Raw genomic sequence first — 57,671 nt, 5'->3', positions numbered from 1 at the left:
ATAACCCATAACAAGTACAGTTAATGCGGCAAACACGGCACGCTCGAACAGGGGCTCGGCCCCAAATAACCAAAGCCCCAAGGTCCAGGCCAGAAAAGCCAGGATCGAAATGATCAAAACAGCGGGCGTATAAACCTGCAGCACTCGATCCACGATATGCAGCAGGCCGGGTTTGAGGGCTCGTGCATCTTCTACGCTGCTGATCACCTGGTGCAGAAAGCTTTCGGTGCCCACCGCAGTGACCCGGATCAGCAGCGTACCGTTGCCATTGATCGCTCCGCCCACAACGGTATCGTCCGTCGATTTGTCGACCGGCAGCGACTCTCCGGTAATCAGCGCTTCGTCTACCGCGGATGAACCACTGACAACAACACCGTCAACCGGGATGCGCTCGCCGGGTCGTACCCGCACCTGCATACCGGATGCCACTTGCTCTACAGGCACATCCCGTTCGTCATCTTCAGTGACCACATGTGCTGTGTTGGGTTGCAAATCCAGCAATCGTTTAACCGATTGTGCACTGCGCGTTTTCACGATCAGCGATAACCATTCGGAGAATATATGGTAGGTAAGCACCATCACCGACACCGCAAAAAACGCGGCAGTGGGATAGCCTTCAGGCTGAAGAACGAGCCCGATGCCGCCACCTGTCAGTCCCGCAAAGGCCCCGATCTCCACCAGAACATGCTGGTTGAGAATACCTCGCCGTAGCGCCTGTACCCCCATAATCAACATATGCCTGGCAACGCCGAACATGATGCCCAGTGCGAGTACAGCGACCAGTAAGGGCTCGAACCCGGTGAGCACGCCACTGGCACGCAGGGCGAATAAGGCGACCCCGCCCGCAGCTAGGCCGACGCTACCGGCCAGTGCGGCGGCGGTACCCTGGCCACGCAGAACCGCATAACCAAACCCGACCAGGCTGACATAGACCACGGCTGAGAGCGCGAGGGTCCAGATGCTCGTGACATCAACAATGAGTCCGACTGATGCCAGGCTCATCGCGAGCGCGACCACGAAGCGCTTGCGCTCGACGGCCAGCGCTTTCTCCTGCCGTTCGAAGGGTTCTACCTTGCGTGGGTCGCTCAGGGTATAACCGATCTGTTGCAGCGTCCCCATCAGATCCTTGGCATTAGCCTGAGCACTGTCGTATTCCACGAGCGCCTGCTCATGGGTCAGGCTCACCGCGACGCGTTTTACGCCGGGCTTGCTACCTAGCGCCCGCTCAATAGTGCCGGTACACAGTGAGCAGTGCAGTCCGCCAATATGGGCCCTTACGCGATTGATTCCTTGACGATCAGTTGCCTCTTCGCTCCAGGGTGTGAACTCGTCTGAACGGGTTGTGGCATGTGTCATACGATACCTCCGGGTTATAGTTTGAATCGCGTCATATCAAAGCGCCAAGGTGATGGACCAAAGCCCCAGCGCTATCAGTACCACACCGGTCCAGCGCGGCATGCGTCCGGCAAGCCCCGCAATCGCGGTCAGCAGACGGCGCCCGGAGCGCGTAAAAACGGCCAGTATGAGAGGGCTGGAAAGCGCCAGTCCAAAAACGAATAACGACAAGGCGCCGTAGGCGACACCAGTGCCCGCCGCTGCCTGAGCAGCGGCATCGCCCAGCAGCACCGCCAGTAACGGCGCCGCACACGCCGGGACATTCAGGCCGAACACAGCCCCGAGGCTGGCACCGCCGGCCTTGTGTGAAACGTGGGGCAGTAGCCGATTCATTTGCCGAATCATCCAGGGTGCGCCACCGGTGAGATAAACCAGCCCCAGCAGAACGTATACGCTGCCGAGCACGCCCCATAAACCTTCCTGCACACCTAGAAAACGCGAGCCAATGATGACGGCGAGTACACCGAGTAGACCCGTGAACGTGGCCCGGACAAGGGTGTAAACCAGAGTCTGAATTCGCCGTTGCCTTGGCGACAATCGATCCAGATATTTCAGCAAGATCAGATGACTGCCAACGGAACACGGTTCGACGAAGCCCAAAAGCCCGAGCCCTGTCGCCAAAATCAGGCTTTGTAACAGGTCCATGTTGCTTAACTCTCCTTAGGCGATGCCTTATAACCGGCTGCTCGCAAAGCCTCGGCCAACGTCTCGGCTGAAACCTGGTCAGCATCATGCGCGATACGTGCCTGTTTCGAGTCCAGAGACACTGAGCAGCCGTTAACGCCGACCTGTTGTTCCAGCAGGTGTTGAACGACCTGAACACAGCCGTCGCAGTGCATGCCGTCGATAGACAATATCGTGGTTTTCATGATTTGCTCCTGAAATCTGGCGGCTTGGGAACGTCGCCTTCTTAAATGATCGTCAGGAGAACAATACGACCTTGAGTTAACTCCAGGTCAAGGAGTTTTTTTTTGGGGGGGGGGAATTAGCGGTCATTTTTACTTCAATAGCTATCCGCCCTTGACCTGGACTGAGCTCCAACATCTAGGCTGGTCTCGGTTCTGCTTCATCAATTGCGCCAATCAGAGACCACCTCGATCACTGGGGTGGCCAACACATTGAACCGAAACGGAAGACTATTCTGCGTGGAACACAGTTCTGCGTTTTTCCGGATCAATCAACCCGTATTCAGAATACGGATGCTCAAAAGGAGATTGTTATGACAATACCGCTATGGCTGATCGTACTTTCATGGTCTGTTACTGGCATTGGCCTGCTGTGTGCTGGAGTGATCCTTGCCGATATCTATCGCGGTGGCTACCGGCAGTCCATGAAAAGCTTGGAGGCGGTGTGGCCGATTACAGCCATTTATGCCGGTCCGCTGGCGCTTTGGGCTTATTACCGATGGGGGCGTCCGGCCACCCCGCAATGGCAGCAGCAACACGGCGCGCCTGCACAAATGGGTCTGGGAGAAACCGCTGCCATTGAGACGATCCCCGGCGGTGCTGCTTCGTTCATTGGCCATCTGATTGCCGTGCCGATCGTGATAAGCACCGGCGTGACAATCGCCGGCAAAGGCGTGTGGCCGATGATTCTGCTGATTGCCGTATTCGCGCTGCCGCTGTTGATTGCCTTCGAATACCGGTCGCTGACCCAAGCGGGCGAGATCCGTTCGGCCGGATTGCGGCTGTGGGTGGCGCTGAAAATATCGGTGCTGGCGATTCTCGCCTTCGATACCGGTATGGGCGCTGCGATGCTGATCGTGGCGTTTGTGCTGGGCTACSCGCCCACCTCGATCGCGTTCTGGTTCGTCATGTGGGGCGGGCTGCTGCTGGGTTTTATGACTGCCTATCCGGTGGTGCGCTGGCTGCTTGGGCGAGGTGTCACGACGCCGGCCGAGTCGGGATAGGACTCAGGCTAGCGGCAGTATGTGAGCCAGTCCTGACCGGCTACGGATTTATACATCAGGGGCTCAAGGATTTGATATGACTCATTCCCTAAATGGAGAGAAAACCATGCGTACACGTAATTTTTTGGCTATGTCGGCAACCGCCTTATTGTTGGCAGGTTGTGCCAGTTCGAATACCGATCACACGCCAGCATTGAACTCTTCGGAGTTATCGGCCTCTGACTCAGACTTGATCAAGAACGCACTGAGTGCGGCGCCCTCCGATGTCGCCAAACACGCGACCGTAAAAACAATGGATGGCAGGGTATTACGCAAGGGCAGCAACGGCTGGGTGTGTCTTCCGGACCACGCCGCCGAACCAGGAAACAGCCCCAGATGCCTTGATCCATCCTATCAAGGCTTTATGAAGGCTTACATGCAAAAGAGCAAACCCCAAACCGACCGGGTCGGCTTTGGGTATATGCTGCAAGGCGGCAAACCAGGTAGTGATACCAACCCGCGCGCCCAGGGCCCGCAGGACAAAGGCGTGTGGCAATCAGACCCCCGCCCGCCTCATATTATGGTGGTGGTACCCGATAGCACGGACCTGAAGGGACTGCCAACCGATTCCGGCGGGGCTGGCCCCTGGGTTATGTGGTCGGGAACACCGTATGCGCACATCATGATTCCGCTGGCAGGGAACGGGGATTTGAGCAAGATTTGATCGAATAGGGACTGACACCGATTGATGCCGCATCGCGCGTCGTAGGAATCAGCCCTATGTACTGATAAAAGGAGAATAACACTTGAACTTCCAGTTGCTGGAAGCTTAAACGTGGTACCTAACATGAAGGAGGTGATCCCTATGAAAGGTGAGACGCTAATCCATCAGCACTCGAGCGGTATCTCTCGGCCATTGAAGAGCGTATCCCGCATTTACTCGGTCTACGCACCGTAATCCATAGCCTGTTGTCGCACGAGCACACGAGTTGCGACAGGGGCGAATGCGCGTGTGTCGGCTGCCAGGCGCGGCGTGCCACCCAAGGGGCAGCGTCGTGAACCCGCTGCTTTGGTCGCTTGTCCGTCAACTGATCCGGCTTCGCCGCGGCCGCCAGCCGCCGGCTTCTCTACAGGAGCCGGTGTGGTACTTCGCCTACGGTTCGAACATGAATGAGCGGCTTTTTCGCAAGCGCCGGCACATGGTTTGGCAGGACGCCCGGGTCGCGCGGCTCGATGGGTATCGCTTGGTCTTCAGTCGTGCCGGCGGCCGGTATCCCGGGCTCTCGGCGCCGGCCAACATCGTCGAGGCGCCTGGCGAGAGCGTCTACGGTGTACTCTACCTTCTACCGCCGCGCAAATTCGCGCGCCTCGACAACAGCGAAGGCAAGCAGTATGCCTACGTCTGGGCCGACGTGGAGGATGCCGGGGGTCAACGGACTCCGGCAATGACTTATAAGGTGGCGGATACTGTTCCCGAGGGCCAGCCCAGCCAGCAGTATCTCGACCTCCTTCGCGAGGCTGCACACCAGCGTGGGCTGCCGGCTAACTACAGGGCTTTTCTCGACCGCGTAGAGGCCCGAGAGTGACGCCTTCCCCAGAAGAAGCGGAGTATACAAAGAAGCAGAGTAACGGCCGGTGGCGGCGATGGGGCCCCTGGATTGGCGGCATCATCGGCATAGCGGCGCTACTCTGGGTGTTTGGCCGGATCGACTATGACCGTTTTCTGGCGATGCTTGCCGGGGCCAATCTTGGGTTTTTGCTGATGGTGCCGGCAGCGATGGCATGCGAGCAACTTCTAAGGGCGTGGAAATGGCGCCAGTTGCTGTACCCGATCCGGCCCGTCGGACCTTTCCACCTTTTCGGCGCTATCATGGGCGGCTATTTCGCCAACCTGATCATTCCCATCGGCGCGAGTCCTGTCGTGCGTTCCTGGCTCGTTGCCCGCCGTCAGAACTTGTCGACAAGTTCTGTACTTGCCACCGTGGCGATTGATCGCGTGATCGACGGCATTGTCTTCACCGGCTTTGTTCCGGTCGTATTAATCCTCATGGCGGTGCCTGATCCCACCGGTGCCATCAGCGCCGGGTTGAGCTGGGGCGCCGGCGGCAGTTTCATTCTGCTTGTTCTGCTGCAGCCCGTGGAGTATTTGTTCCTACTGGTAGTCTTCGGCTTTCTCGCCGTTGTCACTCACTTCGCCCGTATCACCGCAGGTTTCACAGTCGGCGCCGTGTTCGCCCTCGGAGTGCTGGGCCTGAGTGAGGAGCAGGCGCTTGCCATGGTGCTGACCGTTCAGGTCGCGAACATGCTGACCGTGACAGTCATCGGCGCACCGGTCCTGTGGCTAAGGAACGTCTCTCTTAGGGAGTTGCGGGCGGTGGGGGATAATGATGCCCGCTGCGGCTGAGCCCAAGCGTCGGTTCCGGCGCATTACCACCGCGGGCATCTTTTTCCAAGGCGGTGCCGCGGCCGTTGATACCAGCACCATTGTGGCGGCGCTGGTGCACGGACTCACGGGGAGCGCAATGGCGGTCGGCGCGGCGGCGGCTATTGCGCGGTACGGCTGGTTGTTCCCCCAACTTATCGTAGGTTGCTGGCACAGCGGCGGTCACGGCGGCTGCCGTTTTACATGTTCGGCGCCTTCGGGCGCGTGCTGTGCCTGGCCGGAGTGGCGACCTGGTTGCGCTCGCAGGCGACTCGGCCGGGACTTTTGCCATTGCAGGTTTTTTTGTGCTCTGGACAATATATGCCTTTGTCAGCGGCGTTGTTGCCGTGCCCTATAACGACATCGTGGCACGCTCGATAGAGTCGGGGAAACGCAGCCGTATGTTAGCGCTGCGATTTTTCGGCGGCGGACTGCTGGCTCTCGGTGTGGCTGCCATTGCCGGGCGATTGCTTGAGGTGCTCACGTTCTCCGAAGGGTATGCTGCGATATTGATCGTCGGGGCGCTACTGCTGCTGATCTCAACCCTGTCTTTTGTTTCTGCTGGCGAACCACAGACCCCTTTACCGGCTGAACACACTGGCGGCTTTGTTGAGTTTCTGAAGAGTGGCGTGGAGGTTTTCCGCCGCGACCAACGCTTTCGGTTGTTTCTCTACTCGCGCTGGGCCGCCGGTATGGTCGCCATGGCCTTGCCCTTCTACATCCTGCAGGTGATAGCAGTACAGGCTTCGAGCTCACAGGTCGCCTTTCTATTGGGTGCGCAGACCACCGGCGCGCTGCTCTCCAACCCGCTTTGGGGCTGGTGGGGGGACGTACGCGGCAAGCACAGCCTGCTGGAGGGCGTGGCCGTGATAGGTGCATTGGCGCCCCTGCTGACACTCTTTTGGCTCATAGCAAATCCTGTTGCGGCGACCTTGCCTTGGTTTACGGTCGTCTTCGTCATCCTTGGAGCAATCGGTAATGGCGGCACAATTGCCCAGCTCGGCTATTTGATGGAAATCTCGCCCGACGACCGTCGACCGGCTTACAGCGGTTACTTCAACGCGCTGTCGGCCCCGGCAGCCCTGTTACCCATCGCTGGCGCGGCTCTGGCGAGCGTGACCTCTTACGCCGTCGTCTTCGCGATGAGCGGCGCAGCGGCCCTGCTGCAGTTCTTTCTTGTTCGCCGTCTGCGCAATGTCCCGATAAAGGAGCACTACCCGTGAAACAAACTCGATTACGACGCTGGCTGACGAAATCCTGGGTACTGTCCGGGCTGTACTACCGGCTGCACGGCATCCCGCTTACCGGGCGACCGGCGGACGAGGTTTGGTACTTCGCCTTCGGGGCCAACATGCACGATAGCGCCTTTCGCGAGCGCCGCGGCATGTACCCGCTCGAGTGGCGCCCGGGACGGATTCAGGGCTATCGGCTTCGTTTCAATCTGGAGGGGAGGCCAAAAGGCAGGGCCGCCCCGGCCAATATTGCGCTCGATCCAGACGCCGAAGTCTGGGGCGTACTCTATAAAATAACCCGCCGCGACTCGCTACGTCTGGATGCGAGTGAAGGTGTGCCCGGCCCCCGTTACTGGCCGATCTGGCTCGAGGCCGAGGATATCAAGGGCAACCGGATTCAGGCCGTAGCTTACATCGCCGAGGGGAAGGCGCACGATGGCAACCCGTCGCTCCGCTATCTCACGATGCTGCGTGAGGGTGCGCGTACACATGGGTTACCAGAGCAGTGGCTGCATTATTTGGACAATGTAAAGCCTGCAGAATGAGAAAGCGTGACATTTAGTATGGGCACACGCTGATTCCTTTCAAGCACTTCACGGTTTGCGCACTTCGTAATAGCGCATCATTCCGTTGTCCTCGTGTTCCATGTTGTGACAGTGATACAGATAGAGCCCTTTGAAATCCTTGAAGGTCAGAGCAATCCGGACCCGCTCACCGGGCATTACCAGTACGGTATCGTGCAATCCCGAGTCTACGATCCCTGCCTGAAGTTGCCGGGCGCCCCCCGCGTTGGCGTTTCGTCGGCTAATAACCGTAAATTGCAGCCCATGTACATGCATGGGGTGGGGCATCATGGTGTCGTTGAAGAACTCCCATATCTCGGTTGCGCCCAGCGAAACGACTTCATCATCGGCGACGGTCGCACCCTCAAACTGACGGTCATTGATCGCAAAGCCCTGCATCATTTTCATACTGAGTCTGAAAGGCCGAATGTTTGTCGTGTTATCCGGGTGGGGTATGAAGGCCAGGTCACTGCTCAGCTGGTCTGGTAACACGGGCGCAACCCTCCTGGCTGTGCCATTAACCACCAGGGTCAGCAATGACGTGGGCTTGTCAGACATATTGTTAGAGCCTCCCATCATGCCGCCCATCATCTCACCCGCCCGATGCGGTTCATTGATCAACTGGATCTTGGCACCTTGAGGGTCGTCTTCGAAACTGACCCACAGGTCAACGCGCTGGGCAGGCGCCAGGGTGACGTAGGGGCGCTCTTCAGGTGCTTCCAACAGCCCGCCGCCCGTGCCAATAACGGTGACGGGGCGACCATCGCTCCAGATCAGTTTGTATATACGTGCGTTGGAGCCATTCAATATACGCAAGCGATAAGCTGTTGCTTGCACCTCTTCAACCGTCGCCGGTTTACCATTCACTAGCAAGTGATCGCCTTTGAACCCTTGCATCCGGGTCATCATCGATCCCATGCTGTCAGCGAGGTAGCTCAGTTCATTCTCGCCGGCGAAGCTGCGGTCTTGTAGCACCATGACCCGTTCCCGATCGCCCTTTGGCAAATCCAGTTCGCGCTCAGGGTCATCTTCAATAATAAGCGGGCCTGCAAGCCCGGCATAGGACTGGAAACCAACGCGTCCGCCGTCATCCCCGTGCGGGTGAGGGTGATACCAGTAAAGCCCAGCACGATCATCCACCACAAAGCCAACGGTTTTTGTAGCACCCGGTTGAATGGGAAAGCGCGGTTGGCCATCGACCTCTGGCGGCACGTGCAACCCGTGCCAGTGCACGGTAGTGCTTTCTGGAAGATGGTTTTCAATATGAATCCGGACACGCTGGCCACGGCGCAACCGTATCAATGGACCGACATAGCTGTTGTCTGAGTGAGTGAGCGTATCGTCCGGCCCCTTGATGAGCCTGGCAGTGTAACGCCAGACCTCGCTGGCAGCGCCGGGAAGAATAGGGGTTACATCCGGGCGAGCAAGCAATGTCAATTCGACGTCGAAAGGGCCTTGGTCAATGCCTGACTCTTCTGTATCAGTTTTGGCAGTACCTTGTTGACAGCCGCTGAGTACCAACGATGCCGGCAGCAGCGCAAAGGTTGCCGCGCCGCCCACCGATTTTAAAAAAGTTCGACGTGCCGGAATGAAATCGCGCATCGTGACGAATCTCCGCTCTGGTTGAAGATTTTCAGCTTCGCAGGAATTTGACGAGTGCCAGAATCCCGAGCACCAGCAGAGTCAAAACCAATAGGCCTGCAAGCATACAGACAATCATCATACCGCCGCCCATCATGCCGCCATCCATCATTCCACTGCTCATCATTCCCGATTCGCCCATACGCCCAGGGCCGGATGAGGTGTCGGCAAACGCAAAAACAGAGTAAAAAGCGAGCACTAACAGTGTTGTGTATTGGGTGAGCTTTTCCATGGCTGAGACCTTAAAGGGTTGTTTAAGTCTGCCAGATTAAACCTATGAGTAGCTCAAGGGTCAATATAAGTTCTTTTTGATTAGAGAAGCAGTGTCAATGCAGATAACACTTTGTTTGAGAGCAGGTTTACACTCTATCGGCCTTGAACACTTCAAATAATATGCTTTACTACTACGCGCTGAACTAAATAAAAAAAATGGCACCAGACGCGTGAGCCGTTTCGGTGTTGGTACGTGTAAATGATCGCCTCCGCGAATACGCGGAGCACTAACGTCAGGGGAGTAATATAACAATGAAAAAATTCGCTTCACGCTCTGTGATTTTTGCTGCGGCAACAACCGCATTCACGGTTGCTGCTCCAGCATCTGCTGTCGAATTTAAAATATCTGGACAGGTCGATAAGGCCTTTGTTGCAGCCGATAACGGCGAAGACAATGATATTGGCTTCGTGGATAACAACGGCTCGAATACCCGATTTCGGGTCTTGGGAAGTCAGGATTTCGACAACGGAATGACGGTTGGTTTGAACTACGAGGTAGGATTGACCAACGATATTTCGACCGGCTTCGACATTAATAAAAGCGATACGAACAAAACTTTCCTCGATGTCCGAAAAACAGAAGTCTACTTCGGCGGTAATTTCGGCAAGGTCAGTTTGGGCAAGGGTGATGGCGCTGCGAACGGCACTTCGGAGGTGGACCTGTCGGGAACACAATATCTGGGCGGCGGTTCAGCGCACTATTACGCCAGTGGTATCTCGTTTCTGGATGACAACGGGAACGTCGTTGGTACCATTGGCGGTGCGGCGTATAATAACCTCGATGCGCTGAGTCGAAACAATCGCGTGCGATACGACACACCGGCGTTCGGTGGCCTTGTCCTGTCCGCTAGTGTCGCCAGTGGTAAAGCCTTCGAAACAGCGGCTCGTTACGCTACGGAGTTTGGCAATGGTGGTAAGTTCGCAGCGGCCGTCGATTTCCTCGATAGCCAAGATCAAGACGCTCTTATAAGCCAGGGCGGCGTCCGTACCTTCGATGGCAGCTTCAAGGAATACGGCGGTTCGGCATCGGTGTTGCTTTCCTCGGGGTTGAACGTTTCCGGCATGTATAAGAAGCGGGATAGCGACATGGCCTCTGCCGAAGGCGAGAGCTATTTCGTCGGTGTCGGGTATACCGCGGCCAAGCATCACACGCAGATCGGCTGGGGTCGCTCCAACGATCTTGCAAATGAAGGCAGCGAAGGTAACAACTACCAATTGGCCTATGTATACGATCTGCGCAGCGATATCGAACTGTTCGGCAGCGTCCGTCATGTTACGCTAGATAACGTTGAAAACGGCGGTGGCGTGCTCATAGACGCGCAAGATATCAATTACCTTTATGTAGGCGCGCGGGTCAAGTTTCTTTAATATCATTTGAGCGACGAAGGCGGTTGGGACAGGTTTGTGACTGTCTGCAACCGCCCTTTTTTTTGGGCGTATCTGCTTAATTATTAAATTTGGATAATCATGTTAGCAAAAAGTCGTGTGCCTCATATTTTTCTCTACGCTGGAGTCTCTGTGACTGTGCTTATATCTGGCTGCAGTGGCGCTTTGAGCCCGCAAAAAGCCGACTATGAGAAACTGCCAGGATCTGGTGACCGTATGGCGGACGGTCCGGGCCTTATCGGCTCGCAGAAAGGCGATGATTACGATGGTGGCTATACTCTTTATTCTAAAGACCTGTCAAAAGAGTCACTGGTGCACCCGAATCAGTCAACGGAACAGCCTTCCAAGCCCGCGGAGGAAGCTAATCCGTCCACGAGCCAGCAGCAGAATTATGAGGAATTTGAGCGTTACCAACAATTTCAGCGCATGCCGGAAGATTCCACTGAATATCAGCGTTTTCGGGAATGGCAGGAGTGGAAACAGTATCAGCAATGGCGCAATCGAAACTCTGAACAGCAATAGAAAGGTAAAGTAGCTTACACCACATCAATGAGTCAGTTGGTACAGCTCATCGCGTAGCCTGCCAAGCTCTTCCAGGTGCGTTGAGGTCTGTTTTCTCAACCACTTGTCCGATTTTTAAGCACGATTTGACCGCCCTGACGTCTCCGTCTCAGAGTATTGCACAACTCCATGCTGCAGAGAGGCAATCAAAGGACATTCAACATTCATCCTTTGCGCTGAGCACTCCTGAACCAGCCCATCCAGCGCTTTTTCTATGCCTTGCAGGCTTCGGATTTTCTGCCGCACACTCGTTAATTTTTGCTCGCCCAATACCCGTGCTTCATTGCAATGGGTGCCATCCTGCAGTGTCAGCAATTCCGCGATTTCATCCAGACTGAACCCAAGCCATTGAGCCGTACGAATAAAGTGAAGGCGCCCCAACGCCTGATCGTCGTAGTGGCGAATACTACCGTAAGGCTTTTCAGGTTCTGCCACCAATCCCCGGCGTTGGTAATAGCGGATGGTTTCCACTCCCATACCGGCGGCCCTGGCCAGAGTGCCAATGGTCATTGAGCGTTGTTTTTTGGACATAGGGGTTGATTCCGTAGCTGACTACGGGAGTAATCTTAGCGTAGTCACCCATGTCATGAAAGGAGCCTTCGTAATGTCAGAGTCCAAATCCGGTCGCGGTTCGCTGATCGCAGGGGGGGTTGCTGCCGTTCTGGCATCTGCCTGTTGTCTTGGTCCCCTGGTCTTGATCACGTTGGGCATTTCCGGTGCCTGGATCGGCAATCTGGCCGTTCTGGAACCCTACCGGCCATGGTTCATCGGTGCGGCCCTGGTGGCGATGGTCTTTGCTTGGCGTCGGATATACCGTCCCACCGGGGCCTGCCAGCCGGGTGATGTTTGCGCGGTATCGCAAGTGCGCACGGCCTATAAGATCGCTTTCTGGTCCGTCGCGTTGCTCATTCTGACTGCGCTGGCTTTCCCCTTCGTCTTACCTCTATTTTATTGAGAGGCGCTACACCATGAAAAAATCACTGATCACCACGGCGTTATTCCTATTAGTTAGCTTGCCCGCCCTGGCGGCGCAACAAACGGTTACCTTGTCGGTCCCTGGCATGACCTGTTCGGCCTGTCCGATCACAGTTAAAGCCGCTCTCAACCGGGTCGAAGGAGTGAGCTCTGTCGATATTCGCTATGAAGAACGCGATGCGACGGTCATCTTCGACGACGTGAAAACCTCCGTTGAGGCACTGACTCAAGCCACGACTAACGCTGGCTATCCGTCCACACTGAAACAAAAACAGGCGAAGCAGGAGTAACATTTATGAGTGACAACAAATTGCACATTGCTGTGATTGGCAGCGGCGGTAGTGCCATGGCCGCAGCCCTGAAAGCGACTGAACGCGGTGCCCGCGTGACGCTGATTGAGCGCGGCACCATCGGCGGAACCTGCGTCAACATTGGTTGTGTGCCCTCTAAAATCATGATCCGGGCGGCTCATATCGCCCACCTTCGCCGGGAAAGCCCTTTTGATGACGGCCTAAGCGCTCAGGCGCCGGCGGTGAATCGTCCGGCGCTACTTGCTCAGCAACAGGGACGAGTGGAGGAACTGCGCGAGTCCAAGTACCAGAATATTCTCAATGACAACGCCGCGATTACCGTCCTCAAGGGCGAGGCGCGGTTCGTGGACGAGCGCACGCTGACGGTTACGCTCAACGCCGGCGGCGAGCAGACGGTGAACTTTGACCAGGCCTTCATCGGCACCGGCGCCCGACCCGCCGAACCACCTATTCCGGGGCTGGCCGAGACCCCCTATCTTACGTCCACCAGTGCACTGGATCTGGATCACATTCCCGAGCGCCTCGTTGTGATCGGCGCCTCGGTGGTGGCCATCGAACTGGCACAGGCTTTTGCCCGCCTCGGCAGCCACGTCACTGTTCTCGCTCGCAGCCGGGTGCTGTCACAGGAAGATCCGGCGGTGGGTGAGGCCGTGGAAGCGGCCTTCCGTCGCGAGGGCATTGAAGTACTCAAGCAGACCCAGGCCAGCGAGGTGAGCCACGACGGCCAGCTGTTTACCCTGCAGACTAACAACGGCACGTTGCAGGCGGAGCACCTGTTGGTCGCCAGTGGTCGCACACCCAATACCGAAAACCTGAACCTCGAAGCCATCGGCGTTACCACCGAGCGCGGAGCGATCCGGATCGACAAACATCTGCAAACCACTGCGCCGGGCATCTATGCCGCTGGCGATTGCACCGATCAGCCCAGTTCGTCTACGTGGCCGCCGCCGGTGGTAGCCGGGCCGCCATCAATATGACCGGCGGTGACGCCAGCCTCGACCTCAGCGCCATGCCTAAGGTGATTTTTACTGATCCGCAGGTTGCGACCGTAGGCCTGTCCGAGGCCGACGCTGAGGCTCAGGGGTATGACACCGACAGCCGCACCCTGACTCTCGATAACGTGCCACGGGCGTTGGTTAACTTTGATACCGGGGGCTTCATCAAGATTGTCGCGGAGCGTGAAAGCGGACGATTATTGGGAGTTCAGGCCGTGGCGGGGGAGGCCGGCGAACTGATCCAGACCGCCGTAATGGCGCTGCGTGCGCGCATGACAGTGAATGACATAGCCAATGAATTGTTTCCCTATCTGACCATGGTTGAGGGGTTGAAATTATGTGCCCAGACATTTACCAAAGACGTCACCCAGTTATCCTGTTGTGCGGGATAGGACTGTGAACAGACAAAAAGGGTTTTAAGCGGGTACTTGCTCTCCACGTTGTAACCGTGCAAAGCGATAGGTTGACTCCAGTAATAGTAATGATTATCATTCACTTCCATCATGAAACACTAAGTGCCTGATAATGCTTACAACTAACACAACCAAGTACAAACTTTCCGAAGGGAAAGCAGTCTATGGGCTGTTAAACGCTGTGCCTTCGCCCTGGTTGGTAGAGATGATCGGTTATGCCGGTTATGACTTTGTCATACTGGATACGGAGCACTTGTCCACCAATCCCGAAACAATTGAGCATATGATCCGGGCGGCTGAATGTGCGGGAATCACGCCGTTGGTGCGAGTTCCAGGGCCGGATGTTGGTGCCATTGCCCATGCCTTGGATAGCGGTGCCCAGGGTATTGTCGTGCCACGGGTGCGCAGCGCCGGCGAGGCTAGGGCAGCGGTCAGTATGGCACGCTATGCTCCAGAGGGAACGCGGGGTATTACCGGCGGTCGCACCACCGGGTTCGGGACTATTCCTTTGGCCCGATACCTGGAGGAGGCTAATCGCGAAGTACTGGTGGTCCTGATGATTGAGGACGCCGAAGGGCTCCGGAATTGCGAGGAGATTGCCGGTGTGCCGGGGGTAGACTGGCTGCTGGAGGGCGCTGTCGATCTGTCCCAGTCGTTGGGGTTTCCGGTGATCCCTTTCATTCCAGTGTACAGGAGGCGATCGCCGGTCTGGCCGACTCCTGTCGAAAGGCAGATCGTCATTTCTGCGCCTTGCCCCGTAATGCTGACCAGCTAGCCAACTGGCGTGCCTGGGGTGCGCAGGCGTTTCTGTTGGGTGAAGACCGTAGCCTCTTATTCAAACAACTCAAGGCCCACCTCAATACCAGCAAGGCTTGATTGGAATTCGGACCTTGCCCCGAACCCTTGGAACCACCTGAAAATACAATAGCTGTCGGATATCTATAGAACTTATATGATAATACGTCTCATTATATTCTTTATGAGTGAGGTAAAAGCCTCAATATCAACTCCACCAACAGGGGAATTATCAGGATGAGTGACACCCTGGTTATGCTGGCCCACGCGCCCACAGACGCTGTCAACAATGGCTTTCTGCCCGCATCTCACCGGCTCGGTCGCCGGGTGGTTATTGTTACCGATCAAACCGCCGCCCATCACCGATATTTCAGCCAGCCAGATCTGCCGGCGTATCCGGTAGATATTGTTGAATGCGATGTGTTCAATCCGATTGCCGTTCTGGATGCGCTGGCACAGATGGCTCCGCTGGCTGGTGTGTTTTCCAACAGCGACCACCTGCAAACGGTCACGGCGCTCGCTGCAGCCTATTTCGGTTTGCCGGGAAAGGACTGGCGAGTGTGTTATCAGGCCAAAAATAAAGCGGCTATGCGGGCGAAGTTACAAACCAGAGAACAGGGCGGTTGCTGGTTTGCCGAGCTTCAGAATATGCACAGTGTGAACGCGTTGCCCGCGGACGTGCCTTATCCCTGTGTGGTAAAGCCCAGGGAAGGGGTGGCGAGTTTGCACGTGACGAAGGTCGAGAATCTCACACAACTCAACGAGTATTGCGATGGCTTCTGGCGTCAGAATCCTGGTCAGCCCCTCCTTCTGGAAGCATTTCTTGAAGGGTCTGTGCATACGCTGGAAACCCTCGGAGACCAGCATGATCTGATAGCGCTGGGTGGGTTTGACGTTACCTTGTCAGCACCTCCCCATTTTGTGGAACTGGACGCCCGCTGGCGCCCGTTCCGATCAGACGACTCGTTAACACACCAGATGCTGGAGCAGGTGCGGGCGTTTGGCGTGCAATTCGGAGCTTGTCACAGTGAGTTTGTGCTGACCACAACCGGCCCTCAGCTAATAGAGATAAATTACCGCAGCATCGGAGACGGGCGCGAGTTTCTGCTGGATCGGATGTTGGATGACCGTTGGTTCGACAGTGTTCTCCGCCTACACCTCGGTCAGCCCTTGCCCGCACTGGAGCCGCCAGGCCAGGCCGCTCACGTTCGCTATCTGATGGCTCCCGGTTCTGGCGAGATCGTTGGGGCAGGCAGTGCGCGCCAGGAATCCTGCGGCGATGGCGAGCTGGTGTTCAAGCCTTTGCGGAAACTCGGTGACGAGGTTCAGATCACCCATTCCAACAAGGATTATCTCGGCATCCTGCACCTTTTCGCAAGTGACAGGGCAACGGTCGACCACGCATTGGACGACTGGAGTAGGGCGCTGACCGACGAGTGGGAGCTGCGCTCATGAATGCACCTGTGATCCCTCCGGTTGAAGAGGCCAACCGCCACTTGACCAGACGCCTGATCGACACGCTTATTCGTGAAGATGTGGCGGGCTGTCAAAGCAAGGCCATGGTTACAGCCGCGCGCGAGGTTCCGCACACCCCGGTGGTTCCCGAAACCTGGCTGAAATGGGAACTCGAGCGAGGCGTTCTATGGTTACCGGTGCGGGCCGCCTCTTTTATGCAAAGCTGGTGCTGGAGCGGTGATCCGCTGCTGTGGCAGGCCGGCGACGCATGGGATGACTGGACGAAAGTGGATCGCTATGAGCAGGTATTGTCCTGCTTACGCCCGGTGGCGGATGACGAACAGTTCGCTCAGCACCATACTTACGAGGCGGAATGCGATACGGCCATTTTGCATCATCAGTTGTGTCGGCACGAGCAGGCCCGATGGTTCCTGGAGCTGTCCGGGTCAGATGAGGCTTGGCCAGCATTTGGCGATGGCGTTGCCGGGATGCTGTTCTATGACCGTCTGGCGGCATTCCATGATCATCCTTTTTACCCCAGCGCGCGAGCCAAAACCGGCTTTGACAACACAGCGTTGCGGGCCTTTGCACCGGAATTCGCGCCGGTCTTCCAATTACGCTGGCTGGCTGTTCCGAAACCTCACATGCAGGCTCAGGGTGTATTGCCTGAGTGCTGGCCAGGTTTTCCGGCGGTCGGCCTTGACGCCTCACTTAGCGACAGTCACTGCCTGATACCGATGCATCCGCACGTATGGGACATCGCCCTTACGCTGTATCTGTCCGATTCGGATCTGGCCAATCAGGTTCTTTTAGCCCCGAAGCCCGCTGTCCGGGTGACGCCAACGTTGTCGGTACGCACCCTGCAAGTGGTCGACGAGCCTTCCATTCACTTGAAGGTGCCGCTAACGATCAGGACTCTCGGCGCTCGCAACATTCGTACGGTCAAACCCAGCACCATTTACGACGGTTTCACGGTGCAGCGTCTGCTGACGGCGGTGGCGGCCGATGACCCGACACTGGCTGCCCGATACAGCCTGACCGACGAGTCGACCGGCGGCCATGTCGACGACCTGAACTGGCTGGGAATGATCGTGCGCCGCTACCCCGGCGAACTCGATGGCACAACGGTTGTTCCCGTGGCGGCTCTGTCGGCCTCTGGTTGCGATGGGCGTTGTGTGATGGAGGCGCTGGCCTCGCATTTTTATGGCGGCGACCTGAAGGCCCTCCTGCAGGACTACCTCAAGCTGACTCTGACGGTGCATTTACGCCTATGGCTGAAGTATGGCATTGCGCTTGAGTCCAACCAGCAGAATTCCATGCTGGTACTGGACGACGCAGGCCCGTTACGGCTACTGATGAAGGATAACGATGCGCCTCGTCTTTGGCCTGCCCGTTTATGCGCCCGTCTGGGCGAGCTTCGGCCAGTGGTAGATGGGCTGCGTGATAGCCGCATACTGGTCGATGCCGAAGAACCCCTCGTGCAGATGTTCACCACCATCACCCTGCAGCTCAACATCGCCGTATTGCTGGAGGAACTGGTGGCACGAGGGCTCGGCAGCCGGCGCGACTGGTATACCCGGTTGCGAGATCAAGTCGAAACCACTCTACAAGAACTTGAGCAGGAGGGTGTGGCGACCAACGTTGCTCGGCAGTGTTTGCTGGAAGACGACTACCTCTACGTAAAATATCTGTTGCGGGCCGGCAGCCTGGAGAGCAAAACGGACACCGGCGCCACCGATATTAATAAGTTTTATGGCAAAAGTGCCCCCAACTTCCTCAGGCGTCCTGCATGACTGGCGTACAACGCAAGCAGTTGGTAATTGTGCTGCTGTGCCACTTTACAGCGGCTCTGGTGGCGCTGGGCATGCCGCCTTTCTTCGGCCTGATCCTGTCGGATGCCTTTGCCGTGAATGACACCCAGTGGGTAGGGTGGTTTTATGTGGTCCCTACAGTGTGCGCCGCACTGGCAGCGCCGTTTTGGGGGAGGGCGGCAGATCGCTGGGGGCGTCGCTGGTCACTGTTGCGGGCGCAGTTGGGGCTTGCAATCGGCTTCGCGCTGGCGGGGTTATCGCCTGAAGCCTGGATGTTCCTGGGGGCTTTAGTATTGCAAGGGTTGCTCGGTGGCACATTTGCAGCCTCCAGTGCCTACTTGTCTACCAGCATGAAAGGTGGCGACCTTAGCCGTGGCCTCAACTGGATGCAGGGCTCGGCGCGGGCGGCCATGGTGCTGGCGCCGGTGCTGTTCGGTGCGCTGATAAGCGTCTTCCCGGCGCAGGATATTTACCTGTACCTGGCCTTGCTACCCATATTGGCAGCGCTTTTGCTCGGCTTTGCGACGCCGGCAGACAAGCCCCGGCCTGAGGCTGCGATGTCCGAAGGAACAACGGCCGGAACCTCAACGAGGACCACACCAACACCGCCGAAAGAGTGGCGACGGTTATGGGCGGTGCAGTTCGCCTTCAATTTTTCGATGGTGGCCACCTTTCCCTATTTCATTCCCTGGGTCCAGCACGCGACCGGAATCGATACTCTGGCCGCCGGAGTGCTTTACAGCCTGCCACACCTGATCTATCTGATCGCGCTCTGGACGCCCTTTGTGAAAACAGTCGGCCAAGGGCATAAAACCGGGTTGGCGGCTGGCTTCGTGCTTATGGCGATTTCCTATGTTGGCCAGGCTTGGTCCAGTTCTCTGATTGAGCTGACAGTATGGCGCCTTGTCATGGGAGTCGGCATGACGCTCGGCTTTTTTGTTTTGCATGGCTGGATTGCGCAACTGACCCAAACGGCTCGCGCTGGCCGTACTTTTGGTGCGCTGGACAGCGTAGGCAAATGGGCGGGTGTGGCAGCTGGCCTGGCTGCTGGTGCATTAAGCGGGCCTGCTGGCCTGGCAGCGCCGCTGTGGATGGGGGCTGCCGTGTTGGTGGTGTCGCTACCGCTCATCCTTATGCTCCATAAGTCCATCCCGTCGACTACCGAAGCCCCCGAAAAGGTGACCACATGATACCCCAGAATATTCTCAGGAAGGAGACCGCCCACCATGCCCAGCACAGCGCTTAATCATCACTACCGCGACAAACGATGGGAGGATCTCGCCGATCAGCGTGGTATTGAAGCACTGCTGAACTGCTATTGCCGTGATATCGCGACCCCAGCCGGCGAACTGCAGGTGGCGCCAATAGGCAAAGGCCAAAGCTGGCCCCAAGCGTTGCGGGTGAAACTGGCCACCTGCAACGCCTCAGCCTTGCTCGTCCAATTGCCAGAGTTGGCGGGGGAGTTGTTGTTGGCCGTTGCGGGGGATTCTCTGGCGGGGAACTATCGCTTCCAGTCCGTCCCTTTTTTCAAATCTCCGTCCCGAGGTTGGCAAGTGCTGGATATGGCCCGGCTGGCGAGAGTGTTGCTTCAGAATCTCGCCCGGCGTTCCGGGCAACCGTTCAATGCCGAACTGTATCAGCAGATTCTAGGCAGCGGTGAGGTCATGCGACGAATACTGTGCTACAGCCAGGTGCCTGCGGATTGGGGGCAAGGATTGACGGGTTACCGGTGGTCGGAACAGGCGTTGAGTTTCGGGCATCGTTATCACCCTGCTCCGAAGGCCAGGGAAGGCTTCAGCGAGGAAGACACGCTGCAGTACTCACCGGAAATGGGAGCTGGGTTTGCACTTTACTATTTCGCGGTACAGCGACGCGATTTGCGCAGCCGCGGGCTGGATGCGGAAGACCTTGAGACACTCGCTGCTCCGCCTGGACTTGAGGTGCCGGCGGGCTTCATGGCGCTTCCGGTGCACCCCTGGCAGGCACGCTATCTGATGCGTCAGGCTTTTGTGCTGGAGGCCATTCGCAGTGGCCGCATTCAGCCGCTGGGGCAGGGCGGCAGCATTTTCTATCCAACGGCGTCCGTGCGCACGCTTTACCAGCCGGGTAATCCGTTTTTCTACAAGTTTTCTACTCATGTCCGGCTCACCAATTGCGTGCGCAAGAACGCGTATTACGAACTGGAGAGCGCAGTGGTCCTGTCCCAGGTGTTGCGAGAACATCTTGAACCGATGCTCGCCGACTATCCGGGGTTCAGGCTGATGTATGAACCGGCTTATGTCACGCTCGATTTCACCGAGGCTGAGGACGCCCGGCGTCAGTCGCTCATGGAAGGTTTCGGCCTGATCTTGCGTAACAGCTGGAGCCTCTGCTGGCGCCAGGGGTAACACCCGTGTTGGCAGCGTCGCTGTTCAGCGAGGATCGCTTCGACCGCTGCCCGGTTGCGGAAGCCGTGGGTACCTGGGCGCGATTTGCAGATGTCAGCCGGCGCCAGGCGGCAGTCGAGTGGTTCGATCGCTATCTGGAACTGCTGATGCCGCCTGTGCTGGACGCCCTGTTCACCCGGGGGGTGGTGTTTGAGCCCCATCTGCAAAATGTGGTTATCGGATTGAAGGACGGGTATCCCGCCCAAGTGTTTGTACGTGATTTGGAGGGCACCAAGCTGATTGTTGATCTCTGGACCGCACCGCTCCCCACCGAAATCGACGCCCGAGCGCGGGCGTCGATTCACTACAGCGCCGACAAGGGATGGCAGCGCATTGCCTACTGCCTGTTGATCAACAACCTGTTTCAAGCTGTCAGTTATCTTGCTCTGGAGGATTCAGACCTGGAAGCAACGCTGTGGCGAGTCTGGCAAACCCATCTGGAACGGTTTCTGGACGGCTCCGACAGCGCCTGGGCACACCAGGTACTCGGCGGATTACTCCGAGGCGAGTCAATTCCCAACAAGAGTAACCTGATCACCCGGTTGTTCAAGCGGGCAGACCGGGATTCGGAGTACGTGCAGGTGCGCAATCCACTGGCTTTATTGTTGTCGGCGGCGCCGTCACTGAGCAGTTGCATCGCAAGCATTGAGACAGTAGACACAGCAAATGGCACGAGCAGCAGAACATGACCAAAGTAGCGGATAGAACACTCCCAGATAGAATTTACCAGGCAGCGCTGGATTTACAGCACCGGCACAGCGACCCTCTCTGCGCCTATATTTACGATTTAGACAGCCTGCGCAACCACGTACAAGCGGTGGTCGAGTGCCTGCCGCCGCAATGCGAAATGTTTTACGCCACGAAGGCCAATCCCGCGCTGCCACTGCTGAAAACCCTGGCACCCTGGGTTCATGGGTTGGAAGTGGCATCGGGTGGCGAGTTGCGATGGGTGCGACGTCATTTTCCCGAGCTCCCCGTGATCTTTGGCGGTCCTGGCAAGCTGATTTCGGAACTGAAGTACGCCGTCCAATCAGAGGTTGAGCTGATTCACGTGGAAAGCTTGCTGGAGCTGGAGCGCCTGGCAGAGGTAACGAAGAAGGCCCGAAAAACCCAGAAAATTTTGCTGCGCATTAATCTGAGCCTACCGGATATGGCGACCACGAGCCTGACCATGGGCGGTGTGCCAACCCCCTTTGGTATGGATGAGGATACGCTTCAGCAGGTTCTGTCTCTGCTAACCCGCGCATCACATCTGGAGCTGGAGGGCTTCCATTTTCACCTCATGTCCCATCAATTGGATCCTGACCGTCACCTGGCTTTAATGCGGACCTACATGCGGCGCGTCAGACAGTGGGAGAGCGACTACAGTCTGCGGATCGGGCAGATCAACGTCGGGGGTGGCATTGGTATCAATTACATCGAACCGGAGCAGCAGTTCAACTGGCCCTATTTTTGCCGGGAACTGGCCGGGCTGCTGGCACACGAAGCCTCTCCTGAGTGGCGTATCCGGTTTGAGTGTGGCCGTTTTCTCACGGCGGCCTGCGGCTATTATGTAACAGAAGTGCTGGATATCAAACACAGCCAGGGCGAAGCATTTGCCATCTGCCGCGGCGGTACCCATCACTTCCGAACCCCTGCCGCTCAATCCCACAGTCACCCGTGTGAAGTGTTGCCTTTGTCCGTTCCGGCGGTGAATCCGTCTTCCGGTCTTCACAACCAGGCAATCACATTTGTCGGCCAGTTGTGCACTCCCAAAGATGTATTGGCGCGCCAGGTCCGGGTGCCGGTTCTACGGGTAGGGGATCTGGTGCTATTCACCTATGCCGGCGCGTATGCCTGGAATATTTCCCATAAAGATTTTCTGATGCACCCCTCTCCGGTCGAGCACTTTCTGGCTGCACGATAATCTGAAAGACGGAATGTTAACGAAGATCAACTCATGGATTGTAATGGGAAGCGTTATCATTATAATTAAGAATCTTCATTGAGTGAACGAATAATCAACTAGTGCTGACCATGGAGTTTTCATGTTTTTTCTGACAATAAAGCGCTCACCCGGGCTGGAGTATTTTCGACCACGGTCCCGTTCCTTTTTACCTTTGTCGTTTGTCGCGCTTATAAGTTCGCCTGCGCTGGCACAGGAACAGACCCCTGATGCCGAAAATGAGTTGTTTACGCTACCGCCTCTCACCGTATCCGGGGACTGGCTGGGTGCGCCCACGGAAGAATCTGAAAAAACCTATACCGGTTCACGCACCGTTGTCGACAAAGAGGAATTGCACAAGCGCGGCGCTCTTAATCTTGAAGATGCCTTGCGAGCGACCCCCGGGGTTCAGGTTCTGGATGAAACCGGCACCGGTATTCTGCCTAACATCGGGGTCCGCGGCCTGAACCCACTGCGCAGTGAGCGCCTGCAAATCCTGACCGATGGTTACCCTATCGCGATTGGCCCCTACAGTAATGTGGGTGTGTCGCTGTTCCCGGTCACTCTGCCCAGTTTGGAAGCCGTAGATGTCGTGCGGGGTGGGGCGGCCGTTCACTATGGCCCGAACAACGTCGGTGGTGTCGTCAATTTCGTAACACGCCCGATTCCGGCTGAAACCTCCCACACCCTGCGTGAGCGGATAACCATCGCGGAAGAGACCGGAAATGTCTTTACCGACACCTATTACCGCGTAGGGGGCCAGGCCAGCGACAAGCTCGACCTGCAGTTCCAGGCCAACATCCAGCGTGGTGATGGTTTTCGGGATCGCTCGGACACTCAGGTTGACAATTTCATCGTAGATGCCCGCTACTACCTGAACAATAAGAACGAACTCGCCACCCAGCTTCAGTACTACAACGTCGATGCCGAGCTGCCTGGTGCATTGGCGCCAGAGGCTTACGAACAAGACCGCACCCAAAGCCAACGGCCTTACGATGCCTATGAAGCTGACATGACTCGCGCGACGTTTACCTGGACCTACAACCCGACGCCAGATGTTGAATTCCAGTGGCGTAACTTCGTTCATGATGCGGATCGTACTTTCTTTTTTGGTCAAAACCTGAGCGGTACGGGCGGTGTCTTTGATCCGGACGTCGCCTCTACTCATCGGGCCGACTCGCCCCGGCTTTTCCGGGTTTACAGTACCGAGCCACGTCTTGCCATCAGCAAGGGACGCCATGACATCACGCTTGGAGCCCGTTACCTTACAGAAGACGTCGAGTTCGATGTCAATCGCGTTGAATTTGCCAGCGATACCCGCTCAGTTGCGCGGGACTGGCATCTCGACACCAAGGCGCTGGCTTTTTACGTCAGCGATACCATGCACTTTCTGGACGATCGTCTGACGGTGACCCCGGGTTTGCGCTATGAAGACGTTAACATGGATTTTCGTGACAACCTGAACGGAAACATGGAAGAGAATAACACCGACGAGTGGCTACCAGGACTGACCCTTGGCTACCAGGCGACAGACCGCGTTTTTCTATTCACCAACAGCCAGCGCTCCCTGGTACCGGTGCAGATTGCTCAGACTACGCGTGACGGCGATGTTGCCAATGAAACGGCCTGGAACTATGAGCTGGGCGGTCGCGTACAGCTCACGCCTGATATGCTGTCATCAGCGACCCTGTTCCGTATCGACTACGATGACCAGATCCAATTTAACCGCACCGAAAGCCGTTTCGAAAATCTCGGTGAAACACGGCATCAGGGCATTGAACTGGATAACCGCTGGCAGGTGAACCCCAACCTGGAGCTGGGTCTGGGGTATACCTTCCTCGAGACAGAGCAGTTGAGCGGCGACAACGCCGGCAACGAGTTGCCGAATGCTCCCGAGCACAAGATAAGTGCGGATGCGGTCTATTCTTACCAGGCCTGGAACGCCAGTTTGAACTGGCTGTATGTTAGTACCAGCTATAGCGATGCAGACAACACCGAAAAAGAAACTGCCGATGGCGGTGCTGGCGAACTGCCTGCCTACCATTTGGTGAACGCTCGCCTTGGTCGTGACATCGCGATGGGAGGTGGGCGTAATTTGAATCTGGCCCTCGCGGTCAACAATCTGCTGGATGAAGACGCCTACTTCCGCGGTGTGGACGTGAGCCCGATTGGCCGTGTGCCGCAGCCCGGGCGCAGTTTGATTTTGGAGGCGCAACTGGACTTCTGATTCAGTCGCCTGAGATTCGGCGCCGGGGTCTGTTGTGCAGGCTCCGGCTTAATCACGAGGAAGGGCGACTCTTTCCTGAGTCGAAACGGTTGAATCGCCCTTGGCAGCCGATTACACTACCGATCCCATCACTAATGATTCTCATTTAAATATGCTATTAAACGCTACTAATGCCACCAAAGAGCGACCCGGCCCCAAGACATGCCCAAGCTTTTGGCGCCGATTGGCCCTATCAATAATCTGGGTCTTTATTGCAGTTCCTGTACTGACTCAGGCTGCCACCAGCTCCGTTATACTCACCGACGACCGGGGTAAAACCATTGAGTTGACGCAGCCCGCCACGAGACCGGCTGCCATCTCAACGTTTGGTGCGGACGTGGCAAAAGCCTTAGGCATTCAGCCTGTAGCGATCACGAATTTTGGTCTGGAAGGGGCGCCTGCCTACCTGGGGCCTGATATGAATAAAGTACCCAGTCTGGGACCGCGGCATCAGCCTAACCTGGAACGATTGTCCCGCATTGCACCGGACCTGGTGTTTGCCATCCGACGCTATACCGAAAAGGATGGCCCCCAAATTGAAGCCATCGCACCCATGGTGGCGCTGGATCTCATTACTCTACAAGACAGCCTGCATGCTGTGGCACTGGCTGGCGATGCTTTTGGCCGCTCCAAGCAGGCGCAGCAAATTAATGAGCAGTTTCTTGCGCGACTGGAAAGTCTAGCGGCCCAGAGCCCTGGCGGTCGTACTGTTGCTATTCTTTCCAGCGGTGGAGAAACGCCTTTTGTTTATTACGATCACTTTCTGACGGCGGCGCTGCTGGAGCGTCTGCATCTTGATAATGTGGGTGGGCCACCACCCAATCCCGATTCAGGTATTCCGCTGGGTTATCGCATCAGCCTGGAAACACTTTTGACCCTGAACCCGGATGTCATTTTTTTGCTACCGAGTAACCGCCGGCGGGGTTTTACCCTAAACCCGGTTTGGCCCTATCTGCAGGCTGTAAAGAACGATCAGGTGTTTGAGGTTGGTCAACACTGGAAGGAGAGTGCCGGGCCTATCGCACGATCTCTGGTGCTTGACGATATGACGCGCCTGCTGTTCCCGGATACCACTCCGGTCAAGACCTCGTTGCGATGAGGCGGGCTTCCACCGAAACCAACATCACGCCTATCTATAGCGCGACGATATTGGTGATCGCTGCGCTTTTTTTGATAGGTTTGTTGTCCGGCCAACAGTGGACCACCCCGGAAACGCTCTGGAGTGTTTTGCAAGGGCAGGGCAGCATTATTGAGCGAGTCAGTGTGCTGGAGCTTCGCTTACCTCGCAATCTCCTCGCCATGCTGGGGGGCGCAGCTCTCGGGGCGGCCGGAGCTATCATGCAAGGGGTCACCCGAAATTCGCTGGCCTCACCAGGGCTGACGGGAGTGATTGCCGCGGCAGCTTTTGGAGTGGTGGGTACGCAGACGTTCTTTACTCCCGATGCCTTGTGGCTGCCGGTCATTTCGCTTTGCGGTGGACTTCTGGGTGGCATGCTGACATTTGTTATTGCTGGTCGCGGCAGGCTCCAGCCCGAGCGGGTTGTGCTTGCCGGCATTGCGGTCACTGCATTATGCACGGCTCTGACAACAGGCACTTTATTGGTATCCGGCTCCGAAGCGGCTGAACTTTACTACTGGCTCGCAGGTAGCCTGATGGGGCGGGGCTGGCTACAGCTCAAACTGGTCGCTGTGTGGCTTATTTTGCCTTTAGTGGCAGTGCTTCTGCTACGCCGGCCTTTTCGGGTGCTGCAGCTTGATGACGAACTGGCGCTGGCCATGGGGTTGGCTGTCGGGCGCTGGCGGCTGCTGTTTCTGGTACTGGCGCTGATCATGGCCGCCGCTCTGGTTTCTGTGACGGGCCCGGTCATCTTTATTGGCTTGGTTGCGCCTCATATCGCGCGGCGCCTGATTCGCAACCAGTTTCAACACTGGTTGCCATTGAGCGCGCTACTGGGAGGGCTACTGTTATTGGCGGCCGACACCTTGGCACGGCAACTGGCATTTCCGCAGGAGTTGCCTGTGGGGATGTTGACGGCATTGATTGGTGCGCCCTGGTTGCTGTATTTACTCAACTCCCGTGAGCCTGCCCATGTTGCTAACACCAGAGAGCCTCATAAAAAGCCGTTGCTGCAGCGAACAACGATTTTGTTCTGGCTTGGGTGCGGGCTTATTTTTCTGACGCCCTGGCTGGGCCTGCAGTTTGGCGCCACGGACCTGAGCTGGCAGCAAGTTCTCGCCGGGTTGCTGGGAGAGGGCTCAAGTCACGTTGAGCGCGTGGTGATGGACCTGCGTTTACCCCGGACTCTGATTGGCCTGGTGATCGGCATTCACTTCGCTTTGTCCGGTTGGCTATTGCAATTGCTTACCCGAAATCCGCTGGCAGAAGCGGGCATACTTGGCATTTCCGGCGGTGCCAGTCTGGTGGCTGTGGCCGCCTTTGTGGTGGGTGACTGGATTCAGTCGGGCGACAATCCTTACGGCGGGATTCCCTTTGCCCTTCAGTATTTACCGCTGTTGGCCATGCTCGGTGGTTTGCTGGCCGCACTGGCCGTCTATGGCTTGAGCCTACGTAACGGAGGGCTCTCTCCGGTGAAGTTGACTCTGACGGGGGCGGTATTGGCTGGCATGCTTCACGCACTGACCACCGGCGGCCTGGCATTTTGGGGGCACGCACACACCGAACTGGTGGCGCAATGGCTGGCGGGCTCACTGTACGGCACTACCTGGGCGCACCTGGAGGCGCTGCTACCCTGGACAGCACTAGGAATGATCGGCGTGTTGATTTTGTTGCGGCCACTTAGCGCTATGCAACTGGAAGACGAGCAGGCACGCAGCCTCGGGCTTAATCTGAATCGTTGGCGCGCCATCGCCCTGGTGGTGGCAGCGCTGATGGCGGCAAGCGCTGTGGGCATTGTTGGCCCAGTGGGGTTTATCGGGTTATTGGTGCCCCATATCAGCCGACGTCTGGCCGGCTCAGGTCTGTTGGTTCAGTTCCTGATGTGCACGGCATTGGGGGCCACCCTGGCTGTTGTTGCCGATACGTTAGGGCGTACTATTTTCGCGCCTTATGAGTTGCCCGTTGGTGTGGTGTCGGCTGCACTGGGTGTGCCATTTTTTCTTTATTTGCTATCCCGTCAGCCGTAATGCGTCATCCGAAAAAGCCCCAGGAACAAGTTATGTTACGTACTGATCGACTCACTCTTGCATACGGCAGTAGCGACGTAGTGCACGAGCTATCACTGGCAATTCCAACAGGCGAGATCAGCTGCCTGGTTGGCCCTAACGGATCAGGCAAAAGTACGTTGCTTAAAGGGCTTGCAGGATTAATAGCCCCACGCCAGGGCGAAGTATTGCTCGAGGAGCAGCCCTTGTCTTTGTGGAGCCGCAACGAACTGGCGCTTCGTCTGGCCATGTTGCCGCAGAAACCCATCGTGCCCGAAGGTATTCTTGTGAGGGACCTGGTCGCGCTGGGCCGTTTCCCCCACCGAAAATGGTGGCAACGTGATGGGCGAGAAGACCGCGAAGCATGCCAGCAAGCCATGTATATGACCGGTGTGGAGGCGCTTGCGGAACGTCCGGTAGCGTCGTTATCCGGAGGGCAGCAACAGCGCGTGTGGATCGCCATGGCGCTGGCACAGCAGACTGACATTCTATTGCTGGATGAGCCTACAACCTATCTGGACTGGGGATATCAGCTAGAAGTACTGGAACTTCTGGTCGAACTCAATAAAAGTCGCGGCCTGACCGTGATTATGTCCTTGCATGATCTGAATCAGGCCGCTCAATTTGCCGATCATGTAATGGTACTGGAGAATGGGCAGATAGAAGCCGCAGGCACGCCGGGACAAGTGATTACAGAGACTCTACTCGCTCAGGTTTTCAGAGTTAGAGGGGTCGTATCACTGAATGCTGAAGGGCGACCCTTTTGCATGGGCCACGGCACATCAGATCCTGATCGGCCTTGTCGCGCTTGACGTATGAGAGGAACCCTTATGATAAAGCGACAGCAACAGGAAACATCCCCTATGGTCGAGACCCTCGACGATCTCGCGACGTTGGCAAATTATTCGCTCGTGGATACTCTCAACTGCGACCCTGACGCGAAAGCAGACGGGCGCGATTACGCGCCGCGACAAGTCTTTACGGGCCACTATGTCCCCGTCACTCCGACGCCAATCGAAAACCCCGAGTACGTCGCGCATAGCAAAAACCTGTTTCGCGAACTGGGCTTCGCCGACAGCATGGCGCAGTCGGCGGATTTCGTTCGGATGTTTTCCGGCGACATCGCATTCGTTCCGGAGCCGATGCGCAAGGTCGGTTGGGCGTGTGGCTACGCACTTTCCATCTTCGGCACCGAATACAACCAGCAGTGCCCGTTCCAAACCGGCAACGGATACGGCGACGGTCGCGCAATTTCGGTACTTGAGGCCGTCATCAACGGTCGACGCTGGGAAATGCAGCTAAAAGGTGGCGGCCGAACGCCATACTGCCGCGGCGCGGACGGTCGGGCTGTTCTGCGATCGAGTGTTCGGGAGTTCCTGGCACAGGAGCATATGCACGCGCTCGGAGTGCCTACGTCACGGTCGCTGAGTTTGTACGTTTCGAAAACGGAGAGAGTCAGGCGGCCATGGTATTCACAGGGCTCGCATTCGAGAGACCCAGACATACTTATATCAGAGCCGGTCGCCATCTCGACGCGCGTCGCACCGTCGTTCATTCGGGTTGGCCAACTCGAGCTCTTCGGTCGCCGCGCTCGCAAGAAAGAACACCCGCAAGCGATGGAAGAGCTTGAGAAGATCGTGTTGCACTTGATCGATCGTGAGTACGCAGACGTCATCGACCAAGAGCTAACCACCCCCGAAAAAGTGTTGTTACTTGCGCGCGAATTTCTCAACCGACTCACCTCGCTGGTGGCGAACTGGATTCGCGTTGGCTACTGCCAGGGCAACTTCAACAGTGACAACTGTGCGGCCGGCGGCTTCACACTCGACTACGGCCCATTCGGATTCTGCGAGGTGTTCGATCCGCACTACCAGCCATGGACCGGTGGCGGACATCATTTTGCATTCCTGAATCAACCGGCAGCAGCAGAACGCAACTTCCACATGTTTTGTACGGCATTGCTGCCGTTGCTGGCGACGCATCCGGACACTCAGCGCCAACTCGACGCGATTCGAAGTGATTTCCCAAAGGTGATGCAAGCACAAATGGAAAAGATGTGGGCTGCCAAGCTTGGACTTGGCGCGTTTAACACGGCGTTGTTTAGCGAACTCTTAACGCTAATGGAACAAACGCCTGTTGATTACACCGTGTTCTTCCGCGAGCTTTCGACGGTGCCGGACGACATTGGCCCGCTGAAAAAAAGCTTCTACAAGAGTTCGGCTTATAGTGTAGACCCCGAAGGAATCGACAAGCGATGGTCCGAATGGCTCACAAAATGGAAGTCGCTCACTCAACCTAGCTCTCGCGAGGAGCTTTCTCGGCAGATGAAGCTCGTCAATCCAAAGTACAGTTTGCGGGAGTGGTTGGTTGTGCCTGCGTATCAGCAAGCGGCTACGGGGAACTATTCTTTAATTCGAGAGCTGCAGGAAGTCATGACGCAGCCATACGCCGAGCAAGCTGAGGATGTGGAGGGGAAATACTATAGGCTGAAGCCGTCGGAGTTCTTTGAGCTTGGTGGATCGTCGCATCTTAGCTGTTCGTCGTAATTGCGCTTATATTTTCCGCGATCAATCAATCGATAGAACGCATTGAACAACTAGAGAACGTCTCCTCGTTTGCGACTAAACTGGGTAGTGAGAAAACTGTTTCGGGAGGATACCGATGCCGGCACTACCTGAACAATCGCCTGATATTCTCATCGTTGGCGCTGGCCCCGTGGGCCTGGCGGCGGCATTGTTTCTCGACAGCCACGGAGTTGGCGTCCGTCTCATCGACAAGGGTAATAATTCGAGTACCACCTCACGAGCGCAAATCGTCAATCCCCGGTCCTTGGAACTGCTCGAGGAGAACGGCGTCGCCGCCAAAATCCTGAAGGAATCGCGAGACGTACTCGGCGTGCGTTTCTACGAAGACTGGAAGCCTGTTGCGGCGTTGGATTTCACGGATATCCCTTCACGTTACAAGATGGCAGCGATCCCGCAGGCGCGCACCGAGGCACTGCTTGCCGAAGCGTTGGCGTTGCGTGGCATCGCCCCGGAACGTGGCCGGGAGTTTATCAGCCTGAAACAAACCGGCGAAGCTGTGAGCACGCTAGTCTCCAGCGAACAGTCGGGCGAAGAAACCATCGTATCCCGGATCGTTCTGGGTACAGATGGCGCGCACAGCCCGACCCGTGCGGCAATCGGAGCTGATTGGGTGGGGCACGGCTTCCCGGAGTCCTGGCCACTTTACGACATATACCTCGATGATCCCCTTGATCGCGATCATGCACATGTGCTGTTCGTCGATGATGGCTCGTATTCATGCTATGTATCGAGCCAGGGCTTTGGCGGGTCTTCGGCAATGTTCCCGATCTGCTCGATCATCTTCCGGCAGGCTCAAACCCCGGCGCGGTTGAGTGGCAATCGTCGTTTCATATTGGCGACAAGCTGGCAGAGAACATCGTGGTCGGCCGTGTCGCGCTCGCTGGAGATGCGGCCCATATCCATTCGCCGGTCGGTGCGCGAGGCATGAATCTTGGCATTGAGGACGCCTATGTGTTCGCGGCTTGCGCGGCGGACGCGCTCGGCGGCAATTGGGAACGGCTAAACGACTACGCGCGGTTACGTCATCCCGTCCATCGTGAGGTTGTCAGCCGCATGGACAAGCTGACCACCTTGGCACGGGGCCGGCCGAAGTGGATGGCCCTGTTGCGTCATTACCTCATTCCGGGCATGACGCGCTTTGGCCCGGTGGCGCACCGGATGTGTGACTTCATCACGGGGTTAGACGAGCCTACCCGCACCAACATCGATCGGCTGTTCTAGCCGGTGGTGGCAGGAATGTGAATAGGGGAGAGGGGCTCGGTGTTCCACCAGCTATAGTTGCGGGATCTATATTGACCGGCCCCGCCCCTCAAAGCGCTTTCGGGCCTGGTCTGAGTTCACATACACAGATTCCGTAAAAGCCGCACTGGCGTGTCCCAGCTCCTCACTAATATGACGTATATCCGCACCAGATTCGATCGCCTGGCTGGCTCCCGTATGGCGCAGATAGTGTGTTTCCGACTTAATGGCTTCATACTGGCTGGCCTCTTCCATAAAGCCGTGATCCCGCATTCGCTCTACGGTCAACATCACCGCTTGTTCGTAAATACGCTGAACCTGTCGCTTGCCCAGTGCATTGCCGTGGCTTGAGGGAATAATCGGGTTGCGTTCGTTTTGCTCGGGCATGGTTCCAGGTAACCCAAGATACGTGCGCCAGCGCCTGAGGTAGGGGAGGTAGGCATCAGGCAGGGTGACAGAACGGGCCTTGTCGCCCTTACCAAACACAAAGTAAGACCAGTATTCTTCACCCTGAATCACCTTGCGCCGGAAATCCCCGAATACTGGAATGCGCTCGGCACCGTCCTCGAGTGGTCGTGGAGCCAGCTCCCCGACGCGCAAAAACAATGATTTCATGGTGACGACAACAAAGAGATGTCGTTCGTATTTAGAGTTTTGCGCAGCGGCCTCCGTTACGGTTTCCAGAAAATAGGCCCATTGCCAGTCAGTCAAACGGCGCACATCGGCCTCGACGTCGTTAGACAGTTGTGGCTTTGCTTTACGATCACGTTTTCGCACTTCATCAAGCGGGTTCGATAACAGGTATTGCTGTGAAACCAGAAACTTGAAGAAGGTTTGCAGAGCGGTTCGACTGGCATTCAAGCTGGCCTGGCTGGCGCTGTACGTTGGGTTGTCATCCTTCGATCGCAAGGCAAACGGCCGCCATACATGATTCGGCACACGAAGGCGCCCGAATCCGTAAAAGCAGCAAATACGCCGCGACTTATCCAGGACTTAGGCGGATTTTTCAACGTTTTAAAGTAGGCGGAAACCACATCAGAATCCGTTTGTGACAGCGTTCGCCCAGACGTAACCCACAAATAATTAAGAAAACGCTGAACTTCACTACGAAATCGCGTAAACGTGCCTGCAACATCGGAATACCGTAGAAGAAACTGACGGCTGATCTCATAATCCTGACGAAGCAGGCCAGTTGCCTGGGGAAGCGTCCCAAGAAACTGCGGTATTGATGGGTGACAATGAAAGTCCGCAAGGTCTTCGAGATAGCTCGTAGTATCGAACAGTGGATGACCCGTGAATGATCTGGACACGTGAGGCCTTGATTGATTGGGGATTTCTGGGGAGAGTATATCTACATGGTAAAAATGTCCAATACTCCTAAATATTGGACATTAGGTATTAGGCGGTCTTAGTCGATGGCAATGCCGCGTTCCACAAGGCGGCTCCTCAGTAACTCGACTCTGCGTCGATTCACTCCCAGATCGTAGAACCCAATAAGGGATTGAGATCTTACGTTCAAGTGTTGCTTGTCTGAAGCTACTAATAGTTCGAGATAATCCGGGAAGCCAAACAAATCGCTGCGACAGGTGATATCTGCATAGCCAAATCGCGCGCTGTCGAGCGAAGCACCAGGCAATTCGATCGCCACGGCTTTAATAAGCTCCCAGGAAGACTGATTCAATGGTTCGGCTAAACGAATAGGCGCTACGGAATAGAGACCCATGGTAGATGTGCTCGATACACAGTTTAAAAACGGTGGGCAACCGTCCAGGCTGAACTGGGTGCCTGAAGGTGGCACATTACCGGTAGATGCGCATCCTGTGAGTAAGAGTATTGAGATAGCCACAAAATAACGCATAACGGTGAGAAGCTCCTGTATCGGGCCAGCTAGGAATAAAGGTGTTTATGCCGGTATCTTGCACCACTGGTTCCTGAACAAACAACTCCATCTTGCTATCCGCTACTGCGCATAATGTATATTATGTTAAATCACATATTCGATTCCCTAATATTAATAGCCGGCAGTTTGGCGAAGCGCTACCGATCCATCGTCGCCGGGCCGGTTTAAGGTTCAACATGCAATAGACAGGTATAGGATGGTAAGCTCGAAAATTGGCTGCCCAAGGAGATCTTTCGATGAAACTAACCATCATTCTCACCAGCACCCGCCCAGGACGGGTTGGCAAAACCGTTGCGGACTGGTTTCACAACTATGCTAAAGCAAACCCCTCCGGGTTCGAGATCGGGTTCGCAGATCTCGAAGAAGTGAACCTGCCGCTGCTGGACGAACCCAATCACCCAGCCATGAAGAAATACGAACACGAGCACACCAAGCGCTGGTCTGAGATCATCGATAGCTCGGATGCGTTCATCTTTGTGTTGCCGGAGTATAACTATTCCGCACCGCCCTCTTTCGTTAACGCGGTTGATTACCTGTACAAGGAATGGAACTACAAGCCAGCCGGCTTCGTGAGCTATGGCGGCGTATCAGGCGGTATTCGCTCGACCGAGACGGCCAAGCACCTTCTGTCGACGCTTGAAATGGTACCAATCAAGCAACAGGTGATGATCCCGATGGTGTCGGATCACCTCGTGGATGACACGTTCAAGCCAACGGAGATTCATGAGAAGAGCGCGCAGACTATGCTAGAAGCTATGGCCCGCTGGGCCACAGCCCTGCAAAATATGCGCTGAGGCTTGCGTTTTATGATGTCCATGTCGAACAAGGTTCGACTACTGGTTGATTTGTTATCCGAGCGCTTTGGGCTGGATTATTCCTAATTGTTTGTTAACCGCATCGCGAATCTCCCGGTAACGGTCGGGATGGCTGATTAGTGTGTCCAGGTCACTCTCGGGGAAAATCTGACTTTTCTTTATCTTGGCGCCTTCTTCAGAAAAAATAGACGGTAACAATTGCTCCAGGCAGCGCAACATCACCTCTGGTGACACCGACGCCCCTGGCGATGCCCCTAATAAAGTCCCATAAGTCTTGTCCTTGGAGACAAGGATTTCTGTGCCCATCTGCAAATCCCGGTCTTTGATGATTTGCACCCGCTGGCCAGCTTCAATCGGTTTCCAGTCAAACCGTTTGCTTAAGCCCGGAGCAAAGCTCTCAAGCTCTTCAAACATGCTTTTTTCGCCTTTGAAGGTCTCTGAAATCAGATATCTAACCAGGTGGGAATGCCTTAACGCGACATTCAGTAAGCCGGGGATATCATGTAGCGAATTGAGCCAAGGTAATCAAAAAATCCACGGCCTTTCTCGAGGAGGGGTTTAAACGACGCGAAAGGACCAAACAGCAAATAGTGCTTGCCCTCCACTGCTCGCAAATCCAGGTGCGGAACAGACATGGGAGGTGCGCCAACTTTCGCCCTTCCGTAGGTCTTGGCCTTGTAAAGTTGGGCCTGCTCTTCGCTGATCGGTGCCTGCAAAAATCGACCGCCCACAGGAAAGCCGGTATACCGACTCCGAAACGGCAAGTGACTCTTTTTCAATAATGGAAATGCGCCCCCACCAGCACCTACAAAGAGCACATCCGCCTTATATTCAACCGGATCCCCTTTGGTATCAGCGCTGATAATCCAGCGCCCGGTGGGGCTGCGGTACGCGCGCTTAACATGTGTACCGTATTCGATTTTAACGCCCAAGCTATGCTCGGCATGTGCTGCCATTTGCTCCGTTAGAGACCCGAAGTTGACGTCCGTGCCTGTTTCAATAACGGTAGCTGCCATTTTCTCATGGCGAGGGCGTCCGTCCATGGTGAAGGGAATCCAACTTTTAATTTCATCAAAGTCTTCTGAGTAGCGCATGTGTTCAAAAAAGTGATGAACCGACATTTCCTCGAAGCGCAATTTCAGTTCTTCAATCGAGGATTCGGAAACAAGAGTGCAGTGCTTGGTCTGATTAATGAATGTTTTAGGTTGTTTAACGGCACCCTTCTCTACCAAGTAAGCCCAAAACTGCTTGGCAACGTTGAACTGAGCATGGATTTTCAGGGCTTTCTCAAGCGAAATGACCTCTCCATCCACTGGCGTATAGTTAAGCTCGCAGTTTGCTTCGTGCCCCGTACCGGCGTTGTTGAAGGCCCATGAGTTGCCGGCACCCGCAGCGTCCAGCCTCTCCAGGATCGTGATATCCAGATCCGGGGCCAGCTCTTTTGCCAAGGTGGCAAAGGTTGTTCCCATTATCCCCGCGCCGATGATAACTATTTTCATAACGTCGATCCGCCAGTTTCAATGTTCAGATATTAGTCAGCAGAGCCGCCTGCCTGAAAAGGCCTTCTGGCTCGAACGTACCATGCTTCCAGCATACCCCGGAAACTTACCACATGCCTTTCTCATAACTTGCCATGGCAATTTCTATCACTAGCCAAGCGCCAGCCACACTCCCACCAGCACCATCAAACTGCCAGAAATTCGATTGGCCACACGTACACTGCCCCCTTTACTCAACACTCGGCGCAGCGTTCGCCCGCCATGGGCGTATAACTGCAAACATAAAAACTCCAGCGTGAGAATAATCAGCACCAATGCCACTAGCTGGGGTGTCATTGGCAAAGAACTGTCTATAAAAGGCGGTAGCAACGCAATAAAAAATGCCCAGCCTTTGGGGTTGGCGATGGCCGTAACAAAGCCTTGGGCTGCCAATTCCCAGCGGGAAGCCGTAACCGGCTCTGCGCCAACCTCAGGCATGGCCATCTTGCCTCGAGAGCGCCACATTTGGATGCCTAACCAAATCAGGTAAGCACCACCGGCGTACTTGAAGAGCTCAAACGCTGTTGGGTATTGCAGCATAAACGTCGCGACGCCTACCGCAGAGGTGGCTGCCACAATCCCTACCCCTAACAGCTCCCCTGTCATCATCCACATGGCCCGCCGTACACCTACGGTAATACCCAAAGATAGCGCCAGAGTCATGCACATACCTGGTGTGATCGACACAACAAAAAAGGTCGGGATAAACGCGGATAGCAAAGAAATGTTCAAAAAGGACACGGTGATGTACTCGGAAACAGTGAAGACAGATACAGCAAAATCCATGGTAGTCCATTCACTACTTTCATCACAATCGGTCCTGAACTATCTTGTTCGCTAATTATCTGTTCCCGATGGGGGTCAAAACCAATGCTTTCGATCGCAACTCACGAAGATTACGTGTCTACCTCTGCCGGTAATCTCTATGTAAAAAGCTGGGGGCCTGCTGCTGCAGATTCCAGCTCTTCTGCGTTAGCACCTGTGGTGCTGTTTCACGACTCCCTGGGAAGCGTTGAGCTTTGGAGAGAATTTCCGAAACAGCTAGCGATTTCGTTAGGTCGTAAGGTCATCGCGTACGATCGGCCTGGGTTCGGTAAATCGTATCCGCGCACGGACAAGCTAGAAGCAGACTTTATTATTAACGAAGCCAGCGGCCCGTTTGCCGCAATACGCGCAGAGTTTGGCATAGAGAATTTTATTGCCTTTGGACACAGCGTTGGTGGTGCCATGGCAGCGGTGTGTGCGGTTAGCTTTCCGGATCACTGTGTTGCGCTCATTACGGAAGCAGCACAAGCGTTTGTTGAGGATCGTACGGTAGACGGTATTCGGAATGCAGAACAGGTTTTTGCGCAAGACGACCAATTAGACCGCCTCAAGAAGTATCACGGCGACAAAGCTGAGTGGGTTCTGCGCGCCTGGACAGGCACCTGGCTCTCTGAAGACTTTAAGAACTGGACGCTGAAAGAGATTCTGCCAAAGGTTACCTGCCCTGTTCTCGCCATTCACGGTGAGGACGACGAATTTGGCTCAGCGTTACATCCTGAACTTTATACATCACTGCCGGCTGGCCCCTGTGTGATGGAACTGCTGCAGGATTGCGGGCATGTGCCTCACAAGGAAAAGCCGGATGTTGTGATTGCCGTGACATCGGAGTTTATTGCTCGCAATCATACTCCATGATGTTTCGGTAGACCGTCAGTAATATTAATCCTAATCCACCTGCTAGGTTGTTTCATCAGCCTTAACAATTTTTGCCTGCTGCTTTTCCACAAGCTCTTCCAGGCTCATGTACTCACACTCTTTCTTGGCGATAAAGCTGTCCGCAGAGTCGATCAATATGTTGTCGTCCCTCATAAATCGGCGCCCTAACAAGACTGGGTAGGAGAAGTTGCCGCGGTCGGTCAGTGAAAATTGGGTTTCGTGGCTGGTTCCGGCAATGCAGAAATCCATCATCACAACGTAGCGTCTTTGGGATGGCGCGCCTTTGCGCTTTATCAGCACCGTGCGCTCTACTGGTCGCTCAAGCTCAAGAATGATCTCTTCTTGGTCAATGTTGCTTTCGTCGTCCACCGGGTGATCTTTGTGGTCGGCCAGCGGAATTTGGAATTTCACCCATTTCTGTCCATCTTGCTCAAACCCTTCTACATTCACCGCGTGTAGCGATGAAGTTTTAGCGCCTGTATCCAGCCGGGCTTTTAGCCTTAGGCCTGTGTCGTTCATTACCACCCACTCTACGAAGCCGAGAGTTTCGGGAACAGTGGCATCGTTTTTTGGCGCTGTTTCTGCCAGGGTCACTGTGGGGATAATGAGCGCCGTAGCGAGTGACAAAGGGATCAGAAACTTCATTCAATTCCTCCTGCAAATGATTGTAAATCCGGAAAAAAACTTAAAAAACGTTCTTCAAGCTCTGAGTGCAGTGGCCGTATTTCTTCAATGATTCCGGCAAACGCATTATGGAAGCGGATGCGTTCAGCCACTCTGTCCAGGGCATAACCAATGTTGTCCAGATTGCGGTAGGATCCAAACCAGTCGTTGCGCACCATGTGGCGGGTTGTTCTGCTCATGGCGGGCGACATCAGGTTTTCGTTGTTCTGCAACTCGGTATACACGGTGCGTATAAAGGTGTGCTGATCGACATCGGTAAACTTGTCCCAATGGCGTAAAAGAAAGTGGTCGTAAAGAACATCCAGCGCGACTCCCGAAAACCTGCGGCGCTGTGCAGAAAAAAGTCTCTTGCTGGCCAACACATCTGGGTGTTTATCCGTAAAGCTGTCTACGGCTAAGTGATGGCGAACACCCAGCCTTACGGAATATGGGAGCGCCGCCAAATCCACGCCCCGGGTAAAATCCCCAAGAACACTACCCACTCGCGCTTCGGGCGAGTCGGGGGCAAGAAAAAGGTGTGCAAGATGGTTCAACGTTGATTTCCCGGTTAGGCCCAATGGCTATCTGTTATTAAGACTGCATCAATCTGCGCCGCTTTTCCATACGCAGAGCCGCGATAGCGCGCTTACTGACGGTGTTTTAATCCCTAGGTAATCAAGCAATAAGCCGGGAGTTACCTTGCGGATGTGTTCCCCCACAGGTATTCTGGCGCACTCTCTCGGTTCAGCTGGCTCGGGCATCCATTGAGAAACCTTTACCCTGTAATATTTATTGTAAGCATTATGTTTGTGCTGCTAAGCATATTCATGACGCTACCAGTATTTCTGATGCTCGGCTCGGAAGCGCCGAATGCGGCGTCGTTTGTGGAATCTGCCGTTATCGTTTTCAGCATTGGCATGCTGGGCATTGCCTCCACTTACCGAAAGCCCCGAGATTTGAAACCACGGTATATGTTCGTGCTTACCGTGTCGTCCTGGTTCATCATCGCGTTACTTTCTGCTCTTCCTTTTTACCTCAGTGACGACGGCATTTCTGCTGCAGATGCTTTCTTTGAGGGCGCTTCAGGCATTACTACCACAGGCGCCACTGTATTCAGCGGCCTGGACTCCATGGATAAAGACTTGCTTCTGTGGCGCTCTATTCTGCAGTGGATAGGCGGGATCGGGATAATTGGCATGTTCGTAGCCGTGCTTCCATTCTTGCGTGTTGGGGGCATGCGTTTGTTTGCCACCGAGTCTTCAGAGTGGACAGATAAAGCACTGCCCAGAATGAAAACACTCAGCCGTGGGCTGCTCTTCGTTTATCTTATATTTTCCACAACAGCAGTCTTAACCTATTGGCTGTCGGGCATGACACTGTTTGATGCCTTTAACCACGGCTTAACCAGTATTGCCACGGGTGGCTTCTCCACGTCGGATTTGAGCATGGGCAAATTCAACGATTTGATACTGGTAGAGGCTTCATTTTTCATGATGATTGGCAGCCTGCCGTTCTTCCTCTTTGTGCGTGAGCTCCATGGCCAACGGGGGGTGCTATTCAAGGATCAGCAGGTCAGACTGTTTATAACCATACTGCTGGTTATACCGGCGCTTTTAACTCTCTATCGCTGGGCTGTATCGCCGGTGCCTTTCGACCCAATTCATAATTACATATCCACTTTGTTCAACGTGACATCTGTGGTGACAACAACCGGCTACGCATCTGAGGATTACTCTGCATGGGGGCCGTTAGCGTTTGTGTTGTTTTTCTTCCTGATGTTTATCGGCGGGTGTTCTGGCTCCACGTCTGGCGGAATGAAGATTTTCCGTTTCCAGCTTTCACTGATCATACTGCGTGAGCAATTGATTCGCTTATTGCACCCGCGCGCCGTGCTGACCCGTAACTACAACGGCCGGGCGGTCAGTGACGACATTATTGCGTCGATGATCGCCTATACCTTTATCTTCCTGCTTTGCCTGTTGTTGATCACAGTATCGTTGGCCGCTATGCAGCTCGATTTTGTGACCTCTTTGACTGGTGCGCTTACCGCACTCACCAACGTAGGCCCAGGGCTGGGTGAGATCATAGGTCCTGCGGGGAACTTCGGCCCCCTGCCCGATCCTGCCAAGTGGATTCTGGCTGTTGGCATGCTGATGGGGCGGCTCGAAATTTTAAGCGTGGTGATCGTGTTTTCGCCGGCATTCTGGCGTAGCTGAATGCCGGCGTGTCTCATGGGGTTTTACAGTGCGTGTTTACGGATAAAACGCCCTATCTCCAGAACCTCCTCAAGGCACACGCTGTGCTCCATTGGGAAGGTCATATAGGCTGGCTCGTAGCCCATTTCTTTGAGCGCCTCCACGCTGCGCTCACCAAGCGCTTCGGGAACCATCGGGTCGGCCGTTCCGTGATACACGTTGATCGGAATACTTGCGTTTGCTTCTGAAGGCTGCACGGTTTTCGCCGTGGCGAAGTAGGTAGAGAGCGCCAGAATACCTGCCAACCGCTTGGGGTATGTAAGGCCTAGTTCGTAGGCAACCGCCCCACCCTGTGAGAACCCGGCAATAACAATGTTCTCGGCAGGAATGCCGCGCTCAATTTCCCGATCAACCAGTTTGCCCACGGCCCGGGAGGAATCCATCAACTGGTCGGTGTCCACAACTCGGTCAATGTCCATGGCCTTTATGTCATACCAGGCGGGCATACTCATGCCGCCGTTGATGGTTACCGGCAAATTGGGTGCGTGCGGGAATATAAATCGCACGGCAGCGTCGTCGGGCAAACCTAGCTCTGGTACTACAGGTTCAAAATCGTGACCACTGGCACCAAGCCCGTGCAACCAGATAACGGCGGCGGTTGGATTGGGCTGGGTTTCTATCTCAATATATTGAAGATCCTGCACACAGTACCTCGTTTTGAAAAGGAATATTGTCCGGGTTAATCCAGGCTGTTTTGACTGGCATTTGCATCCAGCGCGGTCTGCACCGGGTTGGCATACATGTCTAGTAGGTAGGGGCGAATAGCGGGATCACAAGCCTCCAACCTCTTGTCCATTTCGTGGCGGGCGGCCTCCATGTCTTCTGCTGACTCGTCCCCCGCAGTTACGACAGTTTCGCGCACATCTTTGAGATCCTTCGCCTCCGGGGAGTGAAGCCCTCGTTTTTCGTAGGCCACAAGGTTAGACGCGTGCAGGTGATAGTTCGCGTGTATTTCCCTGTTAATTAACCCGGCAAGCTCTTTGGCGTTCTCGGGTGCATCAACGATTGGGGATCCAAAGTGAACGTGCACATGGCCCTTAAACTCAGTGAGGCCTTTCATGATCTGCTCTGTATCTTCCCCTTCCGTCTTCTTATAGCTGCCGGCACGGGCCTTGGTTTCAAGCTCGCGGGCTTTGTCGACATCGCATGGATCGTATTCATAGGATATGGACACAGGAACGATGCGGAGTTTGTTCATGGCCTCCGCAAAGCTCAAACCGCTTTTTTTGCAGCTCATGTAGAACATTTTGATGATCGCAGGATCGGTGAAATCCCGGCCATCCTTGGCGCGCCCTTCCCGTTGGGCAATCCAGATATTCTCATTGCTTGCGATGCTGTGGTTGATGAAACCAGAAAGCGTAATGTAGGCGTCGCGCATTTCACGGGGGCTGGTCATATCTCGGCGAACGATAAAACTCTTGTTTAGCCGCATCATTTCAGCAAATACACGGTTGGCCAAGAGGTTGTCGCCAATGGCGATGCGTGTTGTGCGCAGGCCGTTACGAAATAGCAAATAGTTGATCACCATAGGATCGAACACGATATCCCGGTGATTGGATATAAGCAGATAGGCGCCCTGCTTGCTGAGGTTCTCTATGCCGCTGGTTGTTACGCGGGTGGTGGTGCTTTCAATCAATTCACCAATGTAGCCCGAAAGCCCGGCCTGCAGGTCGTCTACCTGTATGAAGTGGCCAAAGCGGCTAGCCAGCCAGCGCCGCGTAAAAAACCGCAAAGGTGCCGGGGCCCAGCGAGCCAGTAACGGCGACTTGAAGCGCCCGACCATATCCAAAAATTCCTGGTCGTTGACCAACCGTTGAATTGCCGGGCCGGTTTCTTCGTCCGAATAGGGACGGATGGCGTCAAATTCCTGCATGAATGCCCTGTTCTTGTCTGTAACCGTTGTGGTAAGCCGCGAAGCGGTAGTTTAAAACCGCGGTATTGTATCGTTTCTTCCTTGTCTTTGCCTCCCAAAAGCTACTCGAACCGGCCATTCCTTGCGCTGAATCTGGTATGATCCGCTTCCAGATTTCACCTCAGCTTCGCGATTAACCGGTTATTCTATGTATCCCGATCAGGACTTTGAACAGCTTTCTGCCGAGCGACCCACTACCTCAGGCAGAAGCCCCGAGCAGGTTTTGCACGAGGTTTTCGGGTATGAATCCTTCCGGCCGCTGCAGGGGGAGATTATCCACGAAGTGGCGTCTGGCGGTGATGCGCTGGTGTTGATGCCCACCGGCGGTGGTAAATCGCTTTGTTATCAGGTACCTGCCCTTGTTCGCTCAGGTACCGCCATTGTTATCTCGCCACTGATCGCCTTGATGCAAGACCAGGTTGCGGCCCTTCGCGAACTGGGTGTGCGGGCGGCATTTTTGAATTCCACCATGGATTTTGAGCAAGCTCGCGCTACGGAATATGCGCTGAGCACTGGCGAGTTGGATCTTCTGTATTGCGCACCAGAGCGGCTGATACAACCCCGTACTCTTGAGTTGCTACACGATGCGTCTATCTCGTTGTTTGCCATCGACGAAGCTCACTGCGTGTCCCAGTGGGGGCATGATTTCCGCTCCGATTACTTGCAGCTTGCGGTACTGGCCAACGAATTCCCGTCAATTCCCCGGGTTGCGTTAACGGCGACAGCCGACGAACGCACTCGCAAAGAAATTGCAGAAAGGCTCTCTCTTACAGAAGCACGGCACTTTATTAGTGGCTTTGATCGCCCAAACATTCAGTATCGTATTGCGCCAAAAACTAATGCAAACAAGCAGCTGCTTGAGTTTATAAAAGCAGAACATGAAGAGCATTGCGGGATTGTTTACTGCTTATCCCGTAACAAAGTTGATGCCACCGCAAAGATGCTGGCGCAAAAAGGCTATACCGCTCTGCCCTACCATGCCGGGCTTCCTGCGAACGACAGGGCCCATCACCAAGAACGTTTTCTGCGGGAAGACGGCGTGATTATCGTTGCTACCATAGCGTTCGGCATGGGCATTGATAAACCCGATGTGCGCTTTGTGGCGCATCTTGATTTACCTAAAAGCCTGGAAGCCTATTATCAGGAAACCGGCCGTGCGGGTCGTGACGGAAACCCATCTACTGCGTGGATGGTCTACGGCCTACAAGATGTCATCAAGCTGCGGCAGATGTTGGAAGCATCCCAGGGTAATGATCACTTTAAGCGTATAGAGCGGCAAAAGCTGGATGCCATGCTGGGCCTTTGTGAGGTCACCAAATGCCGCCGGCAAGTCTTGCTGAATTATTTTGGTGATGAATTGGAGACCCCCTGCGGTAACTGCGACACCTGCCTGAACCCACCGGAAACCTGGGACGGCACTGTAGCCGTACAAAAAGCTCTGTCTTGTGTGTTCCGCACTGGCCAGCGCTTTGGCGTTACCTACCTGATTGATGTGTTGCGCGGCTCGGAAAACGAACGGGTGAAGCAATCCGGGCATCACCAGGTATCAACCTACGGCATCGGAACCGAGTTGTCTGTTAACGAATGGAAGTCAGTATTCCGTCAATTGGTGGCTAACGGCTACCTGCGGGCTGATCCCGAAGGCTATGGCGCTTTACAACTTACCGAGCAATGCAGGCCACTGCTAAAAGGCGAACATAAGGTTGAGCTGCGCAAAGACCCGGAGGTTAAAAAATCGGTTGGCCGCGCCTCAGGTGGAAGAACCGGCAGCGCGGTGAAAGATCAGGTTACCGATCACGTCGGCTGGGAAGCATTGCGGGCCTGCCGCAAGGAGCTTGCGGATAAACAGGGGGTGCCACCCTACGTTATTTTTCACGACACCACCCTGTTCGACATGCTTGAGCGCAAACCACAAACGCTTGATGATCTTGCCGGCGTAAGCGGCGTGGGCGCAGCCAAGCTAGAGAAATACGGCGAAATTTTCCTCGCCGCCATTGCGCAGTTAGATCAGGCCTGAGGCAACGCCCCAATCTGTTCTTTATACAGCGGCTGAAAGCCCTTCTTGCGAACCCGGTACTGCGCGATGGATGTAGCAACGTGATTGCCCTCCATGTCGCGCAGCTCTCCTTCCAGAGTGAACTTCGCCCGACCTGTGGCATCGGCATCCGCAAGAATCCCGGCTACCTCTTCGGGAGACAAAGAGAACTCCACAGTGACATCCGAATTTGCTGGCAGCAGGAACTGCAGGGTCATTTCTTTCAGGATCGGCGTGTAGGCCGGGCCAAGATCAAACAGCGTCAACACCCCACCAGGAATTTCTGCCACAAGAAAGTAGGCACCGGCATACAGGCTGCCAAAGTGGTTTTTGTTGCCTTTAAGTTGAATGCGCGCACGCACGTAGCCGGGGCGGACTTCTTCCACGCTGAACCGATTGCGGGGCGCGAACGGGATCGACAGCCCTATGAGGCGGTTAACGGCTGCATAGCCTCCGGTTTTCTTTAGCCACTCCACCGGTTGCGCCAGGGTTGCCTTGGGATTTGTAGTGGAAATCCATTGCCCGGTTGCCCCGATAATACTGTCTATTAAGGCCATCATTCCGCTCCTGATATTTTGGTTGCGTCAGATGATTACAACGCCCGACACACATCGCAACACTCTTTTACAATATTTTGAAAGGATTCACCGCTCCGCCGTCGCTTTCTGATCTAAAGTGTCAGGATCGGAAATATGTTGATTGTGACAGCGCAGCCGGCTTGTTGGCTGCTGGAACGGATTCAGTAAAATATTCAAAAGGATTCGGATAGTGCGATATGCCCTCAGCTCTTTAGCCCGCAGCCATGTGGGCTTAAAACCGTTTGCGGTCACCGGGCTCTCTCTGGCGTTCCTTTGTGTCTTCTTATGGAGCGGCTTCACCCACGCGAGTCGGGTCAAAGGTATTGTTGAGACGCCCTTGGCGCCCGCAACATCCGCAGCCTTTGCCAATCCTGTAAGCGCTTCTGCACACGACTATATTCTGTGGTATCGGAATTACGACAGCCCCGCAATTTACGCTTTAGTAAATTTGGCACTGAGAAAAACGCCCGAGTATGGGGAATTTCGCATTCTCCGTAGCCGTGAGCTGAGCCAGGGGCGGGCATTGCGCGAACTGGAGCGGGGCGATCACCGCCTGGTAGACATCGCCAATGTGGCGACATCGGCAGAGCGCGAGAGCGTTCTAACCCCTGTACCGATTCCAGTGGACGGCGGGCTGCTTGGCTTTCGCGTGTGCGTGATCATGCCTGAAAGTCTTCCGTTGTTTCAGGGTATACACTCCCTCGCGGATCTTCGTGAAAGCGGTGTGCGCATTGGCCAAGGGGATCACTGGCCCGACACCCCTGTTCTAAAAAAGAACGAAATTTCGGTGATCACCCACTCCCGCTACGAAATTTTATTTGGAATGCTGAGGAAAAAGCGCTTTGATTGCTTTGCCAGGGGGGTCAGCGAGGTTGCCAACGATCTTCAACTCGAAAATGACCCCGAGCTGATCATAGAGCCCGGCCTTGTGTTGGCCTATCCCATGCCATCGTATCTGTTTGTGGGCCCAGACGACCAGGTAACCGCTCACCGTTTACAGCTGGGAATGGAGCGTGCCATTCGGGATGGCAGCTTCAGTGTGTTCCTTGACCGGTATTACGGTGCTGCGGTCAAAAACCTCGATCTCGGTAGGCGCACCATCATTGTTCTCGACAACCCGTTTTTGAGTGAAGAGTCGAGCAATGTTGGGCGCCAGACACTAAATAACCTTCGCTGGCGCATCGAGATGCTTCGCCGCTGACCCCAAGTCAGACCCGGAAGCGGGAAACGTTGCCATCAAGAGCTTGGCCTATCTGCTCAATATGGCCGCTATATACATCGTTCTCGCTCGCTGCCGCTGCAGCTTCCTGGCCTTGGTCGGCGATACGGGTAATTGATGCGTTCAACTCTTCGGTAACCGACGTCTGTTCTTCAGAAGCCGTCGCAATCTGCGAGGTCATCTGGCTGATGGCAGTAATGGAGTCGGCGATTCGGTTCAGGGAATCCATAGCATCCTGTGCCTTTTCCATGCTGACGTTAGACACGGCCGTTGAAGCCTTCATAACGTCTACCGCATCACTGGCACCTTTTTGCAGCCGCTCAATCATGCTGTTGATTTCTTCAGTGCTGGTTTGGGTGCGCTGAGCAAGATTTCTCACCTCATCGGCAACCACCGCAAAACCACGACCGGCATCCCCGGCTCTTGCAGCTTCAATAGCTGCGTTCAAGGCCAGCAGGTTGGTCTGTTGAGCAATGCCCTGAATAACCTCCAGCACCGATGTGATAGACGTAACGTCGCGGCCCAAAGCATCAATAACTTCGGCAGCTGCGCTGACTTCGCGAGACAGTTTCTGTACAGCATCTCGCGATGCGGATACCGTTTCCAGAGACGCCCGGCTGTCATCATCGGCGGTGTTCGCCGCATCCGCTGTTTGTTGGGCGTTCTGCGCAATTTCATTGGCAGCGGCGGACATTTCATTGATAGCCGCCGCAACCATATCCACCTCTGTTTGCTGGCTATGAACACTTGTGCGGGTCGTTTTTGCGGTGTTTCGCAGGGCAGTTACATTGGTGGCCAGTTCGGTACTGCCTTGCTGCACTTCACGGACTACTTCGTGGATTTTCTCCACAAACTGGTTAAAGCTTGCAGCCAGCTGGCCAAATTCATCACGGGCGCTGTCGTCCAGGCGCTGGGTCAGGTCTGCATCGTTTGAGCCAATATCTGCCATGGCCGCGTTCAACTGGCGAACCGGGGTCATCAGCGTACGAATACCCAAATGCAGCACAACCAGCGAAATCAGCAGCCCAATCACGGCGATAAATATGCCGGTCGTTAAGGCACTGCGTAGCGGGGCGTTAATTTTATCCTCGTTAACAAAAGTACCCAGGTACCAGTCCACACCGCGGGCCTGGCTAATCGGGTGGAAGCTCGCATTCCAGGGGATGCCATCCTTCACATAAGTGTGTTCTTTGCCCGTGAGATTTGGAGCCTCACCAATTAATGCCCTAATGTTCTTACCAATAAGTTTTTGGTCGGGATGATAAAGCAAGGTGCCTTCATCGCTGATCAAGGTGGCATAACCCGTACCGGCCAGATCAATCACAGACAACATGTCATCGATGGCTGTCAGGGTAATGTCAGCGCCAGCAACACCTTGATATGGCCCGCGTGTTACAGGTGCCAAGCTGGAAATAACGAACTCGCCAGTACTGGCATCCAGGTAGGGCTGGGTAAAAGACGAACGGCCCATGTCCATTGCTTTTTGGTACCAAGGGCGGGTGCGGGGGTCGTAGTCCGCCGGTAGCGAATCGCTATCTGCCTGCGTTTTCATCAACATGTAGCCATCGTTACGGCCCACATACACATCCTTGAAGTTACCACCTGTGGAAATCGCCATAAGCAGGGAGCGTGCCTGCTGGTCGTCGGCAACCGTTTCTAACGCCTTGGCGGTGGCTTCGGTCATTACAAGCCGCGTATTGAGCCATTCTGCAATACTGGACGTATTCTGGGCTGCTGTGCTTTCGATCAACTCATCCACGTAGGTTTCAGTGGTGTTTTTTAAACGAAGGTTACTGGAAACTGTCAGGGCAGCCATCATTAGGATGAGTAGAATACCGAAGGCGACCAATAACTTTTGACCGAATTTAAGATGCACGACGTACTCCAAATTTAGGTGTTGATTAGTTTTCGGCTGCGTGTGCGAACTCTTTAATGCCTTCTGATAAACTTGCGTGATTAATCCATCTCACCGCCATACAGGAGCCTGCTGAATGGCCCATGAAGAACTGCACCTCAACCTCCGCAACCTAACGCTTGATGATTACGATCAGCTGCAGGTACTTATGGATCGTGTGTACGACGACATAGGCGGTGCATGGCCCAGAGACACCATTAAGGCACTGGTTGAACAGTTCCCGGATGGACAGATTTGCATTGAGGATAAGGGCCAGTTGGTGGCCGTTGCCCTGACGGTATCTGTTAAATATGAGCGTTTTAGTAACCCGCACACATACGATGACCTGATTCTGCGCAACGAACAGATCTGGCATAACCCTACAGGCGATTCCCTGTATGGGCTGGATGTATTCATTCATCCGGAATACCGCGGGTACCGGCTTGGGCGTCGCCTGTATGAGGCCCGCAAGGAGCTCTGCCGCTCGATAAACCTGCGAGCCATCCTTGCTGGTGGGCGCATACCTGGCTACTACAAATACTCAGATCAGCACTCGCCCGCCGAATACATTGATCGCGTTGACCGTAGAGATATCTACGATCCGATTCTGAGCTTTCAGCTTTCCAACGACTTCCAGGTCACCCGGTTGATGCACAAATACCTGCCGGAGGATGAAAAATCTCTTGGGTACGCAACCTTGCTGGAATGGCGGAACATTCTCTATACCCCGCCCTCCTCGGTGTTGAACGAAAAGAAAACCCAGGTTCGCATGGGCGCCGTTCAATGGCAGATGCGTGAATTTGGATCGGTTGAAGAGGTGCTGGAACAGGTTGAGTACTTTGTAGACGCGCTCTCTGACTACAAGAGCGACTTTGCGTTGTTCCCGGAGTTTTTCAACGCGCCATTGATGGGGCTGACCGATCAGGTAGACCAAACCCGTGCTATCCGCTTCCTTGCCGGTTTCACTCAGCAGTTCCGGGATCGCATGTCTGATATGGCGGTAAGCTATAACATCAACATCATCACCGGCTCTATGCCCCTGCTTGAAAACGACCGCGTCTACAATGTCTCCTATCTGTGCCACCGCGATGGACGGGTAGACGAGCAGCGCAAGATCCACATTACGCCCCACGAGCGCCGTGACTGGGTTGTAGAAGGTGGTAATCAGTTTGAAGTTTTCGATACAGATGCAGGGCGTGTTGCGATTATGATCTGCTACGACATCGAATTCCCAGAGCTTGGGCGAATTGCAGCCAGTAAAGACGTGGATATTATCTGCGTGCCATTTTGGACAGACACCAAAAACAGCTATTTGCGGGTACGCCACTGTGCCCAGGCCCGGGCCATTGAAAACGAATGCTACGTGGTCATCACTGGCAGTGTTGGCAACCTGCCAAAGGTAGAAAACCTAGATGTGCAATACGCTCAGTCGTCGGCCTTCTCGCCCTCGGACTTTTCGTTTCCTCACGATGCTGTACTGGCAGAGACCACGCCTAATACCGAGATGATCATGTTCTCGGACATGGATTTGGAAAAGCTCACATTGGTCCGCAACGAAGGGTCGGTAACCAACCTTAAAGACCGTCGAGTTGATATGTACCAAATTATCACCAAATAGACATTGAAGAACGACCTCAAAGAGCTATCGTAGCGCACTGATGGCGTTGCGAAACTTTTAGTCAGCGACTATTGTTTAATCAATAACAAGCCAGCCTTTGCAGAGATTTTGTATCCATGAAGGAAGCGTTACCCGATCTTGTAGCCCATTTCAGCGTTCGACGAGGCCTGTTCCGTAAGGAACGGGTTGAAGCCGAGCTTTTTGAGCTGGACTCCTACGGTTGCGTTATGAAAACAGACAAAATGTTCAACCCCGGCGACACAGTCGTATTGGATCTGATCATGGATATGCCGTTCGATAAAATCCGCGCGGAGAACCTTTCAGGCTTGGTTACTGAGCGCAGAAAGCACTGCAGCAATTTCTTCTACTCTATTGATTTTTCGGACTTTAACCCCGGTGGTGATGCAGCTCTAGAAGAAAAGCTACGCCGTATCAGAGAAGTGCTATCCAAAAAGCAGTCGCTAAAATCCCGTCGTTCCTCAGGTTCCTTGCCGGGTTTCCGGCAGATGGCCTGATCACTATTATTCGTTCTATCTGCCAGAAAGGAGACACCCCCATGGGGAAGAAAGCAAAATCGAGCGTTGATAAGATCGTAAAAAAGGTCAACAAGGAATTTGAGAAAACGTCATCCCAAATCGAAAACCTGATCGGCGATGCAATGAAGCAGTTCGACACATTGCAACACCAGGTTCAGGATCCGGTTCGTAAGCTTATGAAAGAAATTGATGAGCTTCGCGAGCGCGAAATGAAACGTTTTAGCGATGAATTTGAGCGTCGCATGGATGAGTTCCATGAACTGCAATCCAGCGTACTAGAACGCTTGGGTGTCGCCTCTAAAGAAGACATCCGCAAAGCTGAAAAAGAAAGCAAAAAAGAACTTAAGAAAGCGCCCGCTGCAAACAAGCCGGCGAAGAAGCCCGCAGAAAAAACCGCTGCAAAAAAAGTAGCACCTAAAAAAGCGCCGGCCAAAAAGCCTGCCGCAAAGAAAACGCCTGCGGCCAAGAAACCAGCCGATAGAAGCAACCTTACCTTGGTAAAAGGTATTGGGCCTGCTACGGCCAAAAAGATGCAAGAGGCTGGTATTACGTCCATCGATCAGATTGCTGATCCTTCGGCAGCCGATCAGGAAAAACTGAGCGCCTTCTCGAACATCAAAGGATTTGACCAACTAACAGCCGAAGCCAAGAAAGTTAACTGATGCGAACGCCTGACCAGCCTGTTTTACGAGACATTGTTTTGATTGGCGGCGGGCACAGCCACGTCGGGGTACTCAAACGGTTTGCAATGAAACCTGTTCCCGGCGTGCGCTTGACCCTCATCTGTCGCGATACACATACCCCCTACTCCGGAATGCTGCCAGGCTACGTGGCAGGACATTACAGCTACGACGAGGTACACATTGACCTGAGCCGCCTGGCGGAATATGCCGGCGCACGTTTTTATCGTGCAGAAGCCGCAGGCATTGATCGCAACAGCAAGCGTGTGATCTGCAAAGGTCGGCCGGATGTGCCTTACGACATACTGTCGATCAATATCGGCTCATCCCCCAGAGTGAATGACGTTGAAGGCGCTTCGGAGTTTGCCGTACCGGTAAAACCAATCACCGGTTTCAACAACCGATGGCTTGCTCTGCTCTCGCGTATTGAAAGTCACGAAGGCCCGCTCACGATAGGCGTTGTGGGTGCAGGTGCGGGTGGCGTGGAGCTTACACTTGCCATGCAGTACCGGCTCAAAAATGAACTGGAACAGCGCGGTCGGGATTCCGACCAATTGCACTTTCATTTATTTGATGCCGCCAACGAAATCCTTCCCACTCACAATACGAAAGTGCGGGAGATATTTCGGAAAACACTCTCTGAGCGTGGAGTAAAGCTCCACTTGGGCTCTCCGGTAGAAAAAGTCGGTGACAAGCTTTTGCGCACGGCCTCCGGCGAAACCCTGCAAGCAGACGAAGTTCTTTGGGTAACCAGAGCCGGCGGGCCAGCTTGGCTGGAAGAAACCGGCCTGGCGCTGGACGATGGCCTGTTCCTGCGGGTGCGAGACACCCTGCAGGTTGAAAACGACGACAGCATTTTTGCCGCAGGCGATATAGCCAATGTCATTAACCACCCCCGGGAAAAAGCCGGTGTATTTGCGGTACGCCAAGGCCCGCCTTTGGCGGACAACCTCAAACGCATGGCGTTAGGCAAAACACCCAAAGATTTTCACCCCCAGAAAAAATGGTTAGCGCTGATCAGTACCGGGGACAAATACGCGGTCGCTTCTCGCGGCGATATGCAGTTTGATGGTGCCTTGGTGTGGCGCTGGAAAGACTGGATAGACCGCCGGTTTATGGATAAATTCACCGACCTGCCCCCATGGAAGAAGCCTCTGCCCTGCCCGATACCGCAGCAGCGCAGAACCCAGAGGAAGCATCGCAGGCTATTTCTGCTGTCGCCATGCGCTGCGGCGGGTGCGGCGCCAAAGTGGGTAGCACAGTGCTTTCACGGGCACTGGGTGAACTCCGCCCCATAGAACGGGACGATATTCTGATAGGCCTGCACGCGCCAGATGATGCAGCCGTTCTGCGAGTTCCACCGGGAATGGCTGTCGTGCATACCGTCGACTTCTTCCGGGCGTTTATTGACGACCCCTATACGTTTGGTCGCGTCGCTGCCAACCACGCCTTGGGTGACGTTTTTGCCATGGGTGCTGAAGCTCAGAGCGCTACTGCGGTAGCTACAGTGCCTTACGGTATCGAATCCAAAGTGGAAGATGTGGTCTTCCAGATGATGTCTGGTGCTGTGGATGTTCTGAATGAAGCCGGCTGCGCACTGGTTGGCGGGCATACCGGTGAAGGCCGTGAGCTTGCACTGGGCTTTGCAGTAAATGGCCTGATTAATCCGGACGAGGTGATGAGCAAAGGCGGCTTGCGCGCCGGCGATGTACTCATCATTACTAAGCCCATAGGTACCGGAACGCTGTTTGCGGCCCACGCGCTCCTGGCCGCCAAAGGCCGTTGGATTGATGTCGCCCTGGCCTCCATGGTGCAGTCAAATAAAGCTGCAGCAGACTGCCTGCGAAGCTTCGGCTCCAAAGCCTGTACGGACGTGACGGGTTTCGGCCTGTTAGGCCACTTGGTTGAGATGACCCGGCCGTCTGGCGTGGATGCCGAGCTGGATCTCTCTGCGATTCCTATCCTGCCTGGCGCGGAAGAAACCGCAGCAGCGGGCATTCTCAGCTCGTTGCAACCGGCCAATATACGCCTGCGGCGTGGTATTAGGGATCAGGAAAAGTGGGTAAATCACCCGCGCTACCCCCTGATTTTTGATCCACAAACCGCCGGTGGCTTGCTGGCAAGCGTTGCGGCAGATAAAGCAGAAGAGTGTGTGCGAGCGCTCAAAGCGCTTGGTTATCCGCACACCGCAATCATCGGCCGGGTAATGCCCCAGGATGAAAGCGGGCCCATTGAGCCAATCACGTTAACAGAGTGAGCTTAAGTGTTTTTCCTGGAGCGGCGCTGCACTGCGAGTGCAAGCGCTGTTCCAGGGATTCCAGCTCTTTCTCCGGCGTAAACCGGCTGGCGAGTTGTCCAACATGCTCCCGCAACTGCTCCAGAAACCGCGAATCATTCTCTGCACGTTCGAGTACTTTCGCTAGCGCTTGAGTATCGCCTACAGGGTAGTAACCGCGGTAATCCTCACCAAGCAGCCCAGTATTGCCGGAAATATCCGAGGCAATAACAGGTAAGCCCGCGCGACAGGCTTCCGACACCACGTTAGCCCCACCCTCCATCACAGAACTCATCACCAGCAACCGGCTTTCTGCCATCAGCTTGGCGACATCGGTTTTCTCTAACTCGCCAAGCCACCTAAAGCGCGGGTTTTCCTTCAATTCCTGATTTGCGAGGCTTTCCCAGTGTTCATTGTGAGCCTTGCCCGCGCATGAGACCCGAATGCGGGAGTCAGCGGGTAGTCGCCGGGCCGCTTTGGCCGCCCGAAGAGAGTCTTTTTCGGCTCGAAGATGCCCAATAACGCAAATATCAAAATAAGGCGATTCAGAGAACACTTTTCCCGACTGGCCTGTAGGTCTATCAGCAGACTGAAAAAGCGTAACCAATTTGTCCCTGAAAGCCCCCGGAATATCGTCACCCACCTGCGCATGCAAACCGATCAGCGCATCGGCCGCCTGCATGGAATAATGAGTTTGCTCAGGGTATTGGGGTTGGTGCAGGTAAATATCCGTTCCGGTTAAAGCCACAACCAAAGGTTTGCCTGGCCATGTCTCCCGAAAGAGCCGCACTGCCTCATGGCTGCGCCAGGCATGCAGCGCAAGAAATAGGTCACAAGGCTCACCGTGATACGCTGTGACAATGGATATCTTATGCCCTGCCTGTTCCAGCAACGCTTGCCAACGTTCTGCGGTTGCCCGGTTACCAGCCTTCGAACCTGGCGCCGCCGGCGTGATCATGATGATATCCATAAGCCTCTTTGGTATAACCTACCCCTTTCAGGGTCTGGATAGAATTTTGATAGACTTGCATGGCAGTTTAATAGAATAGTGCCCGGATACTTGACCTATTTAAACCCGTAATCCGTATAGCTGTTCAGGGTTAAGGGGAATCAGAGTATCCTGCACCTTTGCTTTATCAACCATAAAACCGATCAAGGATTTCAAATGGCTTTGAATCTTATACGGAAGTTGATGCTTTCCAGCTTTTTGTGTGTCACCGCTGCGGCCGCGTCTGCGGAGACGTTCGTGTTCACGGCAATCCCAGATGAAGACGAAACCAAATTGGTAGAACGTTTTCGCGGTGTAGCGGATTACCTCTCTGAGCAACTCGATGTTGATGTACGCTATATCCCGGTGAAGTCCTACGCCGCTGCGGTTTCAGCATTCCGCAACAACCAGGTTCAGTTGGCATGGTTTGGCGGTCTTTCTGGTGTACAGGCCCGCAGGCTGGTCCCAGACTCTGAAGCCATCGCTCAAGGCGTTGAAGACGAAGCGTTCGAAACCTACTTTATTGCTAATACCAACACAGGTATTAAGCCCGCCGACGAACTTTCCGAGCTGAAAGACGAGCTGCAAGGAAAAACCTTCACCTTCGGATCCAAAGGCTCCACTTCTGGCCGCCTCATGCCCGAGTTTTATGTGCGTGACACCTTTGATTCAAAGCCCGAAGATTTTTTCTCACGGGTTGGTTTCAGTGGCAACCACACACGCACACTTCGGTTGGTAGAGTCCGGCACCTACGATGTTGGCGCGCTTAACTTCCAGGTTTGGCAGAAAGAGCTGGGCGACGGCAATATTGATACCGATGCCGTTCAAGTCATTTGGAAAACACCGGCCTACCCGGATTACCAGTGGACCATTCGTGGTGATGTGAACGAGCGTTTTGGTGAAGGCTTTAAGCAACGCGTTACCGAAGCTCTGTTGAACCTGGACGATCCCGAGCTTCTGGAAAGCTTCCCGCGCTCAGGCTTTATTCCTGCCTCCAACGGCGACTATGAACCCATTCGTAAAACAGCTGAAGAGATCGGAATCCTAGATTGATGTCAGGTTACGATCTTTCTGGCCTTAAGGCCTCATTCAGCGGCAAGCGGGTCATAGGCCCGATGTCGCTGAAGGTTAATCCGGGCGATAAAATTGGGCTTGTGGGTAAAAGTGGCGCGGGTAAATCCACGCTCATTCGCCTGATTCACGAACGAGTTAACCGGGATTCGTCACTTATCCCGCAAGACCTGGGTTTGGTGAATGCCCTGTCAGTGTTCCACAACGTATTTATGGGGCAGCTGGATAAGCACGCCACCTGGTACAACACGGTGACGCTGGCCCGGCCGTTCGCGAAAGACCGTGCCGAGGTGAACACACTGTTGCAGTCCCTTGGTATGACAGAAAAACTCTGGACACCCGCAGCCTCTCTTTCCGGGGGGCAGCGCCAGCGTGTGGCTATTGCTCGGGCACTGTATCGAAATGCAGCGGTGCTGCTGGCAGATGAGCCGGTTTCTGCGCTCGATGGCCCAATGGCAAACTCGGTCATGACGCTTCTGCGGGAGCGCTTCTCAACCAGTATTATTGCACTGCACGATGTGGATTTGGCGCTGAATTATTGCACCAGAATCGTGGGTATTCACGATGGTCAGGTGGCGCTGGATCAACCAAGCGCAGACCTTACATCTTCAGACATTATGTCTCTTTACTAGGTAACACGGCCCGTTCCATGTTCTCTTCCCCAACGGTTCGTACCAGTCTCATTTTCCTTGCCATCGCCTTGGTCGGGCTTCTGTTTGCGGATATTGCCATCACCGCATCCAACCCCTGGCGGGATCTTGGTAACTTCTTCCTGGGAATGGTAACGCCTAACTTTTTTAGCAGCGAAGGATTGATGACCGCGCTTTTAAGAACGGTCGCCTTTGCGTTCGTTGGGGTTGCTCTTGGCGGTGCTGCCGGGTTCCTGCTGGCCCTGGTTTACCGATCTTTGCCGGTGCGGATGTTCTGTGCATTTGTCCGCGCTATCCATGAGCTGTTCTGGGCACTTATCTTTCTGCAGTTTTTCGGGTTTCACCCGCTCACTGGTGTGCTGGCGATCGCTATCCCCTATGCGGGGATTTTCGCCAAGGTGTATTCCGAAATCCTGGAAGAAGCCGACCCCGATCCCGGGCGCGCTCTACCACCTGGCACCAGCAACATCACCGCGTTTCTCTACACCCGCATTCCCGACTGCTGGGTGAAAATGCGCACCTATACCGCGTATCGGCTGGAGTGTGGTTTGCGCTCCAGTGCAATTCTTGGTTTCGTCGGCTTGCCAACACTTGGCTTTTATCTGGAAGCGTCGTTCTCTCAGGGCTTGTATTCCGATGCCGGCGCCATGTTGATTCTGTTCTACGTATTGATCGCCACCATGCCTCTGTGGGTGCGGCCGAAGCTTTTACCGGTCTACATTCTTGCGGCCCCCTTCTTTCTTGGCGAAGGCTTACCTATTGTTTGGGGCAACGTGCAGCGCTTTTTCACCGAAGACATAGTCCCGGCTCCACTGCGCAATGGAGAAGGCCTGGCGGGGCTGACGCCTTGGCTAAGTGATTTGATGGTTAATGAGGCCATGCCAGGCATCTGGAACACCATTGTGCTCACCCAGATTGCGCTTGTGGCGACAGGAATTATATCACTGTTGGCATTCCCCCTGATTTCCAACCATTTTGGCGGGCCAATAAGGCGCAATGCCGGCCACGTGTACTGGTGATTGCGCGCTCTACGCCGGAGTACATTCTGGCCTATATTCTATTGCAGCTTTGGGGACCTTCCATGTTGCCCGCAATTGTCGCGTTGGCGTTGCACAACGGTGGCATTATCGGGCACCTGATAGGTAGGCAAACCAGCTCAACAAAACTTCGCGCCGACGCAGCAACCGGGTTTAACCGATACAGCTGGGAGCTGGTTCCCCGTGTGTATCGCTCCTTCCTGGCGTTTTTGTTCTATCGCTGGGAAATTATCATGCGGGAAACGGCCATTCTGGGGATTCTGGGAATATACACTCTGGGCTTTTATGTAGACAGTGCCATACAGAATATTCGATTTGATCGTGCCATGGTGCTGATACTGGTAACTGCCTTGCTCAACATTGGCGTTGATACGCTTGGGCGGTATATTCGCCGCAAGCTCGCCCTGCAAACCATGCCGACCTGCTGAAATATCCTTCCAGAGATCGGCAGGTTTCGCCTGTTTACCGTTTACACTCTATGTGGCCGGTCACCATATCAGAACCGCCAGAAACGCTACCCAGAATGTCGGATTTTGCAAAAATCCCCGAACGGTGAAGGAGGGAAATGCCCACATAACAGTTCCTCAC

At 54.9% G+C, this 57,671-nt stretch carries 52 protein-coding genes and 3 pseudogenes (1 of these 55 running past the window's edge); 38 read left to right on the top strand and 17 right to left on the bottom strand.

The features are described 5' to 3' along the window. The 3 genes in view from BCA33_RS01050 to BCA33_RS01040 are tightly spaced (at most 36 nt apart) and all read right to left on the bottom strand, a layout consistent with a single transcriptional unit that may run on beyond the window. Positions 1–1,356, bottom strand: the 5' portion of a protein-coding gene (locus BCA33_RS01050; protein ID WP_071262967.1) for a cation-translocating P-type ATPase. 1,074 nt of this gene lie to the left of the window's left edge; the window shows 1,356 of its 2,430 coding nt (coding positions 1–1,356); it begins with the start codon at positions 1,354–1,356; its stop codon lies off the left edge, out of view. A gap of 36 nt (positions 1,357–1,392) precedes the next feature. Continuing rightward, a complete protein-coding gene (locus BCA33_RS01045; protein WP_071262966.1) occupies positions 1,393–2,040 on the bottom strand; it encodes a cytochrome c biogenesis protein CcdA in 648 nt (215 codons plus the stop codon). Between the two features lie 5 nt (positions 2,041–2,045). Continuing rightward, positions 2,046–2,264: a heavy-metal-associated domain-containing protein gene (locus BCA33_RS01040; RefSeq protein ID WP_071262965.1), complete on the bottom strand. Its 219-nt coding sequence runs from the start codon at positions 2,262–2,264 to the stop codon at positions 2,046–2,048. A 350-nt stretch (positions 2,265–2,614) separates the two neighbouring features. Here BCA33_RS01040 and BCA33_RS01035 point away from each other — a divergent pair, with 350 nt between their 5' ends. The 6 genes from BCA33_RS01035 to BCA33_RS01010 all read left to right on the top strand — a co-directional run bounded on the left by BCA33_RS01035 (position 2,615) and on the right by BCA33_RS01010 (position 7,482). Beyond that, positions 2,615–3,304 (top strand): DUF4396 domain-containing protein, encoded by a 690-nt coding sequence (locus BCA33_RS01035; RefSeq protein WP_071262964.1) that lies wholly within the window; start codon positions 2,615–2,617, stop codon positions 3,302–3,304. Positions 3,305–3,410: 106 nt separating this feature from the next. After that, positions 3,411–4,007 carry a hypothetical protein gene (locus tag BCA33_RS01030; protein ID WP_083394595.1) on the top strand — a complete coding sequence of 199 codons (597 nt, stop codon included), beginning with the start codon at positions 3,411–3,413 and terminating at the stop codon, positions 4,005–4,007. Between the two features lie 331 nt (positions 4,008–4,338). Next, positions 4,339–4,869, top strand: coding sequence for a gamma-glutamylcyclotransferase family protein (locus tag BCA33_RS01025; protein ID WP_071262963.1), 531 nt, complete (start codon positions 4,339–4,341; stop codon positions 4,867–4,869). Beyond that, the gene (locus BCA33_RS01020) at positions 4,866–5,687 is read left to right on the top strand and encodes a lysylphosphatidylglycerol synthase transmembrane domain-containing protein (protein WP_071262961.1); all 822 of its coding nucleotides are present in this window, start codon (positions 4,866–4,868) and stop codon (positions 5,685–5,687) included. The genes BCA33_RS01025 and BCA33_RS01020 overlap by 4 nt, the downstream gene beginning before the upstream one ends. A 248-nt stretch (positions 5,688–5,935) precedes the next feature. Next, the gene (locus tag BCA33_RS01015) at positions 5,936–6,928 is read left to right on the top strand and encodes an MFS transporter (protein ID WP_071262959.1); all 993 of its coding nucleotides are present in this window, start codon (positions 5,936–5,938) and stop codon (positions 6,926–6,928) included. Then, positions 6,925–7,482 (top strand): gamma-glutamylcyclotransferase family protein, encoded by a 558-nt coding sequence (locus BCA33_RS01010; protein ID WP_071262957.1) that lies wholly within the window; start codon positions 6,925–6,927, stop codon positions 7,480–7,482. Before BCA33_RS01015 ends, BCA33_RS01010 begins: the two co-directional genes overlap by 4 nt. Positions 7,483–7,530: 48 nt before the next feature. Here the strand turns inward: BCA33_RS01010 and BCA33_RS01005 are convergent, their stop codons facing one another. Next, a complete protein-coding gene (locus BCA33_RS01005) occupies positions 7,531–9,102 on the bottom strand; it encodes a multicopper oxidase family protein (RefSeq protein WP_071262956.1) in 1,572 nt (523 codons plus the stop codon). A 31-nt stretch (positions 9,103–9,133) separates the two neighbouring features. Further along, positions 9,134–9,373, bottom strand: a complete 240-nt coding sequence (locus tag BCA33_RS01000; protein ID WP_071262954.1) for a hypothetical protein — start codon at positions 9,371–9,373, stop codon at positions 9,134–9,136. 293 nt (positions 9,374–9,666) lie between these two features. On the opposite strand from BCA33_RS01000, the gene BCA33_RS00995 reads away from it, so the two are divergent. After that, positions 9,667–10,782 (top strand): porin, encoded by a 1,116-nt coding sequence (locus BCA33_RS00995; RefSeq protein WP_071262952.1) that lies wholly within the window; start codon positions 9,667–9,669, stop codon positions 10,780–10,782. A 150-nt stretch (positions 10,783–10,932) separates the two neighbouring features. After that, positions 10,933–11,322 (top strand): hypothetical protein, encoded by a 390-nt coding sequence (locus BCA33_RS00990; RefSeq protein ID WP_071262950.1) that lies wholly within the window; start codon positions 10,933–10,935, stop codon positions 11,320–11,322. Between the two features lie 114 nt (positions 11,323–11,436). On the opposite strand, the gene BCA33_RS00985 is transcribed toward BCA33_RS00990, so the two are convergent. Then, a complete protein-coding gene (locus BCA33_RS00985) occupies positions 11,437–11,892 on the bottom strand; it encodes a MerR family DNA-binding protein (RefSeq protein WP_071262949.1) in 456 nt (151 codons plus the stop codon). A gap of 73 nt (positions 11,893–11,965) precedes the next feature. Here BCA33_RS00985 and merT point away from each other — a divergent pair, with 73 nt between their 5' ends. From merT to BCA33_RS20610, 17 genes and pseudogenes are all read left to right on the top strand, one after another. After that, positions 11,966–12,316: a mercuric ion transporter MerT gene (gene merT / locus BCA33_RS00980; protein ID WP_071262948.1), complete on the top strand. Its 351-nt coding sequence runs from the start codon at positions 11,966–11,968 to the stop codon at positions 12,314–12,316. Between the two features lie 13 nt (positions 12,317–12,329). Then, complete coding sequence (merP, locus tag BCA33_RS00975; RefSeq protein WP_071262947.1) at positions 12,330–12,626, top strand: mercury resistance system periplasmic binding protein MerP; 297 nt, start codon at positions 12,330–12,332, stop codon at positions 12,624–12,626. A 5-nt stretch (positions 12,627–12,631) separates the two neighbouring features. After that, a pseudogene (merA, locus tag BCA33_RS00970) lies at positions 12,632–14,034 on the top strand (mercury(II) reductase). Between the two features lie 133 nt (positions 14,035–14,167). Then, on the top strand, positions 14,168–14,830 hold the full coding sequence (locus BCA33_RS00965; RefSeq protein ID WP_254774071.1) for an HpcH/HpaI aldolase/citrate lyase family protein: 663 nt from the start codon (positions 14,168–14,170) through the stop codon (positions 14,828–14,830). A gap of 257 nt (positions 14,831–15,087) precedes the next feature. Then, positions 15,088–16,305: an ATP-grasp domain-containing protein gene (locus tag BCA33_RS00960; RefSeq protein ID WP_071262946.1), complete on the top strand. Its 1,218-nt coding sequence runs from the start codon at positions 15,088–15,090 to the stop codon at positions 16,303–16,305. Beyond that, positions 16,302–18,098, top strand: a complete 1,797-nt coding sequence (locus BCA33_RS00955) for an IucA/IucC family protein (protein WP_071262945.1) — start codon at positions 16,302–16,304, stop codon at positions 18,096–18,098. The genes BCA33_RS00960 and BCA33_RS00955 overlap by 4 nt, the downstream gene beginning before the upstream one ends. Then, on the top strand, positions 18,095–19,306 hold the full coding sequence (locus tag BCA33_RS00950) for an MFS transporter (RefSeq protein WP_071262943.1): 1,212 nt from the start codon (positions 18,095–18,097) through the stop codon (positions 19,304–19,306). Before BCA33_RS00955 ends, BCA33_RS00950 begins: the two co-directional genes overlap by 4 nt. A 36-nt stretch (positions 19,307–19,342) precedes the next feature. Continuing rightward, positions 19,343–20,503 (top strand): IucA/IucC family siderophore biosynthesis protein, encoded by a 1,161-nt coding sequence (locus tag BCA33_RS00945; protein ID WP_071262941.1) that lies wholly within the window; start codon positions 19,343–19,345, stop codon positions 20,501–20,503. A gap of 5 nt (positions 20,504–20,508) precedes the next feature. Beyond that, positions 20,509–21,231 carry an IucA/IucC family C-terminal-domain containing protein gene (locus tag BCA33_RS00940; RefSeq protein WP_071262940.1) on the top strand — a complete coding sequence of 241 codons (723 nt, stop codon included), beginning with the start codon at positions 20,509–20,511 and terminating at the stop codon, positions 21,229–21,231. Beyond that, positions 21,228–22,448, top strand: a complete 1,221-nt coding sequence (locus tag BCA33_RS00935) for a type III PLP-dependent enzyme (protein ID WP_071262939.1) — start codon at positions 21,228–21,230, stop codon at positions 22,446–22,448. The genes BCA33_RS00940 and BCA33_RS00935 overlap by 4 nt, the downstream gene beginning before the upstream one ends. Positions 22,449–22,569: 121 nt before the next feature. After that, positions 22,570–24,693 (top strand): TonB-dependent siderophore receptor, encoded by a 2,124-nt coding sequence (locus BCA33_RS00930; protein ID WP_083394594.1) that lies wholly within the window; start codon positions 22,570–22,572, stop codon positions 24,691–24,693. A gap of 223 nt (positions 24,694–24,916) precedes the next feature. After that, positions 24,917–25,831 carry an ABC transporter substrate-binding protein gene (locus tag BCA33_RS00925; RefSeq protein WP_254774070.1) on the top strand — a complete coding sequence of 305 codons (915 nt, stop codon included), beginning with the start codon at positions 24,917–24,919 and terminating at the stop codon, positions 25,829–25,831. Further along, entirely contained in the window at positions 25,828–27,876 is a 2,049-nt protein-coding gene (locus tag BCA33_RS21020) for an iron ABC transporter permease (protein ID WP_083394593.1), read from the top strand. Before BCA33_RS00925 ends, BCA33_RS21020 begins: the two co-directional genes overlap by 4 nt. Before the next feature lie 32 nt (positions 27,877–27,908). After that, positions 27,909–28,706: an ABC transporter ATP-binding protein gene (locus BCA33_RS00910; protein ID WP_071262937.1), complete on the top strand. Its 798-nt coding sequence runs from the start codon at positions 27,909–27,911 to the stop codon at positions 28,704–28,706. An 18-nt stretch (positions 28,707–28,724) separates the two neighbouring features. Continuing rightward, the gene (locus tag BCA33_RS00905; RefSeq protein ID WP_071262936.1) at positions 28,725–30,440 is read left to right on the top strand and encodes a YdiU family protein; all 1,716 of its coding nucleotides are present in this window, start codon (positions 28,725–28,727) and stop codon (positions 30,438–30,440) included. Positions 30,441–30,555: 115 nt separating this feature from the next. After that, positions 30,556–31,407, top strand: coding sequence for an FAD-dependent monooxygenase (locus tag BCA33_RS20615; RefSeq protein WP_071262934.1), 852 nt, complete (start codon positions 30,556–30,558; stop codon positions 31,405–31,407). Beyond that, positions 31,338–31,700, top strand: a complete 363-nt coding sequence (locus BCA33_RS20610) for an NAD(P)/FAD-dependent oxidoreductase (RefSeq protein ID WP_254774069.1) — start codon at positions 31,338–31,340, stop codon at positions 31,698–31,700. The genes BCA33_RS20615 and BCA33_RS20610 overlap by 70 nt, the downstream gene beginning before the upstream one ends. 66 nt (positions 31,701–31,766) lie before the next feature. Here the strand turns inward: BCA33_RS20610 and BCA33_RS00890 are convergent, their stop codons facing one another. Next, a complete protein-coding gene (locus BCA33_RS00890; RefSeq protein WP_254774068.1) occupies positions 31,767–32,657 on the bottom strand; it encodes a tyrosine-type recombinase/integrase in 891 nt (296 codons plus the stop codon). Positions 32,658–33,126: 469 nt separating this feature from the next. Next, on the bottom strand, positions 33,127–33,576 hold the full coding sequence (locus BCA33_RS00885) for a DUF1499 domain-containing protein (RefSeq protein WP_083394591.1): 450 nt from the start codon (positions 33,574–33,576) through the stop codon (positions 33,127–33,129). Between the two features lie 278 nt (positions 33,577–33,854). On the opposite strand from BCA33_RS00885, the gene BCA33_RS00880 reads away from it, so the two are divergent. Then, entirely contained in the window at positions 33,855–34,412 is a 558-nt protein-coding gene (locus BCA33_RS00880; RefSeq protein WP_071262930.1) for an NADPH-dependent FMN reductase, read from the top strand. Between the two features lie 54 nt (positions 34,413–34,466). Here BCA33_RS00880 and BCA33_RS00875 read toward each other — a convergent pair. Both BCA33_RS00875 and BCA33_RS00870 read right to left on the bottom strand, forming a co-directional pair. Next, positions 34,467–35,902, bottom strand: a pseudogene (locus BCA33_RS00875) (malate:quinone oxidoreductase). Between the two features lie 180 nt (positions 35,903–36,082). Then, a complete protein-coding gene (locus tag BCA33_RS00870; RefSeq protein ID WP_254774067.1) occupies positions 36,083–36,757 on the bottom strand; it encodes a LysE family translocator in 675 nt (224 codons plus the stop codon). An 84-nt stretch (positions 36,758–36,841) separates the two neighbouring features. On the opposite strand from BCA33_RS00870, the gene BCA33_RS00865 reads away from it, so the two are divergent. Beyond that, complete coding sequence (locus BCA33_RS00865; protein WP_071262929.1) at positions 36,842–37,651, top strand: alpha/beta fold hydrolase; 810 nt, start codon at positions 36,842–36,844, stop codon at positions 37,649–37,651. A 42-nt stretch (positions 37,652–37,693) separates the two neighbouring features. On the opposite strand, the gene BCA33_RS00860 is transcribed toward BCA33_RS00865, so the two are convergent. Next, positions 37,694–38,317, bottom strand: a complete 624-nt coding sequence (locus tag BCA33_RS00860; RefSeq protein WP_071262928.1) for an ATP-dependent zinc protease — start codon at positions 38,315–38,317, stop codon at positions 37,694–37,696. Beyond that, entirely contained in the window at positions 38,314–38,889 is a 576-nt protein-coding gene (locus BCA33_RS00855; protein ID WP_071262927.1) for an ACP phosphodiesterase, read from the bottom strand. The genes BCA33_RS00860 and BCA33_RS00855 overlap by 4 nt, the downstream gene beginning before the upstream one ends. A 249-nt stretch (positions 38,890–39,138) precedes the next feature. Here BCA33_RS00855 and BCA33_RS00850 point away from each other — a divergent pair, with 249 nt between their 5' ends. After that, the gene (locus BCA33_RS00850) at positions 39,139–40,551 is read left to right on the top strand and encodes a TrkH family potassium uptake protein (protein ID WP_071263241.1); all 1,413 of its coding nucleotides are present in this window, start codon (positions 39,139–39,141) and stop codon (positions 40,549–40,551) included. A 23-nt stretch (positions 40,552–40,574) separates the two neighbouring features. On the opposite strand, the gene BCA33_RS00845 is transcribed toward BCA33_RS00850, so the two are convergent. Continuing rightward, complete coding sequence (locus BCA33_RS00845; protein ID WP_071262925.1) at positions 40,575–41,234, bottom strand: alpha/beta hydrolase; 660 nt, start codon at positions 41,232–41,234, stop codon at positions 40,575–40,577. Positions 41,235–41,269: 35 nt separating this feature from the next. After that, positions 41,270–42,463: a 1-acyl-sn-glycerol-3-phosphate acyltransferase gene (locus tag BCA33_RS00840; protein ID WP_071262924.1), complete on the bottom strand. Its 1,194-nt coding sequence runs from the start codon at positions 42,461–42,463 to the stop codon at positions 41,270–41,272. 187 nt (positions 42,464–42,650) lie between these two features. Here BCA33_RS00840 and recQ point away from each other — a divergent pair, with 187 nt between their 5' ends. After that, entirely contained in the window at positions 42,651–44,519 is a 1,869-nt protein-coding gene (recQ, locus tag BCA33_RS00835) for a DNA helicase RecQ (RefSeq protein ID WP_071262922.1), read from the top strand. Here recQ and BCA33_RS00830 read toward each other — a convergent pair. Beyond that, positions 44,510–45,094, bottom strand: coding sequence for a DUF4442 domain-containing protein (locus tag BCA33_RS00830; protein ID WP_071262920.1), 585 nt, complete (start codon positions 45,092–45,094; stop codon positions 44,510–44,512). The genes recQ and BCA33_RS00830 overlap by 10 nt on opposite strands. A gap of 211 nt (positions 45,095–45,305) precedes the next feature. Between BCA33_RS00830 and BCA33_RS00825 the strand changes: the two genes are divergently transcribed. Next, a complete protein-coding gene (locus BCA33_RS00825; protein ID WP_368087200.1) occupies positions 45,306–46,316 on the top strand; it encodes a hypothetical protein in 1,011 nt (336 codons plus the stop codon). A 7-nt stretch (positions 46,317–46,323) separates the two neighbouring features. Here the strand turns inward: BCA33_RS00825 and BCA33_RS00820 are convergent, their stop codons facing one another. After that, a complete protein-coding gene (locus BCA33_RS00820; protein ID WP_071262919.1) occupies positions 46,324–48,210 on the bottom strand; it encodes a methyl-accepting chemotaxis protein in 1,887 nt (628 codons plus the stop codon). 115 nt (positions 48,211–48,325) lie between these two features. On the opposite strand from BCA33_RS00820, the gene BCA33_RS00815 reads away from it, so the two are divergent. From BCA33_RS00815 to selD, 5 genes are all read left to right on the top strand, one after another. Then, positions 48,326–49,846: a bifunctional GNAT family N-acetyltransferase/carbon-nitrogen hydrolase family protein gene (locus BCA33_RS00815; RefSeq protein ID WP_071262918.1), complete on the top strand. Its 1,521-nt coding sequence runs from the start codon at positions 48,326–48,328 to the stop codon at positions 49,844–49,846. Positions 49,847–49,962: 116 nt separating this feature from the next. Then, a complete protein-coding gene (locus BCA33_RS00810) occupies positions 49,963–50,361 on the top strand; it encodes a hypothetical protein (RefSeq protein WP_071262917.1) in 399 nt (132 codons plus the stop codon). 41 nt (positions 50,362–50,402) lie between these two features. Continuing rightward, positions 50,403–51,044 carry a helix-hairpin-helix domain-containing protein gene (locus tag BCA33_RS00805; protein ID WP_071262916.1) on the top strand — a complete coding sequence of 214 codons (642 nt, stop codon included), beginning with the start codon at positions 50,403–50,405 and terminating at the stop codon, positions 51,042–51,044. Beyond that, entirely contained in the window at positions 51,044–52,360 is a 1,317-nt protein-coding gene (locus tag BCA33_RS21015; protein ID WP_254774066.1) for an FAD-dependent oxidoreductase, read from the top strand. Before BCA33_RS00805 ends, BCA33_RS21015 begins: the two co-directional genes overlap by 1 nt. Then, a complete protein-coding gene (gene selD, locus BCA33_RS21010) occupies positions 52,312–53,319 on the top strand; it encodes a selenide, water dikinase SelD (RefSeq protein WP_254774065.1) in 1,008 nt (335 codons plus the stop codon). The genes BCA33_RS21015 and selD overlap by 49 nt, the downstream gene beginning before the upstream one ends. Here the strand turns inward: selD and senB are convergent. After that, the gene (gene senB, locus BCA33_RS00795) at positions 53,303–54,295 is read right to left on the bottom strand and encodes a selenoneine biosynthesis selenosugar synthase SenB (RefSeq protein WP_254774064.1); all 993 of its coding nucleotides are present in this window, start codon (positions 54,293–54,295) and stop codon (positions 53,303–53,305) included. The genes selD and senB overlap by 17 nt on opposite strands. A gap of 207 nt (positions 54,296–54,502) precedes the next feature. On the opposite strand from senB, the gene BCA33_RS00790 reads away from it, so the two are divergent. From BCA33_RS00790 to BCA33_RS00780, 3 genes and pseudogenes are all read left to right on the top strand, one after another. Then, complete coding sequence (locus BCA33_RS00790) at positions 54,503–55,378, top strand: putative selenate ABC transporter substrate-binding protein (protein WP_217632593.1); 876 nt, start codon at positions 54,503–54,505, stop codon at positions 55,376–55,378. Next, entirely contained in the window at positions 55,378–56,028 is a 651-nt protein-coding gene (locus BCA33_RS00785) for a phosphonate ABC transporter ATP-binding protein (RefSeq protein ID WP_071262914.1), read from the top strand. Before BCA33_RS00790 ends, BCA33_RS00785 begins: the two co-directional genes overlap by 1 nt. Before the next feature lie 17 nt (positions 56,029–56,045). After that, positions 56,046–57,511 (top strand): annotated as a pseudogene (locus tag BCA33_RS00780) (PhnE/PtxC family ABC transporter permease). The last annotated feature ends 160 nt before the right edge of the window (positions 57,512–57,671 follow it).

Origin of the sequence: Marinobacter sp. AC-23 (assembly GCF_001858325.1) — a bacterium.
Lineage (GTDB): Bacteria > Pseudomonadota > Gammaproteobacteria > Pseudomonadales > Oleiphilaceae > Marinobacter.
Note: the sequence above shows the minus strand (reverse complement) of the source record. Positions and strands in the feature narration are given on the sequence as shown.

Excerpts from the sequence above, each read along its gene's own strand:
- BCA33_RS00870 (WP_254774067.1), bottom strand. The coding sequence starts at position 36,757 with ATGGATTTTGCTGTATCTGTCTTCACTGTTTCCGAGTACATCACCGTG.
- BCA33_RS00860 (WP_071262928.1), bottom strand. The coding sequence starts at position 38,317 with ATGAAGTTTCTGATCCCTTTGTCACTCGCTACGGCGCTCATTATCCCC.
- BCA33_RS00865 (WP_071262929.1), top strand. The coding sequence starts at position 36,842 with ATGCTTTCGATCGCAACTCACGAAGATTACGTGTCTACCTCTGCCGGT.
- merP (WP_071262947.1), top strand. The coding sequence starts at position 12,330 with ATGAAAAAATCACTGATCACCACGGCGTTATTCCTATTAGTTAGCTTG.
- BCA33_RS00985 (WP_071262949.1), bottom strand. The coding sequence starts at position 11,892 with ATGTCCAAAAAACAACGCTCAATGACCATTGGCACTCTGGCCAGGGCC.
- BCA33_RS01000 (WP_071262954.1), bottom strand. The coding sequence starts at position 9,373 with ATGGAAAAGCTCACCCAATACACAACACTGTTAGTGCTCGCTTTTTAC.
- BCA33_RS20615 (WP_071262934.1), top strand. The coding sequence starts at position 30,556 with ATGCCGGCACTACCTGAACAATCGCCTGATATTCTCATCGTTGGCGCT.
- merT (WP_071262948.1), top strand. The coding sequence starts at position 11,966 with ATGTCAGAGTCCAAATCCGGTCGCGGTTCGCTGATCGCAGGGGGGGTT.
- BCA33_RS21015 (WP_254774066.1), top strand. The coding sequence starts at position 51,044 with ATGCGAACGCCTGACCAGCCTGTTTTACGAGACATTGTTTTGATTGGC.
- BCA33_RS00955 (WP_071262945.1), top strand. The coding sequence starts at position 16,302 with ATGAATGCACCTGTGATCCCTCCGGTTGAAGAGGCCAACCGCCACTTG.
- BCA33_RS00965 (WP_254774071.1), top strand. The coding sequence starts at position 14,168 with ATGCTTACAACTAACACAACCAAGTACAAACTTTCCGAAGGGAAAGCA.
- BCA33_RS00880 (WP_071262930.1), top strand. The coding sequence starts at position 33,855 with ATGAAACTAACCATCATTCTCACCAGCACCCGCCCAGGACGGGTTGGC.
- BCA33_RS00995 (WP_071262952.1), top strand. The coding sequence starts at position 9,667 with ATGAAAAAATTCGCTTCACGCTCTGTGATTTTTGCTGCGGCAACAACC.
- BCA33_RS00785 (WP_071262914.1), top strand. The coding sequence starts at position 55,378 with ATGTCAGGTTACGATCTTTCTGGCCTTAAGGCCTCATTCAGCGGCAAG.
- BCA33_RS00840 (WP_071262924.1), bottom strand. The coding sequence starts at position 42,463 with ATGCAGGAATTTGACGCCATCCGTCCCTATTCGGACGAAGAAACCGGC.
- BCA33_RS00935 (WP_071262939.1), top strand. The coding sequence starts at position 21,228 with ATGACCAAAGTAGCGGATAGAACACTCCCAGATAGAATTTACCAGGCA.
- BCA33_RS00810 (WP_071262917.1), top strand. The coding sequence starts at position 49,963 with ATGAAGGAAGCGTTACCCGATCTTGTAGCCCATTTCAGCGTTCGACGA.
- BCA33_RS00830 (WP_071262920.1), bottom strand. The coding sequence starts at position 45,094 with ATGGCCTTAATAGACAGTATTATCGGGGCAACCGGGCAATGGATTTCC.
- BCA33_RS00930 (WP_083394594.1), top strand. The coding sequence starts at position 22,570 with ATGTTTTTTCTGACAATAAAGCGCTCACCCGGGCTGGAGTATTTTCGA.
- recQ (WP_071262922.1), top strand. The coding sequence starts at position 42,651 with ATGTATCCCGATCAGGACTTTGAACAGCTTTCTGCCGAGCGACCCACT.
- BCA33_RS00960 (WP_071262946.1), top strand. The coding sequence starts at position 15,088 with ATGAGTGACACCCTGGTTATGCTGGCCCACGCGCCCACAGACGCTGTC.
- BCA33_RS01040 (WP_071262965.1), bottom strand. The coding sequence starts at position 2,264 with ATGAAAACCACGATATTGTCTATCGACGGCATGCACTGCGACGGCTGT.
- BCA33_RS00910 (WP_071262937.1), top strand. The coding sequence starts at position 27,909 with ATGTTACGTACTGATCGACTCACTCTTGCATACGGCAGTAGCGACGTA.
- BCA33_RS00790 (WP_217632593.1), top strand. The coding sequence starts at position 54,503 with ATGGCTTTGAATCTTATACGGAAGTTGATGCTTTCCAGCTTTTTGTGT.
- BCA33_RS00905 (WP_071262936.1), top strand. The coding sequence starts at position 28,725 with ATGATAAAGCGACAGCAACAGGAAACATCCCCTATGGTCGAGACCCTC.
- BCA33_RS00885 (WP_083394591.1), bottom strand. The coding sequence starts at position 33,576 with ATGCGTTATTTTGTGGCTATCTCAATACTCTTACTCACAGGATGCGCA.
- BCA33_RS01005 (WP_071262956.1), bottom strand. The coding sequence starts at position 9,102 with ATGCGCGATTTCATTCCGGCACGTCGAACTTTTTTAAAATCGGTGGGC.
- BCA33_RS00805 (WP_071262916.1), top strand. The coding sequence starts at position 50,403 with ATGGGGAAGAAAGCAAAATCGAGCGTTGATAAGATCGTAAAAAAGGTC.
- BCA33_RS21020 (WP_083394593.1), top strand. The coding sequence starts at position 25,828 with ATGAGGCGGGCTTCCACCGAAACCAACATCACGCCTATCTATAGCGCG.
- BCA33_RS01045 (WP_071262966.1), bottom strand. The coding sequence starts at position 2,040 with ATGGACCTGTTACAAAGCCTGATTTTGGCGACAGGGCTCGGGCTTTTG.
- BCA33_RS00815 (WP_071262918.1), top strand. The coding sequence starts at position 48,326 with ATGGCCCATGAAGAACTGCACCTCAACCTCCGCAACCTAACGCTTGAT.
- BCA33_RS00950 (WP_071262943.1), top strand. The coding sequence starts at position 18,095 with ATGACTGGCGTACAACGCAAGCAGTTGGTAATTGTGCTGCTGTGCCAC.
- BCA33_RS00945 (WP_071262941.1), top strand. The coding sequence starts at position 19,343 with ATGCCCAGCACAGCGCTTAATCATCACTACCGCGACAAACGATGGGAG.
- BCA33_RS01030 (WP_083394595.1), top strand. The coding sequence starts at position 3,411 with ATGCGTACACGTAATTTTTTGGCTATGTCGGCAACCGCCTTATTGTTG.
- BCA33_RS00850 (WP_071263241.1), top strand. The coding sequence starts at position 39,139 with ATGTTTGTGCTGCTAAGCATATTCATGACGCTACCAGTATTTCTGATG.
- senB (WP_254774064.1), bottom strand. The coding sequence starts at position 54,295 with ATGATCACGCCGGCGGCGCCAGGTTCGAAGGCTGGTAACCGGGCAACC.